This is a genomic window from Staphylococcus sp. GDY8P94P, from assembly GCF_017892255.1.
GTDB lineage: Bacteria > Bacillota > Bacilli > Staphylococcales > Staphylococcaceae > Staphylococcus > Staphylococcus cohnii.
Map to the genome: position 1 here is coordinate 576,716 of NZ_JAESKU010000008.1, position 57,671 is coordinate 634,386.

The window sequence follows — 57,671 nt, forward strand, 5'->3', positions numbered from 1 at the left end:
ATTCGCTTGTTCAAAATTAAATGCTGTAGCTGCATCCAAAGCTTCGTATGCTAAACTTTTCGCATTACCACCATGTGAAATAATTTCAAAAATAATTTGCTCGTTTTGTTCACTCATCAAATCTCCCCATCTCAATTAATCGTCGTTAAAAGTATCATTTGTAGTGCCTTGTTCTTGCTCTAACATTTTACGTTCATACATTTTAAAGAACGGATAGTATATGATTACTGCTACTAAGAGATTAAATACAACTAACACCAGTGCTCTCCAGTCACCATTCGTTGCAAATAATGCCCCCAAAGGCCCCGGTAATGTCCATGGCGCCAGTATCGTAATTTTAGCTATCAAACCTAACTTAAATACAAAATAAGTAATTGTAGTCAGAATTAATGGGATACCTATAAATGGTAAAGCAAGGATCGGATTCATAACTAATGGCGCACCAAATATAAGTGGTTCATTGATGTTAAATATGCTCGGTATAATAGAAAAACGTCCTACCTTCTTCAAATATTCTGACTTAGAAAATATCATCAATATACACAAACTCAGCGTTGCCCCTGCACCGCCTATCCATACAAACCACTGGAAAAATGGTTCAACAATAATATGTGGTAATGGTTCCCCAGCAGCCTTAGCATCAATATTTTGGTCTAATAAAGAAAACCAAATAGGTTGGAAGACTGCCCCCATTACTGCCACACCATGTATACCTGCTGACCATAAAAGTACAATGAAAAACACAGGGATTAAAGCACCTAATAAACTGTCACCAGCAAAATTGCCTAAAGGTTCAAAGATTTTATTAATAATGGCGTTTAAATCTATGTTTAATATCACTCTTACAAACCAAGAAATAACGATAATGACGATTGCAGGTACCAAAGATTCAAACGAACGCGCAACAGAACCCGGAACTTGATCCGGCATTTTTATCGTAAATCCTGACTTCACTATGAGCCGCATCATTTCAACAGTAAATATCATGGAAATGATTGCTACAAACAAGCCGGAACCACCTAAATCTGCCATAGGCAACACATAACCAACAGCGTCACTTTTAGGTAATTTATCATCTAAGTTGAGCGGTAACGTCATCATTAAGAATGTGGCTAGTGAAAGTAACCCTCCTGCTTGGCCATCCATTTTATATGATTTTGCTAAGCTGTAGCCCATTGAAAATGCAGCGTAAACTGCCATCAAGCCCAACGTCATTCTATTTGCGACCATTATCTTCTCAGCATGTGGTTCTACCAATTTTTCTAAAGCTGGTATGGGTGGAGACGCAAATAAAGTAAAGAACGATCCAACAATGATAAGTGGTAGCGTTGCGATAATACCATCACGAATAGAAGTCAAATGTCGTTGTTCAGAAGCTTTGGCCATGGGTGGCATGAATACCTTTTCAATCCATTTCAAAAATTTCTGCATAACATACACCCTCTGTTTACTTATTTAATTTAGTACTTATACATACGTTTTTATTTGCTTTAAAATTTTAGGTGCGCCAATAGGTGTATAGCCCATTGGATCTATGACATCTACAGGTTTATTAACTGCTTCACCGACTTTTTTAAATTTATCTAATCGATGTCTAACTTGAGGCGCTACCAAACCTAAGTCGTAATCAGCAATTTTATTTTCAAATGCTTCGGTTCCAACTGCTACAATTTCCAAATCAAAATTTTCTTTTGCAGCTTCTTTCTTCACAGCATCCACGATCATAGAACTAGACATGCCACCTGAACAAACCATTATTACTTTCATAAAACAACACCCTTTCAGTATTTTCTTTTTTTAACTTTAACTGCTTGCCGTGTACGTTCTAATAATTTCGTATGTCTTTCATAATCCCTACTGGCTAATGATACAAATAAAATATCTATGACATTGAGCATGGCTATACGTGAACTCATAGCTGCACTTCTCACTGGCTTTTCTGAAGAGCTATAAAATAAGTTAATATTTGCTAAGTCTGCTACACCATTATTACTATATTTAGTTATGGAAATAATTTGAGCACCCTCTTTATGCGCTAACGCTAATGACTGTAAAATATCTTCTGTTTGGCCAGTGTTAGAAATAGCAATAACAACATCATCCTTTGTTACATTGGCACTCAATGTCGCTTGTTCATCATAGCTTTTACCAACCTCACACCACTTATCGATGCGTGTGAGCTTTTGCTTTAAATCTTCTGCAATAATTGACGAAGCACCAATACCAAACACACAAATTTTCCTAGCCTGGTGTATCATTAAAGCCGCTTGTTCTAACGCTACTGGTGATAAAATTTGAGCTGTATTTCTTATAGATTTAGCATTACTTTGAGAAATACTGCTAATCACGCTTTCATTGGAATCATTAATATTGAGTTCTTCATAATCATATTCAATTTCATTGTTGTTATTTAACGCCATGGCAATTTCCATCTTCAAATCCTGAAAGCCCTTACATTTTATTTTTTTAGATAACCTAACAATCGTCGCTTCGCTGACATTTGTTAGGCGTGCTAAATGTTGTATTGAACTATTGATCGTTTCATGCGGATAATCGATAATATACTGTGCCACCCTATACTCCGATGGATTCAAAGTCGCTAATGATGATTCCAATAATATTAAAATATTGCGAATAGCTATCACCTCTTTTCAAAATATTGTTTCATCTTAGCTACAATTTACAAAATATTATTTCGTGTGTCAAATTATATTTTGCTTGTAAAATAACACTTATTGAAATATTGCTTACTGTGAGCTGAATATTTAATCATTTATTATCACCTTTCTTCTTTCAATATATCGAAAGTTCTAAGGATTCTTGCAAGTTAGATATACTCACTATCCTGAATTTGCTAAAATCAATACTTCATTTTAAAATTGATTTGAATATAATATTGGAAATTTCAACATTTCATTAAGTGTTAAATATTTTAACGGAGTGATTTCATGAAACGTAACATTGAATTATTAAAAAACATCATTGATACTTCTAATAGCATTACATTTTTCACAGGGGCAGGTATATCTGTTGCAAGTGGTATTCCTGACTTTCGTTCTATTGGTGGTTTATATGAAGAAATTTCAAAAAAGGGTTACTCACCTGAGTATTTATTAAGTGAAACGTATTTTCAAAATGATCCTGAAGGTTTTATTAATTTTTGTCATGACTATTTACTCTTTGCTGATAAAAAACCAAATATCGTTCATCAGTGGATTGGTCAACTTGAACAGCATCAACAATCACTTGGTGTCATCACCCAAAACATTGACGGTCTACATTCAGATGCTGGGAGTTCACACACCGATGAACTACATGGTACACTCAACCGATTTTATTGTATTAACTGTGACCAAAAATATTCTAAACAATACGTTATTCATCACAATTTACGTCATTGTGAAACTTGTGGCAGTCCAATCAGACCAGATATCGTACTTTATGGAGAAATGTTAAATCAAGACACGATATTTGATGCCCTACATAAAATCAAATCTGCTGATACTCTCGTTGTTTTAGGTTCTTCACTGGTCGTTCAGCCTGCCGCCGGTCTTATCTCAAACTTTGAGGGTCAAAACTTAGTTATTATTAACAGGGATCCTACACCTTATGATCGTGATGCAAATTTAGTAATACACGATGACATGGTTTCAGTTATTAATGAACTGCGTGCAATATCGTAAATTTCCAAATAAATGAGTATGCGCATATCGTTTTAAAAATAAAAAGCGTATCTACATGTATTATGCATGTAGATACGCTTTCTTTTTTTATAATTTCAATATTATTCAACTACTGGTTCTTCAAATTTAGCCAGTGTTGGTTTTGGTGTAGAAATACCCTCTTCATTAAAGTAATGTAAGACTTCTTTACGCAATAATCTCTGACCTGGAAAATGCATACCTGGCTTTACATGTACTAATAGTTTAATAATCATTTGATTACCGTCGATACTGTCTAACCCTAATAAATCAGGTTCTGCAACAAACATGTCATATTTATCTTTGAGTGTTGGTAAAAAGTCTAATAATTTTTTCTCAATCATTTCATAATCTTCAGATGGTGAAACGGGTATCATCACAAGTGGTGATACATCTGTTGCAGAATAGTTTACAATTTCACTTATTGTTCCATTGGGCAAAGTATATATTTCACCTGTATCTGATTGTATACGTGTTGATCTTAAACCAATTGTTTTAACTGTACCCTCTGCAATCGTCACACCAGACGCATTAATTTGCACATAATCACTCACGTCAAATTGTCCTTCAAATATAATAAAGAAACCTGTTATGATATCTTTAACAATTGTTTGTGCACCGAAGCCGACCGCTAGACCGACCACACCAGCGCCGGCTAAAATTGCAGAAACGCTTATCCCAAAACGTGAAAGTATAGATGTGAGTACGATAAACCATACAACATAACTAATTAAATTTTGAACAAGTGTAGATAACGTCTCACTGCGCTTAATTTTATAATGTGTTTTTTTCTTTGCATTTGCTTTGAAAAATTTCGTCACTAATTTCTTCGCAATGGTAATCACAATAATACCTATCAAAATATATGCCACAATAATTAATATATTGACTAAAAGTGATTGATAAAATTCAATCTGTGTTAGTGGTTCAATCAACTTCATAAAAAATTGCTTCAATTGATTCATATTGTATTTCCTCCATTCTTAGCTCGCTATACGATTGCGTTACAATACATCAAATAGTAGTGATTTATTAAGAAATTGCTTTTCCCATTACAAAAGTTATCATACTTTAAATGTTATCTAAACCCTTAAAGGTTTTGAACAACTCACTTTAACTTAAACATTTTGTTTAACGCCAAAAAAATTTCAGAAACTATTATGCATTTATTACCATATGTAGGTTTTCCAAAAGTGTTAATTGCCTTAAAAATTGTTAAACGGGTATATAAAGAACGTCGCTTTTCACATGCTTCAAATTAAAATAAAAAGGCTACTATAAACCAATACTTTCGGTTACTTAGTAGCCTTTTAAATATATTCACGATTTAAATATTATTTTATTACTTCAATAAAATCTTTGTTTGCTGTTAAGTAGTTTCCTTCTTGTGTGACTAATCGTGGTGTTGATTTATTAGTATAGGCAATATTAGCTATGTTAATCGTATCTCCAACTTTAAGTGTTTCCAGTGGTTCATTTTTAAATGTTCTAGAGTTATACAATTTACAAACTTTTTTAATTTTAACTTCATTAGGAACCTCTGTAATATATTTGTGATGGTCATCCATGTTAATCTGTGTTACAAAATCTTTATTAGCAGTTATCACACTACCGTCTTCAAGAATTAATCTAGGTGTACCATTCGATGTGAACTGAACGTCTGTCGGCGCCACTTTTGTACCTGGATTTAAGCTCACAATCTGTTCTTTAAATTCAATGTCACGATATACATTTGTTTTTTTAAGCGTCATCAATGGTTCTGAAGCCGTTAAGAAATATTTCCCTTTGTATTTTTCCCTCAATTTATTGACGAACTCTAACTTAAAGCTTTGTCGTTTCATTTTATAAATTTCATTATTACTTGGGTAAGAAGCGTAAACCAAAGCGATATCATTCATTTCACCAAATTCGACACCGAGGTTAACATCTATCTCTTTCGCCTGCTTAAACTGTTGCTGATGAATATAAATATTTTTATCTTTATACACATAATCAACATGATACGCGTTCGCTGAGTTATTAATTTCAACTAATTTTACACCATTGATTTGTATATTTTCCGGTTTCAATACTTTAATCACTTCATATAATTCACCATTTAGCATTTGCGTCCCTTCATACACTGGATAACAACGCACTGGTGTGGGTTCTAAAACATCATAATTACCATCAATTTCCATGTAAATCGCATCTTTTTTAATATAATAATGCCAATAACCATAAACAAGTGCTTCTGTAAGGTTTAAAAAGGGTTCTTTATCTTCCTGATGATATAAAGTATACATAGCTATAAACTTTTTATTGTTAATAAATTCCTTCATATGATAACCATATTCATTTAGTATATGTTCTACTTCATCAAAAATAGCATAGAACGTTTGCTTATCATCAGATTTTAAAAACGTTTTTGTATGCAACAACCTTCTAAAAAAGTCTACTTCCACCATTCTAGATAACATCATCTTTTTCAGAGATTCGGATATATCCATATTACAGATGCGCTTGGTTATATTCACATTCAAATAAGCTTTATCTACCACTGAAGTCTCTTTCACAAGTGATTGATTCTCATCGTATCTATTCACATGATAAGCAGGTATCGTAGACATTGTAATATTTTGAATCTTAGAAATAAGATCAATGAAAAATAATTTGTCCTCCCCAAATTTCATATGTTCAAATTGAATCTGATTATTAATTACAATATCGCGTTTGAATACTTTGCCCGGCGGCCCCACTGCTCGAAAAATCTTTTCAATATCTTGTGGCATCAACTTTGACGCCTCTTTATATGCAGTGAATCTAGCATGATACGTAATACTTTTATTCGTATGCTTGAAAGTTTGTCCTAAACCTAACTCTGCATCATCTGCATTTACTTTCTCCATAAATCTAGGAAATCCTTCTGTATCTAACCAGTCATCTGCATCCAATAAGGCGATATATTTGCCCTTCGCCTCTTTAATACCTATATTTCTTGGTTCTGAAGGACTACCTGTATTCGTTGGTAGCTGAATAAATTTTATAAAATCATACTGACTAGCATAACTTTCAATTATTGCTACCGACTGATCTGTAGAACAATCATCGACAAAAATTGCTTCTAATTTTGAGTGTTCCATATTTAAATTGATTAACGATTCAATGCATTTTTTTAAGAATGGTTCCTTATTATAGACCGATATAACAACCGAGACTAATTTATTCATTCAATTCTCCCCTTTTTAATCTACTAGGTTATTTTTATAACTTTGATAAAACTTGTCATACTTAACATTCCCGATGCCACCCACTATATATTTACCTAGTTTGAACTGGTTAAACACATAAGCAATACATATTGAGAACGTAATTGTTAGCGTAAATGTGAATAGTATATTGAATATAGGATGATCATGTAATGTCCCTAACCTATGTACAATAAAGTAGTGAATTAAGTATATTGAAAAAGAATAATTGCTAATTAAGATGAAAAATTTCGGCACATATTTAACGTAAGATGATATTAAAAAGAAGATTAAGATTATCATAGTTACATAAATTGGTGTGTCAATACGCTTAGAATCCACTAGTGTTAGCCAGCCCGATAAATAATTAATCAACGTTATAACTATCACAATGATAATTCCTAACACAATGTATTTCGTATATTTTTGTATATTAGACATCAATGCTTCGTAATAATAACCCATATAAAAACCTAGCAAGAAATAACTAAGCCAACCTATGAAAATCATCCAGCCTTCTCGTTGCCATAACCAATTTAAATACCAAACTTCAGGTGCATCGACAAACGTTCTCATAGCCCAAAATAAAGTCGTAACGATTAACGAATATGCGATTATTTTTAATGGGTTAAGTTTTACTAAGTGTTTCGCGAATAGCATATGTAAAGCATAAAATTGAAAGATAATAATAATGAAATACGTCAGCGTGCCACCATGAAACATCATAAATTGAACAGAATCTAGGTATTCCGTTAAATTACTAGGCTGCCCGTAGACATACGCTAAACCTAAATTAATGATGATATATGGAATTCCTAATGTCAGCAACTTCTGTTTCACAAAACCTTCTTTAACCTGTGCCTTATAATGTTTGGCTAATAAAAACTCAGAAATAAAAACAAACATTGGTGTTGCGTATAATAATAGTAATTGAAAAACTCTTAATAAATAGCCCTCATTAGGCATGTCAAATTTATAAAATGTTGTAGTAATTGTATGAATCATCACAATACTTAGACAAGCAATTGCTCTCATCCAAAAAATAATTGATGTATATACTTTCATAATTGCGCTCCTCTTTAGATTTTCTATGTATATGTAAATTTTCGCAAACTTAAATGCGTTATTTAACATGAAATAACGTGAATTATATTACAATGTTTTTTTGCATTCAAACATTTCATTATTTTTAAAATATATATTCAGAATCTAAACATTGGTGTTACATGCCTTACCTCTATAAACTTTATAATATATGCGTGAAAACAATTGTTGCTTTTCTGCAAAACATTTAAAATTTTAGACTCCCCTTAGACTCCCTGTCAATGAATCATTTTAGAGCACTCTATATTTTACCATATTAAAAACCCTAATGCGTATACACATACGCATCAGAGTACTTATCTTACTAATGAATGACTTATTTATTGATATTAAAAATTAGAAAACGCACTACTTTATCAATAAATTCAATATATTATCCTTGATTTTCTGGATAGACTTGCTTGATTGCACCATTGAGCGCTTCAGCAAAGTCATACATTGTGGTAGTCCAATTTTCTATTTTTTTACGTGACGCTGTGCTAGCATCTCCATCTTTGAAAAATGCTTTTCTTAAAGCAGTCGTTAACTCTAATTGAACACCTGTGCTTTCCTCTACTTTATTTATAAAATTAGCATTACTCAGTCCACTAAGGTATTCTGGCGGTATTTTCACTACAAATCCTTTACGTTCAAGTTGACTTTGAATGGCATCTCTAAGGGGTGATTGATAACCACCTAAGTATACGAGCTGTTCTTCCCCTTGAGCACCATGAATTGAAATTGTAGCTGTTCGGTCTTGGATCATGTCATGCAAAGTTGCATCATCATAATTTGTAGATGTGACATGTAATTGTGTATTATTCGATGGACGTATCGCTTCAAATGAAAAATAATCAAAATCACCATTGTTCGCCACTAATTTTGTTAATTCTGAAGTCCCTTGTTCAATATTTCCACCATGTGGTGCCACGATCAACACTGATTTCCCAACATCTCGCGTATCTTTCTTCCAGTCTATACCTTCTTTTGTATCATTATATAATTCTGTCATAGATTTATAGTAATCCTGTTTACGCGTTGTATTTTGTGTATTTGTCCCTGCTTCTGTAGTTGGTTTTACTGCTTCTTGAGACTGCAATGTCATACCTTGCGTGTTCGTATTTTCGAGTTTCGGCGTTGCTATGTTTTGGAGTTCTTCATTTGTTCTGACTGGTGTTTTGGTTATTGTACTCGATTGCACTGGTGCAGTTGTTGTAGGCACTTTTGATGATGTGTTTAGTTTTTCTGACGGCGACGTCAATGTACTTGATGTCTTCGGCGGTGTCTGTGTCATTGTTGATTTACTCGGTGTCTTTACTGAAGTTGTTTGTGTCTTTGACGGTGCTTTTGTTGTTGTGTTGGATTTTTTTACCGTTGTTGGTGTCGATACCTTTGTCACTGTGCTCGGTTTCCTCATTGTTTTTGGTTTCGGGGCCTTTGTCACTGTGATTGGTTTCTTCATTGTTGGCGTCGCTGGTTTGGAAGCAACAGGCGCTTTAATCGTCGTTGTGGAAACAGCTTTGCTGACTGGTTTTTTTACAGATACTGACTTCTTCGTTACAGGTGCTTTTTGTGCTATGGGTTTTACTATTGATTGTGGTTTTTTAGTCGTTACATTTGTAGTAGCTATAGTTGTCGATGTTTTTACCATTACAGGTTTTACTGTTTTCACCGTTGTAGATGGTTTAGTTGTCACAGGCGCAGGTTTTGTTGTTTTCGTTACCGTTTGTGATTTTACTGTTGCAGTGCTTGCATGTGCATTTTCACTCACTAAAGCAATCGTGCTAATCCCAATAGCAGTCGTTACAAGCCCTAACACTAACTTCTTACTAGAAAAAGTACGTATATTCGTTTTCATTTTCATTCTTTTCCCCTTAATGTTTTCTATAGTTTCAATAATACACAATGTTTTTTCAAATACAATAATTAAATTAATGTTTAATTGAAGTTTAAGAACTTATAAATTTAGTAAAATCATACAACAATAAAGTGAATAGTTACTTATTACAAGTATATATCAAAAAATTTTACTAAGCCAACGACTATTTTAATATATTGTTCTCATTAGCAAAAAGGTATTGCCATACACAAAAGAAAAAGTATATAATATTGAAGAAATAATCACGCGTTTACTTTTTACACAATGAAAACAGGGGGACAGATTAAGTGCATAAACCATCTTGGGCAATAAAATATATTGCTACTATCATTACTACAGCTCTGATAGTTTGCTTGGGGATAATATTTCATGTTGATAAAGTGGAAGCCGCTGAAAAAATTACTGATATAGATTATACAGTTAACCATAAAGCAACTAAAAAATCTCCAATAGCAACAAATGAGACAAAAAAGGCCAATACAATTAATGGAGTAAAAAACACTAAAAGCGTTAGTAACAAAAATTTAAAAACACAACAAAATGAAGTTCAGTTTCCTAAACAAAGCACTAAATTGCAATACAATAATAAAGATATAAATATAAAAAAACCTGTTAAAAACGATGTTTCACAAGAAACTCCCAAAGTAATTTCAGGTAAAAATACGCAACCATCATCAAAAATTATGAAAGTACAATCTCCTTCACTTTTTACTATTTGGAAATGAACGAACATCTATAATTTTTGTTATCTTGGCTTTTTCTAGCATTTCAAGAAATGTTTCTAGATTATAATTATAATGACCTATTGTAAATATTGTCACTTCTAACCAATCCCTCCGTCATTTTTAAAGTATAAGTGATGTTATTACAATACCTAATTATCATTATTATTTCGCTTATTAAAGATAAGATAAATTATTACTATTGCTATAGGAATGAAAGCAGAAAAAATAGCCGAATAACTACCATTTTTAATTAAAAACGGTAAGCAGACTGCCATAATTATTAAGCATATAGTCAACACTATAATGGCATAAACTTTACTTTTATTCATCCTGTAACTCTCCTTCAACTTATTATTTTCATAAATATAACATACCTTCTTGTGTAAAAGAGTTCTGTACGCTGCTATCCTTTTCTTAGCAAAATAAAACATTCTGTATAGATTGAATAAAGTGTTTCTAAATTTAACTTTGTATTCGCAATTCTGATACCCATGTATAATCTAATCTATTCCTTAGAACCATATAAAACTACTCCAGTTATCAAGGCCGTCCATATATTATTTTCCATCAATTCACTTCATATTATATTATGAGCAACCTTTTTTTATTTATGATATGCTTCCCCTTATCAGTGATTTTGCTAAAATTTTTATATTGCTTAAAAAATAGGCAAGTTAGTATTTAAATAACTCGCCTATATGTTTGCAGAAATATCATTTAATTCAAAAATTATGTTATTTAAATTCTAAACTAATATTAAATGATAGGTTTCTGTTTACAATAGATTTATCAGCACCTTGCTTGGTTCCTCTATTTTTATGGGATGCTTTATATTCCTGAGACTCTTGCCAATGTTTGTAAGCTGCTTCATCTTGCCAAAACGTAATGATAACATGATGTTCATGTGTACTATGTGGCTTTAGAAATAATAGATTTTCAAACCCTTCAGTATTCTCTAGATGTTTATCTCTATTTAAGAACACACGCTCGAAGTCTGCCTCTAAACCAGGATTAGCATATAAATGGTTTAAAACTGCATAACCATATTGTGGCAAATCATTAATTTGTTCTAATATAGTATAGTGATATGTCACATTAAATCTATTAATAGTTACCTCATTATTATTTTTGTCTAAATAAATACGATGTATTTCATTTTTCAACAAATGAATCACTCCTTTTTATTGGATGATATGTCAAAATTGCTTAAATTTATCCATAACATAATCTCTACTATTTTTATGATTCACGATAGTCTGTGGATAATCTTTTCCAATTTCAATATGATAAATTTCTTGTAACTTGTCTTTATATTTAGTTGGATCATGAATGTATTTACTGCTCACATCATTAAATATTTCTAGCTGTGTTTTAATAAAATACCCTTGCGCATCAAAACGCTCACTTTGACGTATAGGATTAAACATTCTGAAATAAGGCACTGCATCTGTTCCAGTTGATGCTGACCACTGCCATCCATGTACATTAGATGCATTATCATAATCTATCAAATACTGTCTAAAGTACTCCTCCCCCCAAGTCCAATCAATAAATAAATTTTTCGTTAAAAATTGTGATACGACCATTCGTAAGCGATTATGCATATATCCTGTACGATTCAGCTTCTTCATTGCAGCATCAACGATTGGGTAACCAGTTTGACCTTTTTTCCATACTTCAAAATGTGTTTTATTATACGACCATTGCATGTTTCGATATTTTTCAGAAAAAGATTTAGTTGCCGTTTCTGGATACTGTGTCATTAACACATAATAAAATTCACGGAATAGAACCTCTCTTATAAAAGCTTCATAATTTTTTTCATCGCTCTCATAATCTTCAAGTAAATCATTTATAATTTCACGAATATCGAGTAGTCCATATGCTAAATATTTACCTAATCCACTTACAAAATCCTGCGACACATCGTCAGTCAATTTATCATAATGATCTATGTCACCATTTAAAAAATCATCCCAAGCTTTACGCGCTAACTTTTCTATATCTTTATTATTTTCAAATTTTAAGTCACTTTGATTTGAACCCTTTTCCGCAATTTGAGACAACTGCTTAAATTGATAACTTTTTTTAGGGGTGTGTACTAAGTCCTGACGATTTGCTTTATAAAAACTAGTAAATACTTTATAAGGCTGTTGCTGTTTATTAAAAGTCTTTGTTGGCTCAAAATAATGATTCACGCGCTGTCCAATTACTGTAACTTGGTGATTTTCAAAAGCCTTTTTTACATGAGGATAGTCATATATTTCTTTGTGATAACTCATAATATCTTTTGCTACTAATACGTGAGATAACGCCAATGTTTCTGCTAATTCACCTAGCTTTTCATATGTGACAATATAAGGTTGTATATCATGCTTATCTAAAGCATTTACAAATCCTTTTACAACTTTATGGTAATAGTCACGTTTTACTTCTGATGCGTCAGTTAAATCTTCTAAAGGTAAGATAAAATACAATTTATTTATCTCATTTTGATGCTTCACTATATATTGAAAAAGTGGATTATCTTTCGTTCTAAAAACTCTGTTAAGTATGACTCCTAAATGCATTTTATTGCCTCCCAGCTTGTTTCATACAAATTCACTTTATAATTGTCCTTTAACTTAAGATTGTGTTTTCAATCATATACCCCTTTTAACTTTTGTATAATTCACTAAAAAATAAAATAAATTTTAATACCTTACATATTATAGGCAACTTCAGGGTATATTATTATCAGAGGTGATTAAATTATGAATAACGAACAATTACAAAATGAAATTGAAAATATATTAAATACATCAAAAATAGGTGTCCTATCTACTGCACATAACAATACACCTAATAGTAGATACATGGTATTTTATAATGATGGACACACACTTTATACTAAGACAAGCATTGAGTCTAAAAAAATTGCTGAATTTAAAGATAATCCCAAAGCTCATGTACTTATAGGTTACGATGAAACGAATAATCGTAGTTTTCTAGAAATTGATGCTAATGCTGAAATACTGAAAGATCAAGAGACTATTGATTGGATTTGGAACAAACAAGATAAGTCCTTTTTTGACTCTAAGGATGATCCAAACTTGTGTGTAATTAAAGTAATACCAAAATCCATAAAAATTATGAACGATAAAAAATTAGACACACCACAAACCATTACGTTCGATTAGTTAAAAAGGCGCTTAAAATCACTTTATCAAAAAGTAATTTTAAGCGTTTTTTATATACCATTATTAATATCTTCTAACATAGCATCAACTGTAATTTTGGCACTCGTCAGTACAATTGGCACTCCTGCACCTGGATGAACACTAGCTCCAGCAAAATACAAATTTTTGTAATCTCTGCTCACATTAGGCGGTCTGTAATAGTTACTTTGCGCTAAAGTAGGCATTAAACCAAAGGCTGCTCCAAATTTAGCATTATAATCTCCTTCAAAATCCTTAGGCGTATAAATAATTTCTGTCACAACTTGCTTTTTCAAATCTTTTAACGCTTTAATCGTTGAAAGCTTATTGTAAATAATATCTTTCACTTGTGTGATTGTTGACTCATCAGACCAATCCGTATCACCTGTTTTCAATTCTGAAACGGGCATCAGCACATAAATACCTGTTTGACCTTCTGGCGCTAAAGACTGATCTTCCACACTAGGAGCGTATACATATATTGATGGATCTTGGGATATTTCCCCGGAAAATATTTCATTGATATTATTATCAAAATCCTTTGAAAATATAACATTATGTAACAAGATATCTTCAGATAAATCTTTATCAACCCCTATGTACATTAAAAAGGCTGAGCAAGAATAGTCCATATTATCAATTTTCTGTGTCGTATACTTCTTAGGATGATGTTCATTTTTAATTAAAGATGAAGTAGCATATGGGAAATCAGCAGTACAAATTATTTTGTCATACTTTTCTATATGTCCGTTTACTTTTAGTCCCTCCGCACACTTATACCTACCATCAATGATAATTTCTTCAACGTTTGCGTTGGTATAAATTTGAATACCTAATTCTTCATTTAGCGTTTGAAGCGCTCTGACAAAGCTATACATACCACCTTTTATAAAGTGAACACCAAACATTAACTCTATCATGGGTATAATTGAATACAATGACGGGCTTCGTTTAGGGTCGATACCTATATATAATGTTTGAAACGCTAAAATCTTTTGGATTTTTTCATTATCAACATATTTTTCAATTAAATTATCTGCTTTATCAAATGTTTTGAGTTTCATACCTTGATATATAGTAAAAGGATTATAAAAATCTGTAGGTTTCCTAAACGTACGTTCTAGAAAATATTTTCGTGCTATTTCGTATCTTTCGTATATATCTGTTAAAAAGGACATAAAACCATGTGTAGAGTTAGGTTCAATACTTTCAAGCATATCTCTTAATTGAGCAAGATCTGTAGGAACGCGAATTTGATCTGTTTCACTAAAATAAACATCATATATATGTGATAATTGTTTAATTTCCAAGTAATCATTCATATTTTTTTGAGCGTAATTAAAAACGTCTCGATAAATCTCAGGCATCATTACGATGGTTGGTCCCATATCAAATGTAAATCCATCTTGCTTGATCTGATTCATCCTGCCACCTATTTGTTGGTTCTTTTCATATAAATCTACTTGGTGACCGTTTGCTGCTAATCTTGAAGCTGCAGCTAAACCTGAAACACCGCCGCCTATAATTGCAATCTTCATAATGTTTCACTCCTATTATATTTCGCACTAAGTTCACGATAAATTTTCATTTTTTTCAATTTGCTTACATATACTTTCTTATGCAACGTATAGTTTGCCTTCCTTACTTCCACAAGTATTTCATGATAAGCTATCGCAGCTAATTCGATAATGTAACGTACCTCTTCGTCAAAATAATTAATACCGTTTAATGCAATATCATATAACCTAACTGCCTCTGTAGCGTAACTTTCCCACAGTTCTATATAATTTGGCGTAACTCCTTCATAATATATAGAATGTAGATTAACTCGATATTGAGCTAATTTTTCTACACTTAGATAAATTCTTCCATTTTGAAAATCTTCGCCGACATCTCTTAAAATATTAGTTATTTGCATTGACTTGCCTAAAGCAATCGCAGCTTCTTCAGCTTGCTCGAAATTATTTTCATTTGATGAAGTTAATATAGGAGTTAACAATTCACCGACAGTACCTGCCACACCATAGCAATACTCATATAAATCTGAATCAGTTTTCATTTCTTTTAAAACTAAATCTTCCTTCACATATTGAATTAAAGATTCAAAAGGTTTTTTAGGTATTGAATATGTATTCAATGTATTATTTAAAGCATTCATAATAGCTGCATCACTTTGATACGCTTGTATATAATCACAATCGCTATAAATCACATCTAAATCTCTAGCTATGCCGTTTAATTGCTCAAGGTCTTTGTATTTATCAATACTGTCATCTATAATTCTGCAAACTGCATAAATAGCCCAAATTGCTTTTTTCCTTTTTAAATCCAAAAAATCAAAGGCATATGAGAACGTTTTTGAATGTTCTTTCATTATATTGTGACAATGGTTATAATCTCTCTCTAATTGATTCATTTATTGGCCTCCTCAGTATGCCTAGAACTTCTTGACATTTGTATAAAAAACTAAGCTATAAATCTATTCTACGGCCTTTCCAATATATACGTTTGAATACATTGATATCTAACCATGATTTAAAAAATATCACAACAAAGCATATGAAGAGCAGTGGATGACATAAACTCGCAACGATATTAAAATTTCCTGTTCTTCGAATAGATATATGAAATTGTATCGCATATATAAAATATAGAGTAATAGCTAATAATATATATAACGAGCCTAAATTAATTGAAAAAATTATCGCTAAAACTGTTGTAAGTGAACCAAATAGCCATAAAAATACAAACGTAAGCGTAGACTTTTTAGTTACTTGAGAGCCAAGTGCAAAGTGTTTACTCCAACCCCCTAATAGCGCTTTATATCCTTGAGAATACATTCTAAAATTCACTACGTCTTGGCCTTCATGCAAACTAACTGGCAAACCTTGCTGATTATATGCTTTACTTATTGCAAAGCCTTCAATGATTTGATTTTTAGCTTTCAAATGTCCTTGTGTCAATTTATAATCTTGCTTATTTGTCACAAGGACTGGTCCAAACGCGCCTTGCTCATTATTTGCTGATTTCGTGATTGAAAATTGATTCATACCTACGATTGTCATTAAATTAAAAATCGCCGATATATTTTCATATAGCTTTTTTATCTTGTGATAAGGTTGTATTGATAACAAACCTTTACCACCTTGTAAATCATATTGAATGGCTATATTTTGAATACTATCATCACAAGCAAACTGAACATCAGCATCAACAAACATCAATAAATCATGCGTTGCATATTTGCTACCTTGCCAACAAGCATGTGACTTACCTTGCCATGTAGTATCATTTTCAACAGTATATACGCTCGCACCATAATATCTAGCAACAACTTGTGTCTCATCAGTTGAACCATCATCCATAACGATTACTTCTATTTCTTGCTCTTTACTTATACTGTTAAGTAATTTAGGTAAGTTCTCCGCTTCATTTCTAGCAGGTACAATAACACTGACGGCTGTCTGACCTCTTTCTTTTCCGGAGTTATTTATAATCGCTCGACGCGCATACATACACATTCCACTTATTAGTGATAGTATCGTCAATACTATTGCTATTATATAAAGTATCATTCAGCCTCAACTACTTTCTCCATTAATAATAGCTTCTGCTACTTGCATACCACTCAAAGTGACCATAGGCATACCAGCGCCAGGATTTACAGAACCACCTACAAAGTACAAATTTTTGAAGTACTGACTTTTTTTAGGAAACTTGAAACCTTTATTTTTCTTCTTATTAGAAACTACGCCATATATAGCTCCTTTATTAGAATTGTATGTATTTTCAATGTCATGTGGCGTCCATATATCTTCATATACAATGTGCCTTCTCAAATCTTTTAAGCCCATAGACTCTAATTTATTCAATATACGTTCTCGGAATTGCAGATATTCTGCTTCACTAAATGACTTATTCTGAATGTATGGTATGTGTGGCAATATTTTTATATTCTCGTGTCCTTCTGGCGCCTGTGTCTTATCTGTTTTATTTGTATTCACTACATAAATAGTCGGATCTTCAGGCAAAACATACTGGTGAAAAACTTGATCATAATTAACTTTAGAATTACTTGAAAAGAAAAAGTTATGATGTTGAAGCTCTGGATAACTTTTGTCCACACCAAGATGCATGACATAACCTGAACTAGCTGGCTCAAATTTACGTTCCAATTTGTTTATTTGCTTTGCATCAAAATTCAATAAATATTTATAAACAGGGATTACTTCCATATTAGATATAATGTAATCTGCATATATTTCCTCATTACTTTCTATTGTTATCCCTGTCACCTTATTTTGACTATTATAATTGATACGTTTTACGGGGGTGTTAAAATGTATGCCCACACCTAATTTTCTCGCTAATTGTTCCATCGCTTCCGCTAACTTATGAATGCCACCATCTACGTACCACAAACCTTCCTCATGTTGCATTTGAGGTAATAAACTCAATACAGCCGGAGCATCATAAGATGAGGAGCCTACATATTTTATGAAATAACCTAGCATTTCTCTTAAATATGGGTTATCCACCCTTTTATTAATGGCTTGTTGCATTGTATGAAAATAATCGAATTGCTTTAAAGCTGAAAACGGACCATGATAACGAATAATTGCAAACATCGTATCTAATCCCTTACCAAAGTAGCTTTTTTCAGCAACTTGATGTATCTTTTGTGCGTAACTAAAAAACGAAGAAAGTTGCTCTATATCTTTATTTGTTAACGATTCATTATTTGTTAGCATATCTTCCATGGATTCATATAAATCTAAAATTTGGCCATCTGGATAAACGTTTCTAATCTGTAAACTTAACTTACGAATGCTAACATAATCTTCTAGCCTTTCATCACATCGTTGAAATAAGCGTTGAAATACTTTAGGCATGGTTAAAATTGATGGACCGAGATCAAATCCATAGTCATCTATGTCTAACCTATTTACCTTTCCACCGATATGCTTATTTTGTTCATATAAATCCACTTGATAGCCTGCTTGAGCCATACAAATTGCGCTAGCAATCCCTCCCAAGCCACCTCCTATGACAACCACTTTCTTATTTCCCATTTAATCACCTTTTCTTTTTTGTAATTTATTATAAATACGTATTAACTTAGGGCGATTATAGCGCTGAACAATCATACAAGGCACATTAGCTATAATGACATATACGAAATTAATAATTTTAACGCTTTTTGACGCTTTAAAAAATGCAATAACAGGAAATATGGATAGCAGATGAACCACCTCTGCACGTCTAGTTTCTAATATAAATCGCTGTATATCATTCATATTTTTAGATAAATCGAAAGTCGCTTTACTACTGATATTGGGGTTAAGATTTTGACCGTCTGGCAACTGATCTTTCCAATATTGCACTTTAACTAATTGTTGCCATAATTGACCCTTTTGTTCAAAATTCCAACTTCGAAAATACTTATTATCTTTTTCTAAGAACTTATAACTAATACGAGTACCAAGTTGAGCAATAATCATTTGAACTATAAACCAATATATCGCAATATATATAATCTTTTTCATCAATTTAATGCTCAGATTTCGCTGTATAGTTTGGGTTATCTTTATTTAAATACCAATTACCAGCTGTTAAATAAGTAGCAAAAGCGCTCCAAAGCATATATGGAACTAGTAAAATGCCAGCAACTTTTTTTACATTGAAAAATTTTACAGTTGTTGTAACTACTGCGCCCAGTAATACAACACTCTCTATCAACGCACTAAAGCGTAATTTATATTTGAAGTATAATATCGACCATAGATAATTCAGGCTTAATTGCGTGTAATAAGCACCTTTCAAATCCTTACTAGTAGATTTATTAGTCACTAATGCATAAGCTACGCCCATCGTTGTATAAAGTATTGGCCACACAATTGGAAAGACATAGCCGGGTGGTGAAAAAGGTGGTTTAACATTATTTTTATAATCTTTTCTCGCGTTTTTCACTGCAAATTCCCCTATAAATTTACCGCCTGTAATTGGTGTTATAACTTTTATAATTGTTTTAATTATCTCGTTTGCTTTCATAGTTAATCCCCTCTTTTTTTGTAAAAGTAACTAGCCTTTATTTTAGCCGTTACAATTCGGCATTGGACATGTTATTTTTTCTAGCTAAATACTTTTTCAATCCATATACTTTCAAAACAATTGCACCTGTAATAACAATTGGCAAAATAAACTTCTTTATATTAAAGTATTCTCCTTTATTAGTTTTTTGGCTATTAATCTTGAATTTAAAAAGATTCATTACACTTTTATGAACTTTTGCTTGGGTATACTTATATACCCACCAAGGTAACGTCGGTTCATATTCTTGTAACGCTATGATACATGCGTCACTATTAGGTAATCTTCTAAACTCTAATCTCGCATTACCACCATCTGAATCTAAAGCGAAATCTCCACCAACAATTCGATATAAAATTCTCTCATTATTAGAAGCTTTAAAATCTTTACTTAATAATAGTAAGTCCTTATTTAAACACGGCACACTAATCGTAAAGTTATCTTCGTTAAAATCACTATTAACGACATTTAATGTAATTCTATTTAAAAAATTTGCATATGATTCTGCCAATTGAATCATATTTACATCTTTAGGTAAGACTACCCTTGATATTGCTCTAACATCTTTAATATCGCCCTTACGTGATGACTTCCCTTTCTTTTGTGTCTTAGTTTCTTCTTCCAAGGCATTACGCACACTTTCCTTATAATCAATCTTGCCTATAGAAATGTCTTTCACAATATTTTCATCATTTCTAATCATATCATGAATTAAGCTATCCATTAACGGATAGACCATTTCTTTTGGGACACCTGAAATAAGTTTCACCCAATATTTACTTAGCCAAATGGGAATAATAGGCAAATCTATCGTAGGTAATCGTTTACCTAGTACCTCTGCAGTTTGCTTGAATAGATCTTTATAAGTCATATGACTAGGTCCACCAATATCTATCGATTCGTTCTCATTTGGATTACGCTCTACAATTTTATATAAACCGTCAATCACGTCGTCTATTGCAACTGGCAATGTTGTATTATAAGCCCATTTTGGTAGTAACAGGCCAGGTAATCTTTCTACTAATTTTTTAATATAGGGTAAGAACTTCCTTTAGAGCCTATAATCAAACCAGCTCTTAAAGTACTTACTGGTACACCATATGATCCTAAAATCTGTTCGCACTCTAAACGGCTTCTTAAATGTGGTGATAATTCATTTGTATTAGGTATCAAACCACTCATAAATACAATATGCTGAACTTTGTTATAACTTGCGGCTTTAGCAAAATTATCAGCTAATAATGCATCCATATCTTCAAAGCTCGCCTGCGTCAACTTAGCTGAAGGCATCATAGAATGGACAAGATATATAGCGATATCAATATCCTCCATTACCTCAGTGATTTCATTTAAATCAAACAAGTCAGCTGCCTTCCAAGTAACATTGTGTTCATTTGATTTATTTTCTATATTTCTAGAAATAGCTATAATTTCATAGTTATCTTTTAATTTATTCATTAAGTGACTACCGATATATCCCGAAGCGCCTGTTAATAATATTTTTTTCATATATTTAGCCTCCAAATAGAAAAAGATGGGCAGGTAAACTTTACCTCAGCTCATCTTTAACTTAACGAGCTCACTTGCTCATTATCTTAATTGACAAGAGCTCCAAGTCTCTTACTTAATATTGTACCCTTCTTAAAGCTTTTCAATCTTTATTAGCAAGAATTATGAAATAACTCTACGAATCATCAAAATTGTCTAAAAAAAGGGGATAGTCTTACTTGCTTTAATGATGTCACTAGTAAAAAAAACTCTTTCCCTTTTCCTGTATAAGCTGGAATTAGTATCATATTTGCTTTAGCGCTATATAACCATTCTGGATTTAAACCAGAATTCAATATATCTTGATATTCTTGAAAAGTATTTTCCCAATTTAAGTTTATTTTCATTAATTTACCTCCTGAAAAAGCTCCCATTCGATTGTCATCAATTTCTACACTCACTTACCTATTTCCACTTCATAAAAAATTCAAAACAGAAATGAACATTTTTTCAAAAAAGGTTTTCCAAAACCTAAATAAATGTAATAATGGAGACAATTCATTTTCAAGGAGTAATACGTATGGAAGCGTCAAAAAATTATAATATAATAACATTTGTTTTGTTTATTTCTGGTATCTTAATTATGTTTAATCTATATACCGCAATACCTATAACAGAGCATTTAGCTAATGATTTTGGTATATCTCAGTCAGTTGCAGCAATGAATTGTGTGGTTTTTTCAGTCACTTATTCCATTAGCTGTTTATTTTATGGTACTATTTCAGAAAAATTTGGCAGAATACGTGTCATTTTACTTTCACTGATTGGTCTAATTATAGTTTGCTTTTTGATTGGATTTATAACTTCTTTTAATACGTTATTGATTTTACGAGGCCTCCAAGGGATATTTGCAGCTGCATTTTCTCCCATAGCTATTACTTACACTACCGAAACTTATCCACTTAAAAAGAGGTTAACAGCAGTAAGTTTTATTAGTACAAGTTTTATGCTATCTGGTATTTTAGGTCAAAATTTTTCAGAAATATTAATCAGCCAATTCGATTGGCACATTATTTTCTTTATACTTTCTTCACTATACATCTGCTTAGCTATTATCATCTTTAGAAATGTCCCAGAAAGCCCTGTAAAAAATTCAGATGTTCAAATCCTTAAATACTTTAGCAATTTTAAAGGCTTTGCTAAAAATCGAAAAGTATTAATCTGCTACTTTATTTCTCTAACATTACTTACAACATTCATTTCTATGTATGCAGTAATAAATGAATTCATACTATCGGATTCTATACACGGAGATAATCACACAGCATTTCTAGTAAAATTATTCGGTGTTTTTGGTATGCTAAGTTCATTAATGTCGGGACGTATTAGTAGTAGGTATGGTGTCAAATTTGTTTTAAATATTGCTTTAGGCGTTTGTGGTGTGACATTAATATTAATGCCTTTTGCACATAATATTCTGCTAATAACATTTTTAAGTATATGTTTTGTTGCTGGAATTGCGTTTGCAGTCCCTTTAGTTATCGCAAAAGTAAATATGGTAGTGTATGGAAATAGAGGTTTCTTCTTGTCTGTTAACACATTTATTCTATTTTTAGGTACAGCAGTTGCTCCGATCCTATCAATTTACCTTACTTCTCTAAATAATTTTACAAGTATGTTTGTAATCATATCATCTATTGCATTCTTAGCATTCCTTGCTTCATTATTCTTGCCAAGCGATGAACAAACAACTTATTGATGCACTTTTCATTGTTCTATAGTTTGAACTAATAAATCAATTCAAATTTAGTATTAGACGTTTACATTAATTACAATTATTCTTGCAGTAGTTTCAAAATTTTTGAGGAGTGATCATGTTATGAATTATTCACCAAAACAAGGCACACGTAGCCATGGTTTACCACACGATACTTTTAAAAGCAGTACTGTTCCTAGACCAATTGGATGGATTTCAACAATATCAAAGGATGGTAAAGATAATTTAGCACCTTATAGCCAATACCAAAATTTAACATGGGATCCGCCTATGGTAATGTTTGCAGCTAATCAATCTGTTTTAGGAGAACACGAGCGTAAAGATACAGTTAAAAATGCAGAAGAAACAGGATGGTTTGTTTGGAACATGGCAACTTATGATTTAAGAGAAGCAGTAAACTTATCTGCTAAGGCATTGCCACCAGAAGAAGATGAATTTGAATTTGCAGGTGTAGAAAAAGAGAAATGCATTGAAGCGCCTGGTCACAGAGTCAAAGCATCTCCTGTACATTTTGAGTGTGAATATGTCCAAACAGTGCGTATCCCTATTGGCGATCCAGTATCAACTGTAGATATGGTAATAGGCCGTGTAGCACAAGTTCATATTGATGACGAAGTTATTCTAGATAATGGGAAACTTGATATACAATCTATTAGACCTATTGCGCGCTTAGGTTATTATGACTATACAGTTGTCAACCAAATTTTTGAAATGAAAGCACCATCTGCATCAAAAGAAGAGTTAGCTGGTTTAGAAGGAAGAAATTTTGATAACAAATCATAATTATTTCTTTATAAACCCCATTATTTACAAATAAAAATGCCTACTTAATTTTATAAGTTAAGTAGGCTAAATTTATATTAATTTCGAATCTAATATTTATTAATTAGTAGTACCTTGAATTAATTATTAGCGTTAAAACATTAGACTTGAGCTTGCTCTAATACTCCGTCTTCCATATGATAAACCTTATCACAATATGACGTAAGTCTTTCATCATGTGTAACTACTATACAGGTTTTGTTTTTTCTTAATGTCTGTTCCTTTAAAATCTTCATAACTTCCATAGCATTCTGGGTGTCTAAAGAGGCCGTCGGTTCATCTGCTAAAATGATTGAAGGTTGCGTATATAAAGCTTTGGCAATTGCCACACGCTGCTTTTGTCCTCCAGATATCTCACTTGGAAGCTTATTTTCAATTGTTTCCAGATTAAGCTGTGACATAAGTTGATTATACTCATCTTCACTTAGCACATTTTTCTTTTGTTTCTTTAGTAATTTAAATTGTTGTTTTACAGTTAAAAAAGACACGAGATTAGTGGCTTGCAGTATGAATCCAATTTCTTGCATTCTTGTGTGTGCTAGTGCTTTCTGAGACATACCGGACACTTCGCTCCCATTAATTATAATATCACCCGAACTGGGCGTTTGGAGCGCCCCCGCCATAGTTAAAAACGTGCTTTTTCCAGAACCAGAAGGACCAATAATAGCAATGAGTTCTTTTTGATTAAATTTTAGTGAGGTAAGTTTTACGGCTTCTATTTTTTGATTTCCGTCTTGGAAATATTTAGTAACATTTTTAAATTCTAACATTTAATTACACTCCTTATTTACCCTATCGCTTTAAGTGGATCCACTTTTCTTATCGTTAATATAGAGAACAGACTACCTAATAGTGAAACAACAATCAGTACAATACCGTATATCGTTAGAGTTGCTATACTAAATTTAATAGGCACTGCACTTGGTAAAAATAACCCTGTTATTAATGTCAGTATTAATCCAACAATTGTTCCTATCAAAGCAATAATAAACGTTTGTGATATTACTACCTTTGCTAAATAACCATTTGTAAAGCCTTGAGCTTTTAATACACCAAATAAATTTGTCTTTTGCAGTGTAATCACGTATAAAAATATACCTATAACTGTTGCTGAAATAACAAATAGAAATGAAATCATAAAATTGAGGGTTAAGTTTTGTGCTTTATAGCCAGGTAAATTCTCAACAAAATTTTCAATTTCAATAGCTTCTAAATTGCTATCTAAATTCTTTTTATTCCATTCTTTATCTTTAACAACTACAGCGTTCGTCATGCCTTCTTTTAAGGATGGATTAATTTTTTCTATTGTACTATTACTTGAGAAAATCACAGGCAAAGCGTTATATTTTGCACTCTCACTAAATCCTACTATTTTCAATTCTTCATCAGACTGTGATAATGACAGTTTATCACCAACTTTGAAACCATTTTCTTTAAGCGTTTCATCAGCAATAACTTCATTATCAGAATTAAATTTCTTTCCTTCAATCATATTGGGTACTAAAAAAGAATTATCTTTAACACCAAATAGCAATGCATTCTCTTCGGTATCTCCGTTAGAAACAATAACACCCGTCTGCTTTAAACTTGCTTGTTGCTTATATGTGTTTTCTACTTTATCTAAGTTAAAAACTGATTGTTCAACCGTTTGATTTGCATCTTTATTTAACACAATTGCATCAGCGCCCCATTTATCAATACCCTCTCTGTTCATATTCATTAATCCACTGGCTAAACCAGATAATAAGAACAGTAAATAACTTATCATTATCAGAACGCCAACGATTAAACTAAACTTCAATTTATTACGTTTAATTTCATTCCATGCTAAAAACATAGATGCCCTCCTTTTATTTAGTACAATAATATGATTAATTGATTTTCTATTTATGTGCAGTAAATGCCTTAACATCAATTTTAACAATTTAATATAATATTTCATAGTATATGATTCAAGATTTAAATTAGATCCAACGCAATTTGACTAATTAACACAAGTACCCCCTATTCCTTAATTAAGAAATAAATATAAATTAGAGGTGGTTCAAGGATATTTAAATAGTTCATTAACTGACTAGATAAAATTAATACGAATAGCGATAAGACACCTATTAAAAGTGATAATCTAAAATCATTAAGACTTTCTATCGATTTCATTCTAACTGTAAATCCTCCTGCCATAAACATCGCCATCCAAAACCCGCCAAAGATTGCAAAGTTTGTGTAAACTATGCCGATTAACAAACTAAAACTACCTATTATTTGTATGACACCTGTTAAATGCATAAACTATATTAGTATATTTAGATTTTTAAATTTAACCTTTGCATTTTTACTACTAATAATGTTTGTAACTGATAACCCTGTAAATCCAGTTCAGAGAATAAGTTGAATAATTATTTCTATCATTTGCTTTCCTACTTTCTATTAAGTAATAACTATCGTATTATAATTTAAGTCGATAGTTCCTTCCTGAAGTATTAATTTTCCACTTATATTTCACTATTAACATGTATAATTGTCGACAACAAAGTGTATTTCTATCTACTATATTACACATTTTTTAAATTAACTTGCTAATTAAATTATTATTATTATAGGTTAAGTGAATACAACAGCATAATTAATTAGATGCCGCAGAAAATATATTTTCTTTTTAACGAAACTAAATGCTAAAGCTATAAGGCTTAATACATTCTTCCTGTGCCTCTTGTTCTTGTGTGTTAATATCATCATTACTAGCTTCATTTTCACGATTTGCATCATCTATTTCGTTGTTTCCTTTTGTATCTAATTCATTATTATTATCATCCTATTTCTGCAATTCTTTTTTCTAATTCTACTTCTTGATACTTGTTGTATTCGAAGACTGCCACCGTTGCTAAAATACCTAAAATAGCAATTACCGTGATTATACTTAGTAATTTTCTCATAATATATTCATCTTTAAGTTTAATAATTGCCTCCTTGACCATTGGCGCGTGCTTCAACCTGACCTCTTAAATATTCTTTATATGCTGGATTTTTAGATAATTCATCTACTGCATCAGCATCTTCGCTTGACATGCCTTCTTTATATGCATCTAAAAAATCATCATCAGACATGTTTTTAGCATCTTCAGCTGTATATTTAGGTGAACTTTCTTCTGTATTTTCTCCATTTGTAGCTCCACCACCAGATTGGGCCATAAAACCTTTTTCAAACTCTTCCTCTTCTTCAGGAGAATCAAATTCACCAGTATAGTCTATGCCATTCTTAGTTTTTTTAATTTCTTCACCATCTTCTGTTGTTCGCACTTCATTAGTATTGAGTTCTTCATTAGAATTATTATTTGTGTTTGTTGGTTCTTGAATTTCTGTTTGGTTTGTAGTTTGATTTTGTTGTTCTTTTTTGGAAGTTTTGTTTTTACTATCTTTTTGTTTGTTTTCAGTTACTTTAGTTTGTTCTTTTTTAAGTTCTAAATCTTTGTAACTTCCATATGCAAATACAACTGCAACTCCCAATATTGCAACTAATAAAATAACTCCTAAACTTGCTAAAAATTTTTTCAACTTAATATCCCCATTCTTTCTAAAATCGCTTTATATTATTATATTAATCTATTTTTCTACGCTTTTATATATTTATTATTAGAATAATTAAAAAAGACATACTTTTTAGGTCAATATGTCTTTGAAAAATATTACTTCCTTATTGTTCTTTAATTTCTATCGGCTGACCCAATTTACTTTCTATAATTTGTGAAATTTCTTTTCCTAATGGCCCTTTGATTACAAGTGTACGTCTTGCAACTGAGGTAAGTATTCCAAATACGGCTCCGATGGCTAGTATACTTCCACCAGAAGTCAAAGCAATTACTGATCCTAATGCAATTTTCCCCAATTGTTTAAAAGGTTTTTTGTTAAATATAACTGTTATTCCAATAACATTAGGTGTCTTTGTCTCTCCAATAATAATTAAATAATTACTTTTATGACTCTTAAAATGATATGTTATTATTTGTGCATTATCTTTAAATACTTTTAATAGTTCGCGCTCATGGCTATTCGATTTTTCAAGAATTTCTTCTTCTTTAAGGACTTCGGTTTCTTTACTAAATGTATATTTTTTATTTAAAGCAAGTGTTTTTAGTTCATTTTCAAAATCATTTAAAGATTTCGCTTCATAATATGCAAATTCCATTTATTTCACTCCCTGTTATTTTTCCCATTTGTTCGTTTCGTGATTATAAGTGAATCCTCTCTCTTGTAATAAGGATTTAGCCGCAATATAAGTATCATAATCCCCATCATCTTTCTTCTGTATCTCATATATTTCCATTAAGTCTTGGTTAGAGCTATCACTTAAAGCGTCTCTCATCAAACCTCTATCGCCTGTTGTTTCCCAAATCGCACCAATGGCAGCGCCAACAGTCGCAACTGAATAATATGCTGCTGCACCGACACCTTTCCCAATACCTTTACCTATCGTTTTTATTATGTTGCCCATGATTCCCATTCCTTTCGTATTTAATAATTTATAAAATATTGTAAATTATGTTTATTCTTGAACCTGTTGTTTTAAATATGTTGACTGCAATAAAAATAATTCATCAATCACTTGTTCTCTCAAATCAGGGGGTGAAATAATACGTATATTGGATCGATACATAAAACAGAGTTGAATCGCTTCGAGCCTTGTCATTTTGAAAGTGACGATAAGATAATGTACATCATATTTTTATATTACATGAATTTGATGATATCGATGCATTTTTAACCAGACATCTTTAGAAATTTCAAAAGTAATATAGGTTTGTACCTTTTGTTTTTTCTTGTATGTCCACAGGTTTTTCAGACAAACTCAGATTCATTTGACTAATATCATCGATATAAATTTCATCGTCCATTCGATATACTAAGTGAAAAGCATACATTTGATAGTATATCGATAAAGGTAATAATAGTTTTTGATTGTATTGAAGATATTTATTTTCGTTCATTGCTTGAATAGCTAATGATGATGTCGAAATACCTATTTGATTTTTATCAATTTCAAAGATCTCAAGATATTTTAATAATTTAGTTCGATTATCTGAATGATGTCTGATGATTAATAATTTAAGATATTGATAAAAGTAATGGCTTAATTTTGGTGTGGTTAGGTATAAAGCAGTCAAAATATCATACATAAAATACATATTTTCACTTTTATTTTGTGCGAGCTTATAACTTTCTGATTTATAATCGTACGTAATTTCTTTAGGTGCACTTATCCATGATTTGCTTTCATATAAGAAGTTTCTGATATCATCGATATCTCTTTGTATCGTTCGAGGACTTGTATCAAGTTCTAATGTAAGTGATTGCTTGTTGACGGATTTATTTTGTAGTAAACGATTGTATATCGTTAATATTCGAAACGCACGATCCAATATATCACCTCCTTTAAGTTATATATTACAAAATAGGTTTGTCACAATAAGTCAACCTCCGTATATTTATTAAAAGTTGTGAAAAATATTTTTCAGATAAAAACATTGATATAAAGGGATTTTATAAATGTTGGAAAGTGACAAAGTAATGGTAGTGACAAAATACGGCTATATCTCTACCTTTAAATCACGTTGTCTAATGGTATAGGTATGACTATCTGAGAAAATAATATGGTCATAAAATAAAATGCCCATCATTTCACTGATGAGCATTAATCGTTTGGTTACATTAATATCTTCAGGAGAGGGTGTTACATCTCCACTTGGATGATTATGACCGAGCATAATACTATTGGCGTTACTGAGTATCGCTGTTTTGAATATTTCTCTAGGGTGAATCACTGTTTGGTTAATAGAACCAATCGATAGTGTTTGAATATGTGTAGGTTCATTTTTACTGTTCATACATATAAGAATAAGATGTTCTCGGTCACTATTGCCAATGAATGATCGCATGATTTCTGCCGCATCCTCAGGGTTTGAAATACGATTTTTTAGATAATTTAATGTATTTGTTTTTATCATTTGTAGTGAAACGATATTGATTTCTTTCATAATTTACCTCCATCCTCCATATATAGGTTACGCTTTCAAAGTCCATTTCTGTCTTGCTTTCGGATTAAGGGGGTGCATGATTTCATTGGTTGCTGGGTTCATGAGTTGTTTCACTTTCTTCTTATGTGGTTTCAACATTTCTAATACTTCATTAACACGTGCTTCTACGACGGGTTTTTTAGCGTAAGCGCCCCAAGCTAATATCACTTCATCTGATTCTTTCACTGCCTTCATAATTTGAATATCTGTATGCTTATCATAGGCATTTTCTAAATGTTTGAGATTGATAGGTGTCGTAATATTAGAATATAGATTCACAAAATTGATTGAACCAAATGCATCCATTTCTGAAACTTTGTTCATAATGAGCTGAGTTGTTAGGTCGATGTTGAGAATGCCATCATAATGCGGATACATCGTGATTATCGTAATCGTTTGTTTTTCACTGTCCCATGTTTTCTTAAGTAGATAGCGGTGTTGTTGGTCATCACTGAATATGGCTTCTGTTTCTAATGTGCTTTTGATTGTTTCCATGTAATATTCACTCCTCTAGTATTCTTCCGGTAATAACATGACGTAATAAGAAAGGTCTACATCATCTTCTCGGATAATGTAGACCTTATTAATATTGATAGCTTTTGAGTAATTAGCTTTATGAATTTTGACATACTCAGGACGTTCTTGTTTGTGTTTGATATATAATTGATTATTGTGCATGTTGAACTGGAAGACATGAAAATAATCTATTTCTTCTAGTTCCTTAGACTGTTCATTTTCACGTTGCGCTACAACTTGCCATAATTGATGTTGTAATGTGGTAGGTAAGTTTTGGGCAATACCACGAGTGATATATCTACTCATAAGCATTTCCCTTTCGTTCTGATTCTTTCATCCAAGTAATGATTTCACTTAGGATAGTGATTGCTAATTGTGTTAGTTTGATATATTTATGCATATTATTGTCCTCCTGTTAGTAAGTATCGTTGATCTAAAAGGGGCATGACCGAGTTGTGTAGATATAAGAAATCCATATCGTGGTTTTCATCAATATAACCAATGGCTATGAGCTGTTTCTGATAGTAGAGAATGAAAGGGTAGATATTACTTTCGTGAAGTGTATCAGAGTAGTAGGTGTAGGTTTGAAGTGTTTTATTACTGAGTGGCCCAAGCCTTACATATTGGTCAGGTAAGATATCATCAGCTACTTCTTCGATGGATTCACATTCCCATTTTTCTTCCTTTGGCAGATTGAATAAGTTGGTTACATAGTGCTTGAGTTGTTGTTCTAATGTCATAATTATGACCTCCTAATGTATTTGATAGATGTATGCATGTGATACATCATTTTGATAATATATATTTGATTTTTATTTCATTTCTCTCACTTTTGTCACTGAGAATTAAGTGGTAAAAGTGGTAATTTGGTCGATGAAATAATCGTTTCGACCGTCTATTTCGAATTGGAATTTGGGCATAAAAAAAGACCCCCAATCTTTTTTCAAAGATTGAGGGATAAGACTTTCGTCAATTTTATACCTTACAAGTTTTACTTGTTTATCTGTCGTAATTTCAATTGAATCAATTAACATTTTCATAAGTTGATTTTTAGCTTCGGGTGTAGACTTTCTTAAGTACACGCTGAATCGTGTTATCATCAAAATGAGTCGTCCTTTTAATTTATCAAAATTGGGTATTTCATCCTGTGATTGATTTGCTTGTTGCGCTTCTTTAATTTGTTGATCTAATACTTCTAACTGTTGATTCATTTGACTTTGTTTATCTTTTAACATTTCGCTATCCATTTGATCATCTAAGAACAATTCTAACAATCGTTCTTGTTGTGTTTTAAGCTTAGCTTTTTGTTTTTCTAAACTATCAATGTCATATTTTATTTCTGTTTGTTTACTATGCTTTTGTTTCAGTTCTTCTATCACATTTGACGCAATCTGCTTAATAACATCAGGTTGTGAAAGAATACGATTCAAATGAACATTGATTACGCGTTCGACGACTTCAGCATTAATCGCATTACTATGACAGGCAGAACTTCCTGAGCGGTTGAATAATGAACAAATGTAATAGCGTTTGATTGTCCGTTCTTTCGACTTTTTCGTTTTATAATAAGTCCGTCGGCATACCATATTATTGCCGCACTCTGGACATTTAATGAGCCCACGAAGATAGAAATCTCCACCAATAGGTCTGCCCGGTTTAAAACTTTTAGAAGCTAATTTTTCATGCACTTGGTCAAATACTTCTTCACTTATAATGGCTTCATGTTTACCTTTGACCAATATCACATCATTTTTATCACTTTTGCCACTTCTTCGCTGTACAGCCCAGTTTTGATGGTTATTGAATCTGACATAGCCTTTATAGACTGGATTATTCAAAATGTATTTAACACCATACACTGAAAATGGCTTTTGATTAATAGTACGATACCCCTTTTGATTAAGTACGGTTGTAATGGCTTTGAGGCCTTTATTATGATTCAAATATAAATCGAAAATTTCACGTACAATATTAGCTTCATTTTCATCGATAACCAAATCATTTTTCTGAGTAAGTGGATTAAGTGATAACTTATAGCCTAGCACTCTGCCTGTAATAGCCTCTCCACTACGTGCTTTGGCATTCATCGACATTTTGACGTTACTGATCAGTGTTGAACGCTCAATTGACCCTATTAACCCAAACATTGTAACGAGTACTTCTCCAGAAGCATTGGATGTATCAATATTCTCAGAAATCGATTTATAACCTACGCCATGTTCTTTGAATTCATGAATGATATTAAAAACGTCTCTCATTGATCGTGAGATACGATTCAATTTCCAACTTAACACCATTTCGATTTTATTATCCTTAACATCTTGTAATAGACGTTTCATTGCTGGTCGACCTTCAATATCTTTACCTGATATACCTGAATCGATATAAGTTTCATAGTCATAACCTGGATAGTTTTTCACAACTTCTTTGATGAGCACTTGTTCTTGTTCATGGATTGAATATCCACGTTCAGATTGCTCAGATGTACTTACACGTGAATACAGTGCAATTTTCTTACTCATAACGTACCGCTCCTTTTATTAGATTATTGCTACAGACTATCGGTCTTGTAACATCATATGGATAATATATATTTATAACTTCGTTTCATTTTTATCACTTTTACCACTTAATCATATGAGTACTACAGGCAACTGCCTGTAGTACGTAATTAGATTACTTACCTTTATTGATACGTTCTTCTATGATAGGCACAAGCACTTCTACAAATGCTTCAATTTGTTCATTATTCATCGTCAAAGTCCTCCCAACCTATGTTCAAATCATCTTCGTATAAGAACTCATCATCTGTTACATTCTCATTTTTATCGAATGAAATCATGTCATCTTTTTTATCAGTTTCTTTCCATCCTAAATCGACCCAATACTTATAACCATTATTTAGTCTACTTTGTACATTAAAGTTAGCTTGTACCAAATCATTAATAACTTGAGAGCTTACTTTAATTTCATCTCTAATAACCTCATTTAGCTTAGACACTTTGATACGTGATCCTGGTTTAATTGCTATAAGTTTTCGTAGTAAATTAATACATGCTTTCTGATTTGCAATACTGACTGATTTGTTAGAAACAAATTCATATCCAAAATTTAACCAATCGTGAGTAATTTCAGTGACACGACTATTTTCAAGATATTCGATATCTGCTTCTACAATTTTTTGATACACATACATCAAGTAAAGAAAGATTTCTTTCTTCTCACTCATGAGTTTATCAATTAATGAAGTATCCGCTTTTTCAACATAATATTCACATGGAATAACATTAATTCGACGCTCCAAAGCTTTCGCATGTTCAGCAGGAAAATTAAGTACCGCATTTGTACCAAAAACAAGTTTCAAATCCAAAGTGACCTCCACTTGAGTTTTTCCTTTACGATCAACATGCAATGATTCTACAGATAATAACTTTTTGAAGTCATTTACAGTCTTTTCTTGAATCCTAGATTTTCCAATTTCATGACTTGCCATTAGACTTTTGTCAATTAAACTTTCTTTGTCAAAGCGACCTTCAAGCTCATTAAGTGCCTTAGACACAATATCTTTACTATAGAAAAATGATTTAACTAGTTCAATATATACAGATTTACCATTCTTAGCTCCACCGTATAATATGAGACCTCGACGGTATTTAGTATCAGCTGTAAGTAACACTGCTGTATGTTGGAAAAGAAAGTATTGTAAATCATCGTCATAATTCGCAAGTTGTAACATATATTGGTTAAAATATGGCGGTATCTTATCAGTAATTACATCATTTGTACTTAATGATAAATTCAATCGTGTTTTTGGAAAGATATCGATTGAATTTTTAACGACTTGAAACGTATTAAGATCGAACATATTTTCACCACAACCAATATAGTGCTCATTTTCAACAAGTTCTTCTACATCTGTTGATTTTTGCAATCCATCTACGACATTTTTTAGAGTGCTTAGTGAAGGCTTATAATCTACAAGCAATACTTGTATCATTTTAGATATCAAGTCTTGTAATTCATTTCCATTTATCTTTTGCCACTCGTTAGCTTTGAAAACAAACAGTTCTGAATTAAAGCGTTTGATATGAAAAACCTTTAACATCATTTCCATGAGTACGGTGTCATTAGGATTCTTCTTAATACCAAAATAGCTATAGATGTTAGGTCGATAATCCGTATCTTTTGGGATATTAAGTCGTAACTGATCGATAAGTTCGTTATACACGGTTTCACCTTGAGCTGTTTCTTCTATTTCATTGTCATTATTAACAGGAATAGTTAGGATAGCAATCAGACCTTGACGGTCGATTGCCTCCTTAGCCACACTTATTATTTTAGTTAACATTTCGAATATACTGGTCATTATAATATGCCTCCAGTTTCATTTAATGGTGCTACATCGTGTACATAATAATTACCATTATATTGACCAATATGGATTAAATGCTTTCGGTCAATGTAAGGTTCATACGTTTTATGACTCAGGTTATAGTTGCTATGATTCTTTAGCCAATCATTTATTGACACCTGTTTAGCTGTCGCATGTGTTGAAATATTTCGATTCACGTATACAATCTGATTGTTCACTTCAATTTCATACGTGAATTGGTGTTTTACTTCACCTGAGAAATCTGTTTGGCTCACAGAATGTAACGTAGCTACATATATATTATTTTCTTTGAGTGGTGTAATACTTGGAATGTGTAGGCTTTGTCCTCTATCATTATTCATGGTCTACGCCTCCTATTTCTTCCACTGTCACATGTGCAAATTCATCATTGAACAACTGGTTAGCTGTACTTTTCATTAGCTGACCCACATTTTGTGCAATTTCTTCATCTTCACATTCAATCATAATCGCATCGTGTATCGGTACTATAATCTTGAACGTTTTTTGTTCGCACTGTGCTTTGTACACTTCCAACAAAATGTGCTTGAAAACATAACTCGCTACCGTTTGTACGTAGATTGCCATGATACTGCTACCTTGAAATGCGCTCATATCATGCTCAGTACCATAAGGCATAGGCATGGAATTACTCTTTTCGAGGTGCTTCTTAAGTTCATTGACTTTTGTAAATTTGCTGACTGCATCCAACCATTGCACTTCACTTACATATTGATTCAGCTTGAATTTAGGACTATTGAAGTTGCCACCAAATAGAAACGAGCCAATAAATGCACGTTTAACAAACTTTTTCTCTTTTTTGGACAGTGATAAATCTTCTAGTAATGCGTCATATAAACCTTCTTTATGATTCAAATAGTCAATCAGTTTCGAATCTTGGGTCATGTATCCAACAACTGAAGGGTCAAATGACTTAAAATCAATTGTATACACCTTCTTAAATTTTGAAGGTAAAATCGTATGTTGTACTGCTTTAGGTAAGCCTTGAAGATTAAAATTTTTAGTTGTGATTCGATGTGTTCGTGTACCAATCAACGATAATTGCATATATAATCGATTCGTACCATTTAATGCCTGTTCTAACCTATCAAATAGCTTTTCGATCTTATCAGAATGTTCATCATTCTTGGCTCTTTCAAGCATTGTTGCTTTGATATCGGGTAATTTATCGATATTAAGCGTAATAGGTTCTGATTCAATCTCTTCCTTTAATGATTCCAATCCTTGATGTACTTCCACGTATTGGTCTAACTTAGCTTGTTCATCAGCTAAAAGTGCATTATATTTTTGATCTAGCAGTTGGCTGAATTGTTGTTGCAGCTGCTGAACTTCATCTTGATTTGAAAATTTGTTCATTAAAAAGTGTTCTGTTTTATTGCTTTGAGGCAATTTTGTAATTAAATCACGTATATTTGTTTGATACATGGTGCTTTGCTCCTTCTATAAGTTATTACACAACAATCTCCCGGGCTGATTATCATGTGAACTTCACAACGTTGTATCTATACTATAAATGACTCAAATTAATTACTTAATGGCTTCCATAACATTGATTCCTGTAATGGAAGAGTAAAATTACAATTAAAAAGCCAACTCATTTTTGAGTTGGCTCATTATAGTTATTGTTTTTTAGTATTTGGACTAATATCATACAAATTGCTCCTAATTTTAGCTGACAATAAATTATCGATAGAAACATTTATTTTATTCTTTAATTTGGAGTCAATATCGTTTTTATCATCAAAAGCATGATATGTTTCTTCTTTATTTTTTCTTCTCTCATCTTTATCATAAGCAACATCATCAGGATAATGTTGCTCTCTTCCGCTAGACTTACTTATTTCAAGAGAAAATGGCGTTAATTTACTTTTTATTCTACTAAGTTCCTTTAAAAACGATCTATAGTATCTTGCATTTTCATCATTCGAATTTATACCATTATTTAGTAAGTAAATACCTAATCTGTCTATTGAATTTTCAACATCATTGAAAAGTTGTTTGAATAAATCTGAATCATCTTTTTCATACTTAAATTTGCTTGTTGCTACTAATTTTTCAATAGTACTACTTCTATCGTATCTTTCTTTTTCAAACATTGTTTGCATATTGTAGTTAATACTTTCCTGACCTATTTCTTGATTCAAACAATTTATTAATAATTGATCCAAAAATGGTGTCTTTATTTTATATTTATCTACAAAAAACAAGATATAATTTTTACTTTCATTATCTTTTGCTTTTACTACGTTATTACTAAACTCAAAGCAATGATATAAATAAACAAAGTTTAGTTTCTGATTATGATTTGTATTCTTGGACTGTACCTTATTATATTCATGTTGGATATCGTTAATAACTTTACCATTGAATTCAGTAATATTCTCACTAATTTGCTTCCAATTCTTCACTCCACCATCTGTCAAAAAGTAATCTTTAAAATAATTGAAACGTGACTTATCTTCATCAGCCTCATTGATTGTTTCTTCAATTGCGTTAGACATCATTCTCAATAATTTGTTGCCCTCATAATAATTACTCTCCAAAACTTTATGCATAAAACTTTCAAGTTGCAATTTTAATTTTTTATTTTCAGAGTACCATCTACATTGGGATTGATATGTAAAATCAGTCAATAATTTTTCCTTTAAGGAAGAATTATCCATATTCCTAATTGCTTTCATTATATTTTCAAAATACTCATAAAAACTATGTGAATCATCTCTTAATATTGCTTTTTCAATAGTTGGAGTATGTTTATAATTATTATCTGACTTTGGTAATGGATGCTTATCGAGAACTTTCGATAAAATATCTATAACTTGATATTGGAGTCTATTAAACTCATAGTTGGATCTTTGAGTAATATACCTTCCATCAAATTCATCTATTTCATATTCAGGATTATTAGAATTATAAAATGGCTGATATTTTGCAACATCCACATCATACATTTTCTTTAATAATTTCAATTTGTTTGTAAAAGTTGTACCCTTGACCCCTTGTTTCTCTTGTAAATGTCTTTTTTTATAAGTTATTTTAGGATTTTCTTTTACAAGATTGAAATAACTAGATGCTTGATACTTATATTCAGATTTTTCTTTATTGTAGAGATAAATATCAATATGAACCTTAAACACCTCTTGAAAAGCTTGCTTTTTATTTTTAGAATCATTCATGAGTTGCTTTAAAGCATTATACAATTGATTTTTATCCTCTTCTAATGTTTGATTTGAAAATTTGGATAAATACCATTCTTTAGTCACATCAATGTCATTTGTTCGCTTATTTAAGTAACAATGTTCTTGAATGCCTCGTTGAATACTACTTAATGATTCACTTTCAAATTGTATTTTTATGCCTTGACTATCCAATATTACTTTACCAAAATTAATCATAAACTGCCTATATGTACTAATAAAATCTTGTACCTCTCCTGCATATTCTGGTTGTAACAACGGTGATAATGGAATTTTATCTTCCATAGGCAAAATTTTAAACTTTTTGGTACACTCTTTTATATTATTTATAATTTGATCATCGATATGAACCGTATACTGCATATATATAGTATTTTCAGTAGATTTTAGAGCTGTAATATTTTTATTCACTTAATTCACCTTCATTGACCCATCTTTATTTAATTATAACTATTTATGTATGCTGTAGCACTACCACTACCAAATTTTAAATTTGGTAATGCTTTTTTGTATAAATTTAAATTGTTTAATGTTGCATCACGTTCTGAAAGCCCAATAAACGCATACCTCATTCTACCATTATTTGTTTCGATACTTTCCGCTTGTTCAAATGATACTTCATAAGCTGAGACAACTGCATTATTAGCACCTGTATTGATACCAATAATATATTTTATTTTATGTATTTTATCTTTTCCTATTATCCAATTACCTAATGTTCGCGACTTCAAGTTATTTCTATCACGTTTACTTTCATTAATAGGATACTCTTTACTTTCATCCTTATCTAATAGAAATGCATCTCTGATTTTCACTGCTAAAATTAATTCATTCGTATTTATGTTTTCAAGATTAATTGAATCGTAGCCAAATTCATTTTCTAAATCTTCAACTAAGTATGCCTTAGATCCATGACCGTTAATCATATTTGTTAATGTAGTTTTATTTGTTAGGTTAAGAAAGTTTATAAGAACATTTTCTGCAGAAAATGCTTCAGATTCGGTTAATCCATAACTGATTATATATCCTAAAACATTCAAATCATTGCTACAAATTTCATTAATTCTATTAAATTTCAAGTTATCTTTATTTTCTTCTCTAAATATATCTTCGTACAATAATTGTTTCTGCGCATCTTGTTTATGTTTAAATATTCTATTCCCCTTACCTTTACCAACATAAAAGCATTCATCATTTCTTGGGTCCATCAAACAGTATACATAAAATACGTGTTGATGATCTTTTTCTAGTTGTGCTAGTGTCGATTCAGAAAATTGATTAATGTGTTTCAATAAAATCTCTCCTTCTTTGTGAACATATTCATTTTTATACTAATTAATATAATTTCCAAAAAAATTCTGTTTATAAGTGAAAAATATTATTTATCGTTTGACTTAAATCTTCAATATATAGGTGTGCATATGTATCATTTTGGACCAATTTGAACAAATGAGAACCAAGTCTGTTTCTGAGTTTATTTCAACTTTCTTATAGTAAACATTGACTTAATATGATGAACTTCAATAAAACTTTCCCTATACCCCATAAAATTTCTCTCAAAATCAAAAACCACATACCTTACAACTTTTACCGTCGATATCAATTGCTCTTTTCTTAATTTAGAATTTCTTTCAAATTTTGTACTATAACGTGAAACTACTTTTCCTTCTTTATAATTAAAATTTACTAATTCAGAATCATTTTTACTTCCATTTACAAAAACATCCACTGTTTCTAACACAAAATCTAATAAACTTCCTTTCATTAATCGTGGGCATTGTATATTTCCTTTCATTCTTTCTTGATTCCATTAGTTTAAATTTAAAATTTCATCATCAATTTCTTTATTTAATTGTAGTTCCATAATCAATATAATTTGTACAGTTTATTATATATTCTAAATCATCAATAGTTGAAAGTGATCTATTAAACACTCTATAAACATCGTATGATATTGCAAGGTATAATCCAATATTTCATATATGTAATTCCTCCACATCTCATTAACTTTTTAAATTATGCACAACCTAATTTTTAGTTTTATTTATGATACGCTTCCCCTTTTTAGTGATATTGATAAAAAGCACTCAACATAATATTGTTAAGTGCTTAATTTTGAGTTAAATCATATTATTTTTTTCCATATATTCAATCCTTAATTGTGACAATGATTTATTAGTTTGTTCATGTATGGCTAAAATATAGGGTTTAACACTCGACCATCCCAATGCTTCTTTTACAAATAAGCTAAGTGATTTTTCCTCTTGACCATATTTAATTAGCCCATTTTCTAATACTGTACCTTTTATATCTGTATTTTTAGGTGTTATTATATCTCCAGGTTGAACTACTCCCCAAATAATCATTTCTTTAAGTCTTGGGAGACTTCTATTTTTTGCTTGTTTTCTGCTATTTAAAGTTTGTTTATCCTCTATGTCTATAAAATGTGCTTGATTTTTAGTTACCGGTAATATTTTTTCAGCATTAATTATAAAAGACCCATTGAATACATAAGGTATTAGTTTGTAACATTCTATTTGAACACCGTTCTCACTTAGCCAAGCTACTGCCGATAAAGTTTGAACATCAAAATCAGAAGCTACCAATATAATCCTTTGAGATTTATTAAAATTACCTAAACTTTTATTAACTTCTAAAAATTGAACTATTTTACGTTTGGCTAATTCATCGCTATTAAGATAAGTTAAATCTTTTGAAAATTCTTCTTCATGTTTATTTATATATTGGGCATAAATTTTGTTCACTGCATCAGAGATAGTTTCAATTGTTGCGTAACTAGCTGCATATCTAATAGCTTGAATTTCAAAGGCTTCTACTCTTTGTTTAATATCTTTTAAATCCCTTTTAATTTCAATAAGAACTATATTTCCATTTTGATCTAAAGCAGTTAAATCACTTCTGGCATTTTCTTTATTTTTTATTTGGTCTCCAATAATTAACAAAGATTCTTCTTCATCTGTAATTATCTCGATGTTTTGTCGTAACATCTCTTCTATATCTTTTTCTTGTATATTCATTTCTCCAAAGGTAACTGGTTCGATTTCCTCCAGATTATTCTGTGATAATAAATACATCCCTCGTATTCCCCCTTGAATAATTTTCATTATCATACTCTAAATTCATATGAATTACATGCATACAAAACATTTCAAGCTTTCGTAACATAATCTTTTGAATTTCTAAATAAACATTAGAATTATTTATAATATTCTGATAGCTGTTCTAAATTAATAGAAATACCATATTCTTGTAGCTGTTCCTGTCTATCAAGTAAGATTTTTTCTAATACTTCTTTTTTTTCATCATCTCTTCCATAATGAAGCAGGTTATGGCAATGACTACATAAAGACACAATATTTTCTTTAACGTCAAGACTTCTGTCGAAATCTCGATATTTACTGATTGGGATCAGGTGATGAGGTTCTGTATACTGATTGCCATTTTTTCTAGTAAACGTTCTATCATTTGTATTATATTCACACTTATAATCTGCTAATATCAAAGCTTCAACTGCCCGTTTAGGATTTCTTTTAGGTATGGTTCTTCCTGTAGATTTAGATACTATCGTCATTTGCGATTCAAAGCTGGACGTTTTTCTATCAACTTGAGTCTCATCTATGTTAGTCTCTAAATCATTGTTGATTAAATCTTTTTCCACTTGATTATATTCTGAATTTTTTTCATCTAAGATTTCACTCAATGCCCCTTTTAGATGCATCAACACTTCCGGATTCTTTTGTATCTCGATTGCTTTTTCAAGTAAAAATACAGCATGTTCTTCAGCTAAATTACACATGTATTGTTGTTTACCTCTACCATTCACAGTAAATGCACTGTCATCTTTATAATTATCAATTAGCCATTGCCTAAAATCTGCTGTATTTAAATCTTCGTCAAACGGATAATACTCTAATTTGACCATGTACCCTTCATTATTCCATAAATCACCTGTTTCACTTTGATCAAACTCTCTTGGGCGATCAGCTATTTCATAATTATCCCTAGCAACACTTATGGCAACTACTTTGCCATTTTTATTATTTAGAATAAAATCACCTTTTTTAATTTTCTTCATGTTACTATATCCAGAATTCTTTTTTCCATTTTTAGTTAACTGAGGTGACCATACATAACCACCTTCTTTTTCTAATTCATATGTTACACCTTGGAAAACATAAAAAATAGCCATATATAAATCCCCTCTCTAATAGGCACTCATATCAATATATCTCACTTATTTCTTTTCTATATTAAAATACATAACTGTATTCTTTAGCGTGTAAATACAATTATAAGACATTAAATTCAGTTTTCATATATTAGATAGATACAATACTTAACTTTTATATAATAAAAATTAAAGTTATCAAATACAAAAAGAAAATATAATGTATTAATGTAGTGATAAAATGCATAGAGAAAGATTTAATTAGAAATTACACACTATATTTTGGCTTCAGCATGAACGATGGAATTTCAGAGTATGACACACATACTAATTCATGTTCGTATTTTGATTAAATATAACTAAAATGGTGGTACTATACAAGAAATAGATGGAATCCATTAATATTATATCAACACGTAGACAACCCCTACACAACTTAATGAGTAGGGGTTGTCTAATTTTACTTATGTCCTGTTGGTATATAATCTTAGCAGTAAATTTGGTCAACTCTTGCGAGAAATCCACTAGACGAAGACTACAGACTATGATTGGTCACGGAAAGAAAGTTAGGACCAAAACTGTTAAAAAGTAGAAGTCTATAAATATAGTACTAGTTATAAAACATAATTAGCCTAACAGTATATCAAATTTCAAAGTATTCAAGTACTATTTGATTCAATTGTTCTGAAACTTGAATGAAATCGCAATTTAGATCTAATGTTTTCACACTAATATGATTTCCGCTCATTTGATAATTATTGTCGGGAACTACTTTTTCATCAGTTTTAGCATAAAGTAACATTCCCGAAACTTTTGCTGACTTTTCTTTTAAATCAATATCTAGATTTTTAACATAGGTGAAAATTTGATATAGATTTCCTGAATGAATTTTATTAACACCATAGTTATTTTGTAGTGTTTTAGTATAATACTTAGTATCAATTATTAAATATTTATTATTATATGAAAGGATAATATCGGTCTTCATCACAGGTAACATATCCCTAACTCCATCATCCACCATCCAAGGAATATAGGACGCTGTAACTGTTAATTGCGGAAATTCTTTTTTGTAATATTCAAAGATGAATTTTTCAAATAAACGTGATAGTTGTTGCTCATCTGAGTAATCCATTAGTTGATTACTTCCATCTTTTTTTGACTGTAGCAATCCTTTAATAATTAGACAACATATAGACGTTAACATTTTATATGTTTGATTATTACGAGTAAATTGTAAATTCCAATTGATATTATGTTTTTCTAATGTATCTACTTTGTCAAAAAATAATAATAACTTTTTAATTTTTTTCTTTCTCTCATTTGAAATTTCAGTTTTAAGTAACAAAATCATAGTTGTTTTTATTATCTTATTCATATACATATTAATCGAAAACTCATCATATGAACAATTGAGCTTCTGATTCATGATATCTAGATTTTTAATAGATTCTGTGATATTAATTTTGCCTCGAACCATTTTCAAAGATTCTTTTTCTTCTACGTATTCATGATGTAAGCCACGTTTTAGTTGAATAGATACACCCTTAATTAAAATAGCTGCATACAAATCAATTGCATTCTCAAAATCTTCCGTCGCGACTTTACGGTAACCTTTTTCATTTAGTACTTTATATGCATATGACAACATATAATATACATTCTTAATAGCTATCATTGAATAGCTCCTCTTAATTTTTCAGACCATGAATCTACCTTATCTGGTTCATCAAACCAATATTCATTTATTAACGGAATAATTTCATATTCTACTATATTCTCTAATTCATAGTCAGTAACATTTGATAAGTTGCAGAAATAACTATGGCCAATAATAAATCCTTCACCAAGTGACTCATCTCTTTTAATTTCAGAGTTCAAATTTAAAATACATTGAATAAGAGAATCAAATTTAGCACTAGCTAGCTTTTCTTGATATAACCTAAATCCTGTTGTCATAAATCCTGTTGTCATATTATAAAAGGCAAATCGTCTACGCAATGCATAATCTAACATTGCTAAACTGCGATCAGCTGTATTCATCATTCCAAGAATATAAATATTTGGAGGGACAGAAAACTTTTCGTCTGCGTATAATAACTGAAGTTCTGTTCCGCGTTTATCATTCTCTATTAACATGAATAGTTCTCCTAAAATCTTACTTAGATTTCCACGGTTAATTTCATCAATAATAAAGAAATAATCATTTTCTATATCATTTTCTGCTCGTTTACAAAAATTGTAGAATGTACCTTTACGGAGTTCGAATCCTGATTCTGTTGGTCTAAACCCCATAACAAAATCTTCATAAGAATAATTTTGATGAAATTGAACCATTTGAACACGTTTTTTATCCTTTACTCCCATCATTGAATAAGCTAGTCGTTTAGCTACAAAAGTCTTACCAACACCTGGAGCGCCTTGTAAAATAACATTTTTCTTTCTTCTAACTAAATTTACTAACTTAAGATAATCCTCTTCTTCCATAAATACATCATTTAAAAAATGATTTCTATCATAATTTGGTAAGACTATTTCTGTTTCATCTTCTATATCAATTTTATCTTCTTCAAATAATTTTTTAAGATTTTCAACAAAATCATTATATGGTGTAATATTGGTTAAAGTTTTAGGGGCTGGTTTTATAGAAGTGATCCATTCTCCTTTATCTTTCCAATCGACTGTACGTATATTTTTAAATTCTTGATTTGGATGATACTCATGTTCAGAAGTAACTATTCCCCAGCCAATTATTTGTTTTTGGCCTTTTTTAACATAAACAATATCTCCAATTTTCATTTCATTAGTAAATTGCCAAATAGCATTCGTAATATTAATATAGTTGTTTGTATTTCCATTAATTTCTTGTAATTTTTCTTTCATGTCTCCTCTACTTGTATACTTTGAAAAATCTTCTAATTCTTCCCAACCTATCGCCATAAGTCCTTTTTTATAAAACGCATCCCAATTAATTGCTTGCGACCCTGGTGAAAATATCCAATAATTCATTGATTCAACATCTTTATCTGCATCTGTTGTTTCAATTTTATTCTTTTTTTGTAAATTAATTTTTTCAGAATAAAGCCAAGCATCGTAACTCAATTCAATAAAGTTATCAATTAAAATTTCTTCATTTGAAAGATAATCTTGTATGTTATCAATTATTTCTATGTACTCTTCACCTGATAATTTGCCATTTATTCTGGGTAACTTATTTATTGTTTCACCAGTAATTTTACCAGATTCATATATATACCATCTAGAACGAGAATCGAGATTGATAAATTTCTCTGGAGCAATCCAGTATAAACCACTTGTCAATTTACTATTATGAATTCCTTTTTTGGACATAACTTTATCAAAATATTCTATGAATTTTTCTTGAGAAGTAGATGTAGGATCCTTAGCAAATTCTAATGCTGCCTTAAATAGCATCCATAGTTCATCAATATCATTTGTATTGCGGTCACCTTTAAAATAATAAAATGTAGCTCCCATATTATTGATAGTTGGAATACTCTCAAAACTATTTGGTAAATCTGACTTAATTTCGAAAAGTTCTGCTATTGCTTCCAATATTTTCACCTTATTCGCTAAAGTTAACCTACTTTTATTAAATAAAGCAAACACTGTAAATGGATCAATATCTGTTAAATCATTATTTCTCTCTAAAGTTGGTAGTTTAATTTCTGTCATTATATATATTTTTTTGACTTTTTCAATTAAACCATTACGATTTTCATGATATTCCAATAGTTTTTCAGCAAATTCTTTATAAAAACCAACCCACATTATATCTACTGCACTTTTCATTAAATCCACATCCCCCTATAAATACCGTTACGATAACTTTATAATTTATATTTTCCTTTATTAAATCAAATATAACATATGATTAGTATTGAAATTCTTTAGTTTCTACCACATATTCTAAGTTTCCAACAATTGATTTAATTCTATCTTCAAAATTAAATTAAAACATTAATCGATTTAATATCTGTTACTTTCATATTCTTTAATTTCATATTAACTTCCATAATTTTATCATGCTAATTACAACTTATTGTTTATTTTTATTTATGATACGCTGCTGCGTATCGGTTAATGAAGCGGTTTTCAATTTATACAACGGATCACATACATATGTTTGAACTCATCTTTAATGTAATCCACCCACTTATCACCTTTTTGTCATTGCAATTATTAATAATTCAGCTATAAAATCTTTGATTTTCGCGTTCACTTTTGGTTTGAATAAATATGTTTCCTCATCACTATTTTCAATCATTTAGTCACATCTTAAGATGCCCTTTAAAAATATTAGATCCAATCGAATTACTAATATAATGTAAAATAGTACCTCTAACAACTATATACTAGAGGTACTGTATATTTTTATGAATTTCTACTATTCCGATACAGATGAAAATAAGCATAATATAAAAAGTCGCTCACTTAAAAAATTTTGGGACAAATCTTTCATCAATTTTGGAATCTATTTATACTTTCGTTTGCAGTTTCCATAATTTATAATATTCACTTTGTCGATTTAAGAGTTCTTGATGTGTTCCAGATTCTATCACTTCACCATTTTTTAGAGTGTAGATCACATCCGCATTCATTACATTACTTAGTTTGTGTGTAATAACAATTACGGTTTTACCATTTTTCACTAAGTGATCAACATTATTCATAATTCGATTTTCCGTTGCACTATCTAAAGCACTCGTTGCTTCATCAAAAATATATAAATCAGGGTCTTTTTTGTTAATTAATTATATAAATGTATAATTGGATACTGTTAAATTATTTCAAATGACCTATTGTATTATTAAATATCTATCAAATAGCATCACTTGTGACACACTACTGGGTCTTCTTTGACCATGTGATTTTTATTCATTACTTTTTAATTTATCATTGGAATTTATTTTGTCATAAAGGGATATACAACATGCCCATCATCTTCAATGATAGGCATAGCTCCCCATTCTCCTAATTTATGCGATTTTAATTCAATGCCATTATTATTTAAAATAACATGTGTTACATTTTCATTATGTGCTTGTAGCCAATTACTAATAATCAAACGATGACATCTTGAAGGATGACGTTCAGCACATAACAATGCAACCGCATTATTATCTTTCTCTTCCATCAATATATTGATACCTTCTTTAAAATCGTCGGTCAAAGTATAATCTGCATAATTGTGAAATGATTGGTTTTTCCAACCAGCATTCAAATTTTCTCCAACTACGCCAGAACGTTTTCTTCTTCCACCTAGTAATGAAATATGTTTATATTTTATATTGTGCTCTTTTAGCCAATCCATGAAGTCATGTTGGTTATATTGTGGATGTTTTTTACTATTTGGAAATGAACGAACATCTATAATTTTTGTTATCTTGGCTTTTTCTAGCATTTCAAGAAATGTTTCTAGATTATAATTATAATGACCTATTGTAAATATTGTCACTTTTAACCAATCCCTCCGTCATTTTTAAAGTATAAGTGATGTTATTACAATACCTAATTATCATTATTATTTCGCTTATTAAAGATAAGATAAATTATTACTATTGCTATAGGAATGAAAGCAGAAAAAATAGCCGAATAATTACCATTTTTAATTAAAAACGGTAAGCAGACTGCCATAATTATTAAGCATATAGTTAACACTATAATGGCATAAATTTTACTTTTATCCATCCTGTAACTCTCCTTCAACTTATTATTTTCATAAATATAACATACCTTCTTGTGTAAAAGGAGTTCTGTACGCTCCTCTCATTTTCTTAGCTGAAATAAAACATCCTGTATAGATTGGATAAAGTATTTCTAAATTTAACTTTGTATTCGCAATTCTGATACCCATGTATAATCTAATCCATTCCTTAGAACCATAAAAATACTCCAGTTATCAAGGCTATCCATATATTATTTGCCATCAATTCACTTCATATTATATTATACACAACCTATTGTTTAGTTTTATTTATGATACGCTTCTGCTTATCATTTAACGATGAGGTTTTTTTAAGTTTTAAATAAATCAAATAAAGCTCTTATTCGTTAATTTATCAGTTGAAAAGAAACATAATAAAAAGTATCAACCTTTTAAAGTTGATACTCTTTTAACCTCTCTTTAAATCTAAGACTTTCCACAATAATTTTTTTCTTTAACTTCATTAAATTAATTTTTAAATTCTACATCATATTCTTTTTTATATAAATGAATCATTGTAATAAAAGCAATAACACCAAATATAGCTAATAAAATAAATGCTAGGTGACTTGAACCTGTCAAAGATGAAGTATATGTAATTACTAGTGGAGGGAAAAATCCTCCCAATCCGCCCATCATCGATACGACACCATTTGCTGATCCTGCTGCATTTTGGAAGTATGTTGGTACTAATTTAAATATTAGGCCATTACCAATACCTGCGCAAAAACTAATTAACAAACATCCTATTGTAAATAATGTAATGTGACTTGAAATACCTAAAATAACGGCACCAACAATTAAAAATATAAAGTCCACCATTAATGATTTTACAGCATTTATTTTATCACCAATAACACCACCTATAGGTCTTATAAATGTTGCTAATGCAATAAAAATGCCTGTGCGAATACCTGCGTCTACTTTATCTATACCAAAATGATTGACTAAGTAATTAGGTAAAAATAAACCAAATGCTACAAACGAACCAAAAGTAATAAAATACCAAAAACTTAAATAATATGTTTTATAGTTAGCGGCAAGTCCAAATATCTGCTTTATTGAAACTTTTACTCTTTTCTCTTTGCCATCTCCAAGGAAAAACATCAAAATGGCAAACAAAGCAATTATAATTAAATAAAAACGTACAGTGATTTGCCAACCAAATACACCAGCCATTGGTGGAGCCAAAAATGCAGATATAGCAGTTCCAATGTTACCTATTCCATAAATACCATTTGCTAGACCTATCTTATTTTTGTCGAAATATTTCGGCACAGAGGTAACACCAACCGAGAAAACAGCACCTCCAACACCTAAAAAAAATCCAGAGATCATTAATACACTTGACGATTGTGCTTGTCCTAATAAATAAATCGGGAAAAGTAAAATAACAAAACTCCAGAAAAATACCCATTTAGCACCAATAAGATTGGTCAGGTATCCAAACGGTACTCTTAATATTGAACCAAGTATAACAGGTATGGCTACAATTACAGATAATTGTGTTTCAGAAATTTTTATATCTTGTGATATATAAGGCATAAGTGGAGATATAATACTCCATGCCATAAATCCCACTACTAAACTTAAAGTTTGCAAACCAAGTTGAAAACTACCATTTGTCTTATACATGCTATCACCTTCACCCATTTGTATTTTGTTGATATTTCTAAAATAGATAACCTTTAATTTGAATTACACAAATGAATACTTATAACGCAATTAAGTCAAATTTTAAATGTAAAAAATATCGAATAACTTTACCTATTTTTAATATTTTATAAATTCTTTTTTCTGCTTTGGTATTGGTTTCTAGCTCTATACTGTTGAGGTACACGTTTTAAGTATTTTATAGGAAAACTGAATATGTGTATCAAATTTGTAAATGGAATAGAAGCAAACAATAAAAATGCTGAAATCACATGTAATCTAAAGATTAAAGGAGCTCCCCCCATTAAATTATATTTAGGTTGGAAAATAAATAAACTTCTAAACCATGGACCTATTGTAGCTCTATATTCATATGCAATGACAGTAGTATTATATATAATTGTCATATAAGCACCTATTGCTGCAACTACTAAAACCATTATCAATGAGAAATAATTACCAAAAGACGTATGAGCACGAATTCTTTCGTCTGTTATTTTTCTATATAATAAAATAATGTCACCTACTACAATCATCAATCCTGCGAAACCACCAGCAACAATAGCTCCAAAATGATACATATGATCTGTAATACCTATAAATTCATAAAATTCCATAGGTATTACCATTCCCATCACATGACCAACGAAGGCAAAGACAATACCCCAATGAAACAGTAAAGAGCCAAATTTTAGTTTTTTTCTCTCAAAAAATTCTGTAGAAGGTGCTGTCCAACTCAATTGTCGAAATGCATATCGGTATAAAACACCCAAAATCATTATGGTAAGCGTAATGTAGGGGAAGATTATCCACCATATAATATTTGTCATAGAATTTCCTCCATATTAATTGGGATGATAAAACAAAATTCCTTATTCATACATTATTGGATAAGGCATATTTTCAGTGTCAGGATCTTCTTTTTTGATTTCTTCCATTTCTTCAGTTGTAGGTTTATCAAACACAAAATCAGTAAGTAAATTTAAAATATTTTTATAAGGATTCTTTTTATCTAGTGATTGATTAACTTGCCATGTAGCCTTTCCTAAACGTTTCATAAGTTTGTTGTGAATCTTCTCATCAGTAGATACGGCTAAAAGTTCATATAAAGATGGTAGATAATCAGCAAGTTGTTTTTCGTCTCGTTCCAATCCAGCTTGACTAATAATAACTTGGATTTGAATTAATCCGCCACCTCTCATAGAATCATCACCATACTCATGAGCTGTTAAATAAAGCCCTGTATCTTCTTGCCAATCAAAAGTACTTACATATAATTGTTGGATGTCTTTTAAAGAATAGCTTTCTAAATCATTAAATACTAAATTTATTAAATTTTTTGCATCTTGTGAATCAACGTCATTTTTATATAAATCTTTCAATTCTCTATATTCACTCAGTCTATTTTTTTCAGGATAATCGAGAAGATATGCCGCGATAAACAAAATAACTTGCTGTTCTTCGCTTATCATTTTCTAGCCTCGCTTCCATATTTCATTCTCATCATAGCTGGATGTAATCCTTCTGGAGGCGCTAAATCTTCTAAACTACAAGCCCCTTGTTCATAATAATTTTCTTCTTTATTTTCTCGACGTCCTGTAGGAATAACAAATCGTTTTTCATATTTCGCTACCCCGAGTAAATCTGCCATATCTTCTAGTTCATCAACAGTCAATCCAGACTCTTTTAACAATTTGCTATGCTCTACTTCACTTATACCACCAACATTTTTTGAACGCATATGAACGCGCATTGCTGCTGTTTTTAGTAAAGTTTGTCGTATAACTTCTGTATCCCCCGCCGAAAGAATAGAAGCTAAATATTCAAGCGGTATACGCATATCATCAACTGCTGGAATATAACCATCTGCACTCAATTGATTTTCATTTGTAATATGACTCATAATTGGGCTTAATGGTGGAACGTACCAAACCATTGGCATCGTTCTATATTCTGGATGCAACGGTAAAGCAATTTTCCATTTTATAGCCATTTTATAAACTGGTGATTGCTGGGCAGCTTCAATCCAAGCATCAGTAATACCTTCTTCTTTTGCTTTTGCAATGACTTCTTCATCAAAGGGGTCACAAAAACAATCTAGTTGTGCTTGATATAAATCTTGTGGATCTTCAACTGAAGCTGCTTCTTTCACTTTATCTGCATCATATAGCACTACACCAATATATCTAATACGGCCTACACACGTTTCTGAACATATAGTAGGCAGCCCTGCTTCCGTTCTCGGATAACAGAAATTACATTTTTCTGCTTTATGTGAATTCCAATTGTAATAGACTTTATGATAGGGGCAACCGCTCATACAAAAACGCCATCCTCTACATTCTTCCTGATCAACTAAAACTACACCATCTTCATCACGTTTATATAATGCACCTGAAGGACATGAAGCTACGCAAGATGGATTTAAACAATGTTCGCAAATTCTTGGTAAATACATCATAAAAGTTTTCTCATATTCCATAGCAACATGCTCTTGTTTCATTTTATCTATGTTTGGATCCATAGGTACAATTTCACTTCCACCCGCTAAATCATCGTCCCAATTTGGTCCCCATTCAGGCTTATCCATAAACTTACCAGTAATTTTTGACTTTGGCCGTGCTACAGGTAAGTTTTTAGTTCTAGGCGCAAAATGAAGACGAGCAAAGTCATGCGTCCATGGTTCAAAATAATCTTCTATTGTAGCCATGTCCGGGTTATAGAATATATTAGCAAGTTTTTGAATAGGACCGCCTGCTTTTAGTTTTAATCGCCCGTTCTTCATTTCCCAACCGCCTTTAAATCGATCTCTGTCTTCCCATCGTTTAGGGTAACCAGGACCTGGACGAGTTTCTACATTATTGAAATACATATACTCTGTCCCTGGGCGATTTGTCCACGTGTTTTTACAAGTTACACTACATGTATGACAACCTATACATTTATCTAAATGCATAACCATTGCTACTTGTGATTTAATCTTCAAGCCAGTCAACCTCCTTAAGTGGTCTAACAATCGAAATTGTATCACGTTGATTCCCTGTTGGGCCGTAATAATTAAAGCCATAACTTAATTGTGCATAACCGCCTATCATATGTGTTCCTTTTGGATGTATGCGTGTAACACTATTATGTGTCCCACCACGTTTTTTATTAATTGTATTACCTGGAACGCCCATTACTCTATCCTGAGCATGATGCATATAAGCAACACCTTGAGGAATTCTATATGTTGTAACAGCTCTTGCAACAACAGCTCCATTACGATTATACAATTCAATCCAATCATTATCATATATCCCTATTGAATTCGCATCATCTTCGTTTAACCACACTGTTTGCCATCCACGGAACAATTGTGTCATTTGATCAGTATCAGTAAACATTGTATGAATACCCCATTTTTGATGTGGCGTCAAATAACGTAGCTTTATTGATTTACCTGTATCTGTTATTCCTTTTTCATTTTTTAAATAAGGACCTGAATATAGTGGCGGGATATATAACGGTAATCCTTCACCGTAATCAAGCATGACTTCATGGTCTAAATAAAAACTTTGTCTACCTGTTAGAGTATGCCATGGTAGTTTAAATTCTACATTAGATGTGAATGGTGAATAACGTCTGCCATCATTTTCTAAACCAGTCCATACAGGTGTTGAAATTGTTTGACGTGGTTGTACAGTAATATCATCTAATGTTAAATCTTCTTCTTCACGACCTTTTGAAACAAATTCAAAATCTTTGCCTGTCGTTTCTTTTAATGACTTCCAACCTTCTACAGCGCGTTTACCATTTGTAGCACCTGACATAAGTAGAATCGCATTACAAGCTTGTTTTGCTGTTCTCATATCAGGGTGGCCTTTACCTATATTTTCCCTATCCGCTTTTCCAAGTCTTTTGAGCAGTTCATCATACACCGGTTGACCCGGTATTTTTACACCTTTGGTACCGTATCCTTTTTTTAAATTTGGGCCTATTGTTGACCACATATCATAAAGGTTTGGATAATCTCTTTCTACAATCGCAAAATTTGGCATCGTTTGTCCTGGAATAGCTTCCACTTCACCTTTTCTCCAGTCTTTAACTTTTCCATATGGCTGTGCCAATTCTGACTTAGTATCATGTCCAAGTGGTTGCATAACTAAATCTTCACTCTTAGGTAAATAATCTTTAGCTAATTCTGAAAATGTTCTTGCAATCTCTCTAAAAGCATCCCAATCACTCTTCGTTTCCCAAGGTGGTGTAATAGCTTGGTTAAATGGATGAACAAATGGATGCATATCCGTTGAACTTAAGTCATTTTTCTCATACCAAGTAGCTGCAGGTAATACAATATCAGAAAATAACCCTGAGCTTGTCATACGGAAATCCATACTTATTAATAAATCAACTTTACCCTCTGCTGGGGTATCATTTAAGTTAATATTTTTTGGTTGCCACGAATTTTTTGTATCCGTTAAGATTGAATCATCTCCGCCAATCATGTGCTTCACAAAGTATTCGTGCCCTTTACCACTATCTCCAAGTAAATTTGAACGCCAATTAAAAAACACTTTAGGGAAGGTGCGTTCATCATCTGGGTTTTCTATAGCCCAATTTAATTCACCTTCTGCTAGTTGTTTAGCGATATCATTAATAGCTTCAGCATCATCAAGATTTCGTTTTCTTGCATCACTAATTACATCTAAGCTATTCTCAGTCAGTTGTGGATATCCAGGTAACCACCCTAATCTCACAGATAACGCATTAAAATCTGCAGGGTGCATATTACTAAATTTTCCACCCCAATCAAAATTATCTTGATCTTCATCAGATTCATATCTGAATTGATCTGTTGCAAAGTAAAAATACGAAGTACCATTCATATGTCTAGGTGTACCTTTCCAATCATTGGCGAAGGCGACTTGAGCAAATCCTTCCGAAGGTCTTACTTTTTCTTGACCAACATAATGAGCCCAACCACCTCCATTAACACCTTCTGTACCACACAGCATAATAATATTAAGTATTGCTCTATAAATTTGATCGCTATGATACCAATGGTTTGTACCTCCACCCATCGCTATCATAGCCTTACCTTTGGTAAGTTCAGCAGTTTGTGCAAACTCACGAGCTACTTGAATCACATGTTCTTTTTTTACACCAGTAATTCCTTCTTGCCATGCTGGTGTATAAGGTACAGTAGAATCATCATAAGTAACATGTGTATTTTCATCTAAACCTCGGTCTACACTTGTATGAGCCATCATCAAATCATACACCGTAGTCACTAAAATATCATTACCATTCTTATCTTTAATTACTTTAGTTGGTACTTTATGCGTTATTGATGAATTATCTTTTGTTGCAAAATGTGGGAAATCAACTGAATCTATGTTGTCAGATATATCTATAAAACTAAGCATAGGATTAATTGCATTCCCTGATTCATCTTCTAATTCTAAATTCCAATTTTGTTTTCCATCCCAATGGTGACCTGCACTACCAATTGGAACAACAGGTTTTTGTATATTTTCATCCCACACTACTGTTTTCCAATCTCCTAAGCTATATTCATTGGATAAATCAGCAGCCCTCAAGAAATTGTCAGCTCTCAGACTACCGTTTTTATCTTTCAATTGAACAAGAAATGGCAAATCTGTGTATTGTTTTACATATTGAGTAAAATAAGGTACTTCTCTATCAACATAGAATTCTTTCAAAATAACATGTGTCATTGCCATAGCAAGCGCACCATCTGTGCCTTCTTTTGCTGGTAACCACATATCAGCAAATTTTTCATATTCAGCGTAATCAGGACTAACACCAACAACTTTAGTACCTGCATAGCGAGATTCAACCATAAAATGTGCGTCAGGCGTTCTTGTTTGTGGTAAATTTGTCCCCCATATGATGAAATATTTAGAATTATACCAATCTGCACTTTCTGGAACATCAGTTTGATCGCCCCACACTTGAGGAGAAGCAGGAGGTAAATCAGCATACCAGTCATAAAAACTAATAATTGTTCCACCAATTAAAGATAAAAATCGAGTCCCTCCTGCGTAACTTATCATTGACATAGCTGGAATAGGTGAAAATCCAGCAATACGATCTGGACCATATTTTTTTATAGTATAAATAGATGAAGCAGCTATCATTTGACAAATACTCTTCCAATTTCCTCTTATAAAACCGCCTTTTCCGCGTGCTTTAATATATTTCTGCTTTTTTTTCTTATCACTGACAATATTTTCCCAAGCTTGAACTGGGTTTTGTACTTCTTCAAGTTCGTTTTCCCATAATTCATATAAGTCTTTACGAATATATGGATATTTAACTCTAGTTGGACTATATGTATACCATGAATAGCTTGCTCCCCTAGGACAACCACGAGGTTCATATTGTGGAAAATCGTCTCCTGTAGAAGGGTAATCAATTTGTTGTGTTTCTTGAGTGACAATACCGTCTTTCACGTAAATTTTCCAACTACAAGATCCAGTACAATTAACACCGTGTGTCGAACGTACTACTTTATCATGTTGCCAACGATTTCGATAAATACTTTCCCAATCGCGAGGTCTAGGACTTTCTTCAGTCCAATTATTGTTTATTAAATTTCCACGTTTTAAATGTTTAAGTTTATGTAGTAATTTATTATGCTTTTTATCCATCAAGACATCTCCCCATCACTCTTAGAAATCGGATTAAATCTTTCACCTGTAATTTTAAATGCTCCGTTACCCTCTTTTAGTTCTTCAATAAAAATTTCAAATGTTGGTGCATTTGCAGCAACTAAGATGAGTCGTTCAATTGTATTATTGTCGTTAATATTATAGATTTTCTCTATCATTTCACCAGAAATTGAGCCAAATCTCATACGCAAAATACCTATTAAGTCTTCTCTATCCTCTATAAGCATTGCTTCATTTTCCATTGAAAACATATAATCCCCCCATATTCATTATGGCATTATCATTTTGAAATATTCTGAAATAAATATTCGATGACATGCTGCTGTTGTATATTTAAAAAAATTCAATATATCATTATATGGCGCTTCAAGCGCTTGTTTCTTAAAATAACAACTTGTACCATGTTGAAATGTTTCGCCATAACGGACAGAAATTTCTAAATTATCCCCATCTACAATTGCAGTAGCATCAACGTCAAAAAAATGTATATTATTCTTTTCTAACTCATTCACCATTAAGTTATATATATCTTCATTAACAAATCTTAATGGTTTTTCCTTTTTCTGAATCATTTTATCCCTTCTCCTTACTTGCAACCCAAGCTTCTTCATCTTCATTGTGTAAATCATCCACTTCTATCATAGTATAAAATTTTACCAATACTTCATGATTCATTTCCTCATTTTTTAATGCTAACTTAATTTGTTTTGCTAATTTTCTTAATAAGTCATGGTCTCTTTGAAGTCTGTGCATAATTTTTATTTGAGAGGGATTATCTCCTGCTAATTCAGGGTATAATCCTTCTTCTTCAACATCGGCATGAGCAAGAACTCTTGCTTCCCAATGCTCTAATAAAACATATGCAATTTCTAAAGCTTTGTTTCTTTGATTCATCGTTTTTTTTAGCACTGCTGTAATCTCTCTAGCTTCATTTAAAGAAGCTTCATGAATAGAATTATGACTTTCGGACTTTTTCAAACTAGGACCTGCCATTTAACGTTCCCCCTATCATATATGCTTATATTATCTCCTTATAATGTAATGCTACACCTTATTGTTATTGTAAGCAACTCTATTCAAAACAAAATTTTACATGTTTGTTTTAAAAGTATGAAAATTGCTAAAATTTTCACAATTTAAGCCAATAGTTTATTGAATTGTATTTATTTTAGTGGTTCAATGGAATTAAAGAACAAAAGGAGGAATTTGATGCTTACGAAAGAAGAAAAAGATATTATTCAAC

At 31.4% G+C, this 57,671-nt stretch carries 55 protein-coding genes and 2 pseudogenes (2 of these 57 running past the window's edge); 6 read left to right on the forward strand and 51 right to left on the reverse strand.

Features of this window, described 5'->3' with window-relative positions; genetic code table 11:
• The 4 genes in view from KA926_RS07065 to KA926_RS14115 are tightly spaced (at most 36 nt apart) and all read right to left on the reverse strand, a layout consistent with a single transcriptional unit that may run on beyond the window.
• A protein-coding gene (locus tag KA926_RS07065; RefSeq protein ID WP_119535503.1) for a PTS lactose/cellobiose transporter subunit IIA crosses the window boundary here: on the reverse strand, window positions 1-117 show its start. Its footprint begins 204 nt before the window's first position; the window shows 117 of its 321 coding nt (coding positions 1-117); its start codon is at window positions 115-117; its stop codon lies off the left edge, out of view.
• Between the two features lie 18 nt (window positions 118-135).
• Window positions 136-1,431, reverse strand: coding sequence for a PTS sugar transporter subunit IIC (locus KA926_RS07070; RefSeq protein ID WP_210144019.1), 1,296 nt, complete (start codon window positions 1,429-1,431; stop codon window positions 136-138).
• Between the two features lie 36 nt (window positions 1,432-1,467).
• On the reverse strand, window positions 1,468-1,767 hold the full coding sequence (locus KA926_RS07075; protein ID WP_210144020.1) for a PTS sugar transporter subunit IIB: 300 nt from the start codon (window positions 1,765-1,767) through the stop codon (window positions 1,468-1,470).
• 14 nt (window positions 1,768-1,781) lie between these two features.
• Window positions 1,782-2,645, reverse strand: coding sequence for a MurR/RpiR family transcriptional regulator (locus tag KA926_RS14115; RefSeq protein WP_348634178.1), 864 nt, complete (start codon window positions 2,643-2,645; stop codon window positions 1,782-1,784).
• A 303-nt stretch (window positions 2,646-2,948) separates the two neighbouring features.
• On the opposite strand from KA926_RS14115, the gene KA926_RS07085 reads away from it, so the two are divergent.
• Window positions 2,949-3,683 (forward strand): NAD-dependent protein deacylase, encoded by a 735-nt coding sequence (locus tag KA926_RS07085; protein WP_210144022.1) that lies wholly within the window; start codon window positions 2,949-2,951, stop codon window positions 3,681-3,683.
• Between the two features lie 101 nt (window positions 3,684-3,784).
• On the opposite strand, the gene KA926_RS07090 is transcribed toward KA926_RS07085, so the two are convergent.
• The 4 genes from KA926_RS07090 to KA926_RS07105 all read right to left on the reverse strand — a co-directional run bounded on the left by KA926_RS07090 (window position 3,785) and on the right by KA926_RS07105 (window position 9,869).
• The gene (locus KA926_RS07090; RefSeq protein WP_210144024.1) at window positions 3,785-4,666 is read right to left on the reverse strand and encodes a mechanosensitive ion channel family protein; all 882 of its coding nucleotides are present in this window, start codon (window positions 4,664-4,666) and stop codon (window positions 3,785-3,787) included.
• Between the two features lie 369 nt (window positions 4,667-5,035).
• Entirely contained in the window at window positions 5,036-6,910 is a 1,875-nt protein-coding gene (locus tag KA926_RS07095) for a glycosyltransferase family 2 protein (protein ID WP_210144026.1), read from the reverse strand.
• A 15-nt stretch (window positions 6,911-6,925) separates the two neighbouring features.
• Window positions 6,926-7,993 carry an acyltransferase family protein gene (locus KA926_RS07100; RefSeq protein WP_210144028.1) on the reverse strand — a complete coding sequence of 356 codons (1,068 nt, stop codon included), beginning with the start codon at window positions 7,991-7,993 and terminating at the stop codon, window positions 6,926-6,928.
• A gap of 412 nt (window positions 7,994-8,405) precedes the next feature.
• The gene (locus KA926_RS07105; RefSeq protein ID WP_245335838.1) at window positions 8,406-9,869 is read right to left on the reverse strand and encodes a poly-gamma-glutamate hydrolase family protein; all 1,464 of its coding nucleotides are present in this window, start codon (window positions 9,867-9,869) and stop codon (window positions 8,406-8,408) included.
• A 308-nt stretch (window positions 9,870-10,177) separates the two neighbouring features.
• Between KA926_RS07105 and KA926_RS07110 the strand changes: the two genes are divergently transcribed.
• Entirely contained in the window at window positions 10,178-10,615 is a 438-nt protein-coding gene (locus tag KA926_RS07110; protein WP_210144031.1) for a hypothetical protein, read from the forward strand.
• A 734-nt stretch (window positions 10,616-11,349) separates the two neighbouring features.
• Here the strand turns inward: KA926_RS07110 and KA926_RS07115 are convergent.
• Both KA926_RS07115 and KA926_RS07120 read right to left on the reverse strand, forming a co-directional pair.
• Window positions 11,350-11,781 (reverse strand): antibiotic biosynthesis monooxygenase family protein, encoded by a 432-nt coding sequence (locus KA926_RS07115; RefSeq protein WP_016911012.1) that lies wholly within the window; start codon window positions 11,779-11,781, stop codon window positions 11,350-11,352.
• A 30-nt stretch (window positions 11,782-11,811) separates the two neighbouring features.
• A complete protein-coding gene (locus KA926_RS07120) occupies window positions 11,812-13,185 on the reverse strand; it encodes a cryptochrome/photolyase family protein (protein WP_107524122.1) in 1,374 nt (457 codons plus the stop codon).
• 183 nt (window positions 13,186-13,368) lie between these two features.
• On the opposite strand from KA926_RS07120, the gene KA926_RS07125 reads away from it, so the two are divergent.
• Window positions 13,369-13,794 (forward strand): pyridoxamine 5'-phosphate oxidase family protein, encoded by a 426-nt coding sequence (locus KA926_RS07125; protein ID WP_107382400.1) that lies wholly within the window; start codon window positions 13,369-13,371, stop codon window positions 13,792-13,794.
• Window positions 13,795-13,844: 50 nt separating this feature from the next.
• Here KA926_RS07125 and KA926_RS07130 read toward each other — a convergent pair whose 3' ends face one another.
• From KA926_RS07130 to KA926_RS07165, 8 genes and pseudogenes are all read right to left on the reverse strand, one after another.
• The gene (locus KA926_RS07130) at window positions 13,845-15,350 is read right to left on the reverse strand and encodes a phytoene desaturase family protein (RefSeq protein ID WP_210144033.1); all 1,506 of its coding nucleotides are present in this window, start codon (window positions 15,348-15,350) and stop codon (window positions 13,845-13,847) included.
• A complete protein-coding gene (locus KA926_RS07135; RefSeq protein ID WP_210144035.1) occupies window positions 15,347-16,228 on the reverse strand; it encodes a phytoene/squalene synthase family protein in 882 nt (293 codons plus the stop codon). Before KA926_RS07135 ends, KA926_RS07130 begins: the two co-directional genes overlap by 4 nt.
• A 55-nt stretch (window positions 16,229-16,283) precedes the next feature.
• Window positions 16,284-17,327: a glycosyltransferase family 2 protein gene (locus KA926_RS07140; RefSeq protein ID WP_245335839.1), complete on the reverse strand. Its 1,044-nt coding sequence runs from the start codon at window positions 17,325-17,327 to the stop codon at window positions 16,284-16,286.
• A gap of 66 nt (window positions 17,328-17,393) precedes the next feature.
• Window positions 17,394-18,884: a phytoene desaturase family protein gene (locus tag KA926_RS07145; RefSeq protein ID WP_107386279.1), complete on the reverse strand. Its 1,491-nt coding sequence runs from the start codon at window positions 18,882-18,884 to the stop codon at window positions 17,394-17,396.
• Window positions 18,885-19,358, reverse strand: coding sequence for a glycosyl-4,4'-diaponeurosporenoate acyltransferase CrtO family protein (locus KA926_RS07150; RefSeq protein WP_107386280.1), 474 nt, complete (start codon window positions 19,356-19,358; stop codon window positions 18,885-18,887).
• A 4-nt stretch (window positions 19,359-19,362) separates the two neighbouring features.
• On the reverse strand, window positions 19,363-19,863 hold the full coding sequence (locus tag KA926_RS07155) for a TspO/MBR family protein (RefSeq protein WP_210144038.1): 501 nt from the start codon (window positions 19,861-19,863) through the stop codon (window positions 19,363-19,365).
• A 49-nt stretch (window positions 19,864-19,912) separates the two neighbouring features.
• Window positions 19,913-21,411 (reverse strand): annotated as a pseudogene (locus tag KA926_RS07160) (NAD-dependent epimerase/dehydratase family protein).
• Window positions 21,412-21,606: 195 nt separating this feature from the next.
• Window positions 21,607-21,797 (reverse strand): annotated as a pseudogene (locus KA926_RS07165) (hypothetical protein).
• A gap of 173 nt (window positions 21,798-21,970) precedes the next feature.
• Here KA926_RS07165 and KA926_RS07170 point away from each other — a divergent pair.
• Together KA926_RS07170 and KA926_RS07175 are read left to right on the forward strand one after the other, a co-directional pair.
• Complete coding sequence (locus KA926_RS07170) at window positions 21,971-23,149, forward strand: MFS transporter (RefSeq protein ID WP_107386644.1); 1,179 nt, start codon at window positions 21,971-21,973, stop codon at window positions 23,147-23,149.
• A 120-nt stretch (window positions 23,150-23,269) separates the two neighbouring features.
• Entirely contained in the window at window positions 23,270-23,950 is a 681-nt protein-coding gene (locus KA926_RS07175; protein ID WP_107386645.1) for a flavin reductase family protein, read from the forward strand.
• Between the two features lie 140 nt (window positions 23,951-24,090).
• Here KA926_RS07175 and KA926_RS07180 read toward each other — a convergent pair whose 3' ends face one another.
• The 33 genes from KA926_RS07180 to KA926_RS07335 all read right to left on the reverse strand — a co-directional run bounded on the left by KA926_RS07180 (window position 24,091) and on the right by KA926_RS07335 (window position 57,421).
• Window positions 24,091-24,759, reverse strand: a complete 669-nt coding sequence (locus KA926_RS07180) for an ABC transporter ATP-binding protein (protein WP_210144039.1) — start codon at window positions 24,757-24,759, stop codon at window positions 24,091-24,093.
• A gap of 17 nt (window positions 24,760-24,776) precedes the next feature.
• Window positions 24,777-25,826, reverse strand: a complete 1,050-nt coding sequence (locus KA926_RS07185; protein ID WP_210144041.1) for an ABC transporter permease — start codon at window positions 25,824-25,826, stop codon at window positions 24,777-24,779.
• 167 nt (window positions 25,827-25,993) lie between these two features.
• Complete coding sequence (locus KA926_RS07190) at window positions 25,994-26,182, reverse strand: hypothetical protein (protein ID WP_107524220.1); 189 nt, start codon at window positions 26,180-26,182, stop codon at window positions 25,994-25,996.
• Window positions 26,183-26,796: 614 nt separating this feature from the next.
• A complete protein-coding gene (locus tag KA926_RS14070) occupies window positions 26,797-26,922 on the reverse strand; it encodes a hypothetical protein (RefSeq protein ID WP_264291903.1) in 126 nt (41 codons plus the stop codon).
• Between the two features lie 19 nt (window positions 26,923-26,941).
• Window positions 26,942-27,541: a hypothetical protein gene (locus tag KA926_RS07195; RefSeq protein ID WP_210144043.1), complete on the reverse strand. Its 600-nt coding sequence runs from the start codon at window positions 27,539-27,541 to the stop codon at window positions 26,942-26,944.
• 139 nt (window positions 27,542-27,680) lie between these two features.
• Window positions 27,681-28,172, reverse strand: coding sequence for a hypothetical protein (locus tag KA926_RS07200; RefSeq protein ID WP_107386471.1), 492 nt, complete (start codon window positions 28,170-28,172; stop codon window positions 27,681-27,683).
• A 15-nt stretch (window positions 28,173-28,187) separates the two neighbouring features.
• Entirely contained in the window at window positions 28,188-28,478 is a 291-nt protein-coding gene (locus tag KA926_RS07205) for a hypothetical protein (protein WP_107386472.1), read from the reverse strand.
• Between the two features lie 289 nt (window positions 28,479-28,767).
• Complete coding sequence (locus tag KA926_RS07210; RefSeq protein WP_226952115.1) at window positions 28,768-29,403, reverse strand: HTH domain-containing protein; 636 nt, start codon at window positions 29,401-29,403, stop codon at window positions 28,768-28,770.
• 168 nt (window positions 29,404-29,571) lie between these two features.
• Window positions 29,572-30,018 carry a JAB domain-containing protein gene (locus tag KA926_RS07215; protein ID WP_107386473.1) on the reverse strand — a complete coding sequence of 149 codons (447 nt, stop codon included), beginning with the start codon at window positions 30,016-30,018 and terminating at the stop codon, window positions 29,572-29,574.
• Between the two features lie 27 nt (window positions 30,019-30,045).
• Window positions 30,046-30,552: a DUF1643 domain-containing protein gene (locus KA926_RS07220; protein WP_107386474.1), complete on the reverse strand. Its 507-nt coding sequence runs from the start codon at window positions 30,550-30,552 to the stop codon at window positions 30,046-30,048.
• A gap of 15 nt (window positions 30,553-30,567) precedes the next feature.
• Complete coding sequence (locus tag KA926_RS07225; protein WP_073345744.1) at window positions 30,568-30,879, reverse strand: DUF960 family protein; 312 nt, start codon at window positions 30,877-30,879, stop codon at window positions 30,568-30,570.
• 95 nt (window positions 30,880-30,974) lie between these two features.
• The gene (locus tag KA926_RS07230; protein WP_107386475.1) at window positions 30,975-31,313 is read right to left on the reverse strand and encodes an SAUGI family uracil-DNA glycosylase inhibitor; all 339 of its coding nucleotides are present in this window, start codon (window positions 31,311-31,313) and stop codon (window positions 30,975-30,977) included.
• Window positions 31,314-31,418: 105 nt separating this feature from the next.
• The gene (ccrC, locus tag KA926_RS07235) at window positions 31,419-33,095 is read right to left on the reverse strand and encodes a cassette chromosome recombinase CcrC (RefSeq protein WP_210144044.1); all 1,677 of its coding nucleotides are present in this window, start codon (window positions 33,093-33,095) and stop codon (window positions 31,419-31,421) included.
• 224 nt (window positions 33,096-33,319) lie between these two features.
• Window positions 33,320-34,939 carry a DUF5906 domain-containing protein gene (locus KA926_RS07240; protein ID WP_210144046.1) on the reverse strand — a complete coding sequence of 540 codons (1,620 nt, stop codon included), beginning with the start codon at window positions 34,937-34,939 and terminating at the stop codon, window positions 33,320-33,322.
• Window positions 34,939-35,307: a hypothetical protein gene (locus KA926_RS07245; RefSeq protein ID WP_150890062.1), complete on the reverse strand. Its 369-nt coding sequence runs from the start codon at window positions 35,305-35,307 to the stop codon at window positions 34,939-34,941. Before KA926_RS07245 ends, KA926_RS07240 begins: the two co-directional genes overlap by 1 nt.
• Window positions 35,300-36,409 carry a DNA polymerase family A protein gene (locus tag KA926_RS07250; RefSeq protein ID WP_210144048.1) on the reverse strand — a complete coding sequence of 370 codons (1,110 nt, stop codon included), beginning with the start codon at window positions 36,407-36,409 and terminating at the stop codon, window positions 35,300-35,302. Before KA926_RS07250 ends, KA926_RS07245 begins: the two co-directional genes overlap by 8 nt.
• A gap of 194 nt (window positions 36,410-36,603) precedes the next feature.
• On the reverse strand, window positions 36,604-38,592 hold the full coding sequence (locus KA926_RS07255; protein WP_210144050.1) for a DUF6038 family protein: 1,989 nt from the start codon (window positions 38,590-38,592) through the stop codon (window positions 36,604-36,606).
• A 29-nt stretch (window positions 38,593-38,621) separates the two neighbouring features.
• Complete coding sequence (locus KA926_RS07260; protein ID WP_210144051.1) at window positions 38,622-39,473, reverse strand: LEM-3-like GIY-YIG domain-containing protein; 852 nt, start codon at window positions 39,471-39,473, stop codon at window positions 38,622-38,624.
• 182 nt (window positions 39,474-39,655) lie between these two features.
• Window positions 39,656-39,976: a hypothetical protein gene (locus KA926_RS07265; RefSeq protein ID WP_245335840.1), complete on the reverse strand. Its 321-nt coding sequence runs from the start codon at window positions 39,974-39,976 to the stop codon at window positions 39,656-39,658.
• Window positions 39,977-40,301: 325 nt separating this feature from the next.
• Window positions 40,302-41,306 carry a hypothetical protein gene (locus KA926_RS07270; protein ID WP_245335841.1) on the reverse strand — a complete coding sequence of 335 codons (1,005 nt, stop codon included), beginning with the start codon at window positions 41,304-41,306 and terminating at the stop codon, window positions 40,302-40,304.
• Between the two features lie 92 nt (window positions 41,307-41,398).
• Window positions 41,399-42,391, reverse strand: coding sequence for an HNH endonuclease (locus tag KA926_RS07275; RefSeq protein ID WP_210144053.1), 993 nt, complete (start codon window positions 42,389-42,391; stop codon window positions 41,399-41,401).
• Window positions 42,392-43,013: 622 nt separating this feature from the next.
• Window positions 43,014-44,048: a 5-methylcytosine-specific restriction endonuclease system specificity protein McrC gene (gene mcrC, locus KA926_RS07280; RefSeq protein ID WP_210144054.1), complete on the reverse strand. Its 1,035-nt coding sequence runs from the start codon at window positions 44,046-44,048 to the stop codon at window positions 43,014-43,016.
• A complete protein-coding gene (locus KA926_RS07285) occupies window positions 44,045-46,183 on the reverse strand; it encodes an AAA family ATPase (RefSeq protein WP_210144056.1) in 2,139 nt (712 codons plus the stop codon). The genes mcrC and KA926_RS07285 overlap by 4 nt, the downstream gene beginning before the upstream one ends.
• 686 nt (window positions 46,184-46,869) lie before the next feature.
• Entirely contained in the window at window positions 46,870-47,064 is a 195-nt protein-coding gene (locus KA926_RS07290) for a hypothetical protein (RefSeq protein ID WP_107523768.1), read from the reverse strand.
• Between the two features lie 233 nt (window positions 47,065-47,297).
• Window positions 47,298-47,849, reverse strand: coding sequence for a DUF488 domain-containing protein (locus KA926_RS07295; RefSeq protein ID WP_210144058.1), 552 nt, complete (start codon window positions 47,847-47,849; stop codon window positions 47,298-47,300).
• A 717-nt stretch (window positions 47,850-48,566) separates the two neighbouring features.
• Window positions 48,567-49,733, reverse strand: a complete 1,167-nt coding sequence (locus KA926_RS07300) for a nitrate/nitrite transporter (protein WP_210144059.1) — start codon at window positions 49,731-49,733, stop codon at window positions 48,567-48,569.
• A gap of 146 nt (window positions 49,734-49,879) precedes the next feature.
• Entirely contained in the window at window positions 49,880-50,581 is a 702-nt protein-coding gene (gene narI, locus KA926_RS07305) for a respiratory nitrate reductase subunit gamma (RefSeq protein WP_181187304.1), read from the reverse strand.
• 42 nt (window positions 50,582-50,623) lie between these two features.
• Entirely contained in the window at window positions 50,624-51,223 is a 600-nt protein-coding gene (gene narJ, locus KA926_RS07310; RefSeq protein ID WP_096808010.1) for a nitrate reductase molybdenum cofactor assembly chaperone, read from the reverse strand.
• Window positions 51,220-52,737: a nitrate reductase subunit beta gene (gene narH, locus KA926_RS07315; protein WP_181187305.1), complete on the reverse strand. Its 1,518-nt coding sequence runs from the start codon at window positions 52,735-52,737 to the stop codon at window positions 51,220-51,222. The genes narJ and narH overlap by 4 nt, the downstream gene beginning before the upstream one ends.
• The gene (locus tag KA926_RS07320) at window positions 52,727-56,407 is read right to left on the reverse strand and encodes a nitrate reductase subunit alpha (protein ID WP_181187306.1); all 3,681 of its coding nucleotides are present in this window, start codon (window positions 56,405-56,407) and stop codon (window positions 52,727-52,729) included. The genes narH and KA926_RS07320 overlap by 11 nt, the downstream gene beginning before the upstream one ends.
• On the reverse strand, window positions 56,407-56,679 hold the full coding sequence (locus tag KA926_RS07325; RefSeq protein WP_096808007.1) for a hypothetical protein: 273 nt from the start codon (window positions 56,677-56,679) through the stop codon (window positions 56,407-56,409). The genes KA926_RS07320 and KA926_RS07325 overlap by 1 nt, the downstream gene beginning before the upstream one ends.
• Before the next feature lie 18 nt (window positions 56,680-56,697).
• The gene (locus KA926_RS07330) at window positions 56,698-57,000 is read right to left on the reverse strand and encodes a hypothetical protein (protein ID WP_181187307.1); all 303 of its coding nucleotides are present in this window, start codon (window positions 56,998-57,000) and stop codon (window positions 56,698-56,700) included.
• A gap of 1 nt (window position 57,001) precedes the next feature.
• Window positions 57,002-57,421 carry a hemerythrin domain-containing protein gene (locus KA926_RS07335; RefSeq protein ID WP_096808005.1) on the reverse strand — a complete coding sequence of 140 codons (420 nt, stop codon included), beginning with the start codon at window positions 57,419-57,421 and terminating at the stop codon, window positions 57,002-57,004.
• A gap of 216 nt (window positions 57,422-57,637) precedes the next feature.
• Here KA926_RS07335 and KA926_RS07340 point away from each other — a divergent pair, with 216 nt between their 5' ends.
• A protein-coding gene (locus KA926_RS07340) for a globin domain-containing protein (RefSeq protein ID WP_096808004.1) crosses the window boundary here: on the forward strand, window positions 57,638-57,671 show its start. Its footprint extends 1,112 nt past the window's final position; the window shows 34 of its 1,146 coding nt (coding positions 1-34); its start codon is at window positions 57,638-57,640; its stop codon lies off the right edge, out of view.

What these genes read in the sequence shown, in the direction of transcription:
- KA926_RS07070 (WP_210144019.1), bottom strand. Translation starts at nt 1,431, where the DNA reads ATGCAGAAATTTTTGAAATGGATTGAAAAGGTATTCATGCCACCCATG.
- KA926_RS07075 (WP_210144020.1), bottom strand. Translation starts at nt 1,767, where the DNA reads ATGAAAGTAATAATGGTTTGTTCAGGTGGCATGTCTAGTTCTATGATC.
- KA926_RS07085 (WP_210144022.1), top strand. Translation starts at nt 2,949, where the DNA reads ATGAAACGTAACATTGAATTATTAAAAAACATCATTGATACTTCTAAT.
- KA926_RS07090 (WP_210144024.1), bottom strand. Translation starts at nt 4,666, where the DNA reads ATGAATCAATTGAAGCAATTTTTTATGAAGTTGATTGAACCACTAACA.
- KA926_RS07095 (WP_210144026.1), bottom strand. Translation starts at nt 6,910, where the DNA reads ATGAATAAATTAGTCTCGGTTGTTATATCGGTCTATAATAAGGAACCA.
- KA926_RS07100 (WP_210144028.1), bottom strand. Translation starts at nt 7,993, where the DNA reads ATGAAAGTATATACATCAATTATTTTTTGGATGAGAGCAATTGCTTGT.
- KA926_RS07105 (WP_245335838.1), bottom strand. Translation starts at nt 9,869, where the DNA reads ATGAAAACGAATATACGTACTTTTTCTAGTAAGAAGTTAGTGTTAGGG.
- KA926_RS07120 (WP_107524122.1), bottom strand. Translation starts at nt 13,185, where the DNA reads ATGCATTTAGGAGTCATACTTAACAGAGTTTTTAGAACGAAAGATAAT.
- KA926_RS07125 (WP_107382400.1), top strand. Translation starts at nt 13,369, where the DNA reads ATGAATAACGAACAATTACAAAATGAAATTGAAAATATATTAAATACA.
- KA926_RS07130 (WP_210144033.1), bottom strand. Translation starts at nt 15,350, where the DNA reads ATGAAGATTGCAATTATAGGCGGCGGTGTTTCAGGTTTAGCTGCAGCT.
- KA926_RS07135 (WP_210144035.1), bottom strand. Translation starts at nt 16,228, where the DNA reads ATGAATCAATTAGAGAGAGATTATAACCATTGTCACAATATAATGAAA.
- KA926_RS07140 (WP_245335839.1), bottom strand. Translation starts at nt 17,327, where the DNA reads ATGTATGCGCGTCGAGCGATTATAAATAACTCCGGAAAAGAAAGAGGT.
- KA926_RS07145 (WP_107386279.1), bottom strand. Translation starts at nt 18,884, where the DNA reads ATGGGAAATAAGAAAGTGGTTGTCATAGGAGGTGGCTTGGGAGGGATT.
- KA926_RS07150 (WP_107386280.1), bottom strand. Translation starts at nt 19,358, where the DNA reads ATGAAAAAGATTATATATATTGCGATATATTGGTTTATAGTTCAAATG.
- KA926_RS07155 (WP_210144038.1), bottom strand. Translation starts at nt 19,863, where the DNA reads ATGAAAGCAAACGAGATAATTAAAACAATTATAAAAGTTATAACACCA.
- KA926_RS07170 (WP_107386644.1), top strand. Translation starts at nt 21,971, where the DNA reads ATGGAAGCGTCAAAAAATTATAATATAATAACATTTGTTTTGTTTATT.
- KA926_RS07175 (WP_107386645.1), top strand. Translation starts at nt 23,270, where the DNA reads ATGAATTATTCACCAAAACAAGGCACACGTAGCCATGGTTTACCACAC.
- KA926_RS07180 (WP_210144039.1), bottom strand. Translation starts at nt 24,759, where the DNA reads ATGTTAGAATTTAAAAATGTTACTAAATATTTCCAAGACGGAAATCAA.
- KA926_RS07185 (WP_210144041.1), bottom strand. Translation starts at nt 25,826, where the DNA reads ATGTTTTTAGCATGGAATGAAATTAAACGTAATAAATTGAAGTTTAGT.
- KA926_RS07190 (WP_107524220.1), bottom strand. Translation starts at nt 26,182, where the DNA reads ATGGCGATGTTTATGGCAGGAGGATTTACAGTTAGAATGAAATCGATA.
- KA926_RS14070 (WP_264291903.1), bottom strand. Translation starts at nt 26,922, where the DNA reads ATGAGAAAATTACTAAGTATAATCACGGTAATTGCTATTTTAGGTATT.
- KA926_RS07200 (WP_107386471.1), bottom strand. Translation starts at nt 28,172, where the DNA reads ATGGAATTTGCATATTATGAAGCGAAATCTTTAAATGATTTTGAAAAT.
- KA926_RS07205 (WP_107386472.1), bottom strand. Translation starts at nt 28,478, where the DNA reads ATGGGCAACATAATAAAAACGATAGGTAAAGGTATTGGGAAAGGTGTC.
- KA926_RS07215 (WP_107386473.1), bottom strand. Translation starts at nt 30,018, where the DNA reads ATGAAAGAAATCAATATCGTTTCACTACAAATGATAAAAACAAATACA.
- KA926_RS07220 (WP_107386474.1), bottom strand. Translation starts at nt 30,552, where the DNA reads ATGGAAACAATCAAAAGCACATTAGAAACAGAAGCCATATTCAGTGAT.
- KA926_RS07225 (WP_073345744.1), bottom strand. Translation starts at nt 30,879, where the DNA reads ATGAGTAGATATATCACTCGTGGTATTGCCCAAAACTTACCTACCACA.
- KA926_RS07230 (WP_107386475.1), bottom strand. Translation starts at nt 31,313, where the DNA reads ATGACATTAGAACAACAACTCAAGCACTATGTAACCAACTTATTCAAT.
- ccrC (WP_210144044.1), bottom strand. Translation starts at nt 33,095, where the DNA reads ATGAGTAAGAAAATTGCACTGTATTCACGTGTAAGTACATCTGAGCAA.
- KA926_RS07240 (WP_210144046.1), bottom strand. Translation starts at nt 34,939, where the DNA reads ATGACCAGTATATTCGAAATGTTAACTAAAATAATAAGTGTGGCTAAG.
- KA926_RS07245 (WP_150890062.1), bottom strand. Translation starts at nt 35,307, where the DNA reads ATGAATAATGATAGAGGACAAAGCCTACACATTCCAAGTATTACACCA.
- KA926_RS07250 (WP_210144048.1), bottom strand. Translation starts at nt 36,409, where the DNA reads ATGTATCAAACAAATATACGTGATTTAATTACAAAATTGCCTCAAAGC.
- KA926_RS07265 (WP_245335840.1), bottom strand. Translation starts at nt 39,976, where the DNA reads ATGAAAGGAAATATACAATGCCCACGATTAATGAAAGGAAGTTTATTA.
- KA926_RS07270 (WP_245335841.1), bottom strand. Translation starts at nt 41,306, where the DNA reads ATGAAAATTATTCAAGGGGGAATACGAGGGATGTATTTATTATCACAG.
- KA926_RS07275 (WP_210144053.1), bottom strand. Translation starts at nt 42,391, where the DNA reads ATGGCTATTTTTTATGTTTTCCAAGGTGTAACATATGAATTAGAAAAA.
- mcrC (WP_210144054.1), bottom strand. Translation starts at nt 44,048, where the DNA reads ATGATAGCTATTAAGAATGTATATTATATGTTGTCATATGCATATAAA.
- KA926_RS07285 (WP_210144056.1), bottom strand. Translation starts at nt 46,183, where the DNA reads ATGAAAAGTGCAGTAGATATAATGTGGGTTGGTTTTTATAAAGAATTT.
- KA926_RS07290 (WP_107523768.1), bottom strand. Translation starts at nt 47,064, where the DNA reads ATGAATAATGTTGATCACTTAGTGAAAAATGGTAAAACCGTAATTGTT.
- KA926_RS07300 (WP_210144059.1), bottom strand. Translation starts at nt 49,733, where the DNA reads ATGTATAAGACAAATGGTAGTTTTCAACTTGGTTTGCAAACTTTAAGT.
- narI (WP_181187304.1), bottom strand. Translation starts at nt 50,581, where the DNA reads ATGACAAATATTATATGGTGGATAATCTTCCCCTACATTACGCTTACC.
- narJ (WP_096808010.1), bottom strand. Translation starts at nt 51,223, where the DNA reads ATGATAAGCGAAGAACAGCAAGTTATTTTGTTTATCGCGGCATATCTT.
- KA926_RS07320 (WP_181187306.1), bottom strand. Translation starts at nt 56,407, where the DNA reads ATGGATAAAAAGCATAATAAATTACTACATAAACTTAAACATTTAAAA.
- KA926_RS07325 (WP_096808007.1), bottom strand. Translation starts at nt 56,679, where the DNA reads ATGTTTTCAATGGAAAATGAAGCAATGCTTATAGAGGATAGAGAAGAC.
- KA926_RS07330 (WP_181187307.1), bottom strand. Translation starts at nt 57,000, where the DNA reads ATGATTCAGAAAAAGGAAAAACCATTAAGATTTGTTAATGAAGATATA.
- KA926_RS07335 (WP_096808005.1), bottom strand. Translation starts at nt 57,421, where the DNA reads ATGGCAGGTCCTAGTTTGAAAAAGTCCGAAAGTCATAATTCTATTCAT.